51 protein-coding genes (1 of these 51 running past the window's edge) are annotated in these 57,671 nt (G+C 62.2%); 21 read left to right on the forward strand and 30 right to left on the reverse strand.

From position 1 onward, the window contains the following. Together ACFPWW_RS12565 and ACFPWW_RS12570 are read left to right on the forward strand one after the other, a co-directional pair. On the forward strand, nt 1–1,495 hold a 1,495-nt coding region (locus ACFPWW_RS12565; protein WP_377311884.1), incomplete at its 5' end, for a DUF4082 domain-containing protein. 53 nt (nt 1,496–1,548) lie between these two features. Next, nucleotides 1,549–2,772, forward strand: a complete 1,224-nt coding sequence (locus ACFPWW_RS12570) for a GTP-binding protein (protein WP_377311945.1) — start codon at nt 1,549–1,551, stop codon at nt 2,770–2,772. A gap of 75 nt (nt 2,773–2,847) precedes the next feature. On the opposite strand, the gene ACFPWW_RS12575 is transcribed toward ACFPWW_RS12570, so the two are convergent. The 5 genes from ACFPWW_RS12575 to ACFPWW_RS12595 all read right to left on the reverse strand — a co-directional run bounded on the left by ACFPWW_RS12575 (nt 2,848) and on the right by ACFPWW_RS12595 (nt 7,738). After that, complete coding sequence (locus ACFPWW_RS12575) at nt 2,848–4,029, reverse strand: M20 aminoacylase family protein (protein ID WP_112705127.1); 1,182 nt, start codon at nt 4,027–4,029, stop codon at nt 2,848–2,850. Nucleotides 4,030–4,115: 86 nt separating this feature from the next. Further along, nucleotides 4,116–4,895, reverse strand: a complete 780-nt coding sequence (locus ACFPWW_RS12580) for an amino acid ABC transporter ATP-binding protein (RefSeq protein WP_112705128.1) — start codon at nt 4,893–4,895, stop codon at nt 4,116–4,118. Beyond that, the gene (locus ACFPWW_RS12585) at nt 4,892–5,833 is read right to left on the reverse strand and encodes an amino acid ABC transporter permease (protein ID WP_377311885.1); all 942 of its coding nucleotides are present in this window, start codon (nt 5,831–5,833) and stop codon (nt 4,892–4,894) included. The genes ACFPWW_RS12580 and ACFPWW_RS12585 overlap by 4 nt, the downstream gene beginning before the upstream one ends. After that, nucleotides 5,830–6,720, reverse strand: a complete 891-nt coding sequence (locus ACFPWW_RS12590) for an ABC transporter substrate-binding protein (RefSeq protein ID WP_112569810.1) — start codon at nt 6,718–6,720, stop codon at nt 5,830–5,832. The genes ACFPWW_RS12585 and ACFPWW_RS12590 overlap by 4 nt, the downstream gene beginning before the upstream one ends. Nucleotides 6,721–6,766: 46 nt before the next feature. Further along, nucleotides 6,767–7,738 carry a nitrate ABC transporter substrate-binding protein gene (locus ACFPWW_RS12595; RefSeq protein ID WP_112754991.1) on the reverse strand — a complete coding sequence of 324 codons (972 nt, stop codon included), beginning with the start codon at nt 7,736–7,738 and terminating at the stop codon, nt 6,767–6,769. A gap of 100 nt (nt 7,739–7,838) precedes the next feature. On the opposite strand from ACFPWW_RS12595, the gene ACFPWW_RS12600 reads away from it, so the two are divergent. Continuing rightward, a complete protein-coding gene (locus ACFPWW_RS12600; protein WP_377311886.1) occupies nt 7,839–9,167 on the forward strand; it encodes a PLP-dependent aminotransferase family protein in 1,329 nt (442 codons plus the stop codon). A 204-nt stretch (nt 9,168–9,371) separates the two neighbouring features. Beyond that, on the forward strand, nt 9,372–10,829 hold the full coding sequence (locus ACFPWW_RS12605; RefSeq protein ID WP_377311947.1) for a right-handed parallel beta-helix repeat-containing protein: 1,458 nt from the start codon (nt 9,372–9,374) through the stop codon (nt 10,827–10,829). An 86-nt stretch (nt 10,830–10,915) separates the two neighbouring features. On the opposite strand, the gene ACFPWW_RS12610 is transcribed toward ACFPWW_RS12605, so the two are convergent. The 6 genes from ACFPWW_RS12610 to ACFPWW_RS12635 form a co-directional block, all read right to left on the reverse strand. Then, nucleotides 10,916–11,167, reverse strand: coding sequence for a hypothetical protein (locus tag ACFPWW_RS12610; protein ID WP_377311887.1), 252 nt, complete (start codon nt 11,165–11,167; stop codon nt 10,916–10,918). Nucleotides 11,168–11,260: 93 nt separating this feature from the next. Continuing rightward, nucleotides 11,261–11,980, reverse strand: a complete 720-nt coding sequence (locus ACFPWW_RS12615; protein ID WP_112569816.1) for a TfuA-like protein — start codon at nt 11,978–11,980, stop codon at nt 11,261–11,263. Further along, nucleotides 11,977–13,134, reverse strand: coding sequence for a YcaO-like family protein (locus ACFPWW_RS12620; RefSeq protein ID WP_377311949.1), 1,158 nt, complete (start codon nt 13,132–13,134; stop codon nt 11,977–11,979). The genes ACFPWW_RS12615 and ACFPWW_RS12620 overlap by 4 nt, the downstream gene beginning before the upstream one ends. A 48-nt stretch (nt 13,135–13,182) precedes the next feature. Beyond that, nucleotides 13,183–13,401, reverse strand: a complete 219-nt coding sequence (locus ACFPWW_RS12625) for a hypothetical protein (RefSeq protein ID WP_112569926.1) — start codon at nt 13,399–13,401, stop codon at nt 13,183–13,185. Between the two features lie 11 nt (nt 13,402–13,412). Continuing rightward, nucleotides 13,413–15,254: a peptide antibiotic resistance protein gene (locus ACFPWW_RS12630; RefSeq protein WP_377311888.1), complete on the reverse strand. Its 1,842-nt coding sequence runs from the start codon at nt 15,252–15,254 to the stop codon at nt 13,413–13,415. A gap of 8 nt (nt 15,255–15,262) precedes the next feature. After that, nucleotides 15,263–15,697 carry a helix-turn-helix domain-containing protein gene (locus tag ACFPWW_RS12635; RefSeq protein ID WP_112754925.1) on the reverse strand — a complete coding sequence of 145 codons (435 nt, stop codon included), beginning with the start codon at nt 15,695–15,697 and terminating at the stop codon, nt 15,263–15,265. A 342-nt stretch (nt 15,698–16,039) separates the two neighbouring features. On the opposite strand from ACFPWW_RS12635, the gene ACFPWW_RS12640 reads away from it, so the two are divergent. From ACFPWW_RS12640 to ACFPWW_RS12655, 4 genes are all read left to right on the forward strand, one after another. Continuing rightward, complete coding sequence (locus ACFPWW_RS12640; protein WP_112569824.1) at nt 16,040–16,726, forward strand: dimethylsulfonioproprionate lyase family protein; 687 nt, start codon at nt 16,040–16,042, stop codon at nt 16,724–16,726. Between the two features lie 208 nt (nt 16,727–16,934). Next, complete coding sequence (locus ACFPWW_RS12645) at nt 16,935–18,218, forward strand: cystathionine gamma-synthase family protein (RefSeq protein WP_377311889.1); 1,284 nt, start codon at nt 16,935–16,937, stop codon at nt 18,216–18,218. A 148-nt stretch (nt 18,219–18,366) separates the two neighbouring features. Beyond that, on the forward strand, nt 18,367–18,654 hold the full coding sequence (locus tag ACFPWW_RS12650; RefSeq protein ID WP_112569838.1) for a DUF2934 domain-containing protein: 288 nt from the start codon (nt 18,367–18,369) through the stop codon (nt 18,652–18,654). Nucleotides 18,655–18,848: 194 nt separating this feature from the next. Next, entirely contained in the window at nt 18,849–21,017 is a 2,169-nt protein-coding gene (locus tag ACFPWW_RS12655; protein WP_377311891.1) for a methyl-accepting chemotaxis protein, read from the forward strand. Nucleotides 21,018–21,127: 110 nt separating this feature from the next. Here ACFPWW_RS12655 and ACFPWW_RS12660 read toward each other — a convergent pair whose 3' ends face one another. Continuing rightward, nucleotides 21,128–21,856: a cyclic nucleotide-binding domain-containing protein gene (locus tag ACFPWW_RS12660; RefSeq protein WP_377311893.1), complete on the reverse strand. Its 729-nt coding sequence runs from the start codon at nt 21,854–21,856 to the stop codon at nt 21,128–21,130. A gap of 240 nt (nt 21,857–22,096) precedes the next feature. Here ACFPWW_RS12660 and ACFPWW_RS12665 point away from each other — a divergent pair, with 240 nt between their 5' ends. From ACFPWW_RS12665 to mog, 11 genes are read left to right on the forward strand one after another with little or no spacing between them, the layout of a single operon-like run. Beyond that, the gene (locus tag ACFPWW_RS12665) at nt 22,097–24,847 is read left to right on the forward strand and encodes a nitrate/nitrite transporter (protein ID WP_377311894.1); all 2,751 of its coding nucleotides are present in this window, start codon (nt 22,097–22,099) and stop codon (nt 24,845–24,847) included. A 15-nt stretch (nt 24,848–24,862) separates the two neighbouring features. Beyond that, nucleotides 24,863–28,606 (forward strand): nitrate reductase subunit alpha, encoded by a 3,744-nt coding sequence (locus ACFPWW_RS12670; RefSeq protein ID WP_377311895.1) that lies wholly within the window; start codon nt 24,863–24,865, stop codon nt 28,604–28,606. Continuing rightward, nucleotides 28,603–30,129, forward strand: a complete 1,527-nt coding sequence (gene narH, locus ACFPWW_RS12675; RefSeq protein ID WP_377311896.1) for a nitrate reductase subunit beta — start codon at nt 28,603–28,605, stop codon at nt 30,127–30,129. Before ACFPWW_RS12670 ends, narH begins: the two co-directional genes overlap by 4 nt. Next, complete coding sequence (narJ, locus tag ACFPWW_RS12680; RefSeq protein ID WP_377311898.1) at nt 30,129–30,839, forward strand: nitrate reductase molybdenum cofactor assembly chaperone; 711 nt, start codon at nt 30,129–30,131, stop codon at nt 30,837–30,839. Before narH ends, narJ begins: the two co-directional genes overlap by 1 nt. Nucleotides 30,840–30,852: 13 nt before the next feature. After that, a complete protein-coding gene (gene narI, locus ACFPWW_RS12685) occupies nt 30,853–31,584 on the forward strand; it encodes a respiratory nitrate reductase subunit gamma (protein WP_112757570.1) in 732 nt (243 codons plus the stop codon). 5 nt (nt 31,585–31,589) lie between these two features. Next, nucleotides 31,590–32,480, forward strand: coding sequence for a peptidylprolyl isomerase (locus ACFPWW_RS12690; RefSeq protein ID WP_377311899.1), 891 nt, complete (start codon nt 31,590–31,592; stop codon nt 32,478–32,480). Between the two features lie 9 nt (nt 32,481–32,489). Next, nucleotides 32,490–32,774, forward strand: coding sequence for a hypothetical protein (locus ACFPWW_RS12695; protein ID WP_377311900.1), 285 nt, complete (start codon nt 32,490–32,492; stop codon nt 32,772–32,774). A 2-nt stretch (nt 32,775–32,776) separates the two neighbouring features. After that, on the forward strand, nt 32,777–34,036 hold the full coding sequence (gene glp, locus ACFPWW_RS12700; protein ID WP_377311901.1) for a gephyrin-like molybdotransferase Glp: 1,260 nt from the start codon (nt 32,777–32,779) through the stop codon (nt 34,034–34,036). Next, nucleotides 34,033–34,653, forward strand: a complete 621-nt coding sequence (locus tag ACFPWW_RS12705) for a DUF2478 domain-containing protein (protein ID WP_377311902.1) — start codon at nt 34,033–34,035, stop codon at nt 34,651–34,653. Before glp ends, ACFPWW_RS12705 begins: the two co-directional genes overlap by 4 nt. Nucleotides 34,654–34,660: 7 nt before the next feature. Beyond that, the gene (locus ACFPWW_RS12710) at nt 34,661–35,137 is read left to right on the forward strand and encodes a hypothetical protein (protein WP_377311903.1); all 477 of its coding nucleotides are present in this window, start codon (nt 34,661–34,663) and stop codon (nt 35,135–35,137) included. Nucleotides 35,138–35,179: 42 nt separating this feature from the next. Further along, nucleotides 35,180–35,701, forward strand: a complete 522-nt coding sequence (gene mog / locus ACFPWW_RS12715; RefSeq protein WP_377311904.1) for a molybdopterin adenylyltransferase — start codon at nt 35,180–35,182, stop codon at nt 35,699–35,701. Between the two features lie 71 nt (nt 35,702–35,772). Here the strand turns inward: mog and ACFPWW_RS12720 are convergent, their stop codons facing one another. The 18 genes from ACFPWW_RS12720 to ACFPWW_RS12805 all read right to left on the reverse strand — a co-directional run bounded on the left by ACFPWW_RS12720 (nt 35,773) and on the right by ACFPWW_RS12805 (nt 55,717). Beyond that, nucleotides 35,773–36,135, reverse strand: coding sequence for a hypothetical protein (locus ACFPWW_RS12720; protein ID WP_112705145.1), 363 nt, complete (start codon nt 36,133–36,135; stop codon nt 35,773–35,775). 239 nt (nt 36,136–36,374) lie between these two features. Beyond that, a complete protein-coding gene (locus ACFPWW_RS12725) occupies nt 36,375–37,625 on the reverse strand; it encodes a Na+/H+ antiporter NhaA (protein WP_377311905.1) in 1,251 nt (416 codons plus the stop codon). Between the two features lie 79 nt (nt 37,626–37,704). Then, nucleotides 37,705–38,820 (reverse strand): TRAP transporter substrate-binding protein, encoded by a 1,116-nt coding sequence (locus ACFPWW_RS12730; RefSeq protein ID WP_377311906.1) that lies wholly within the window; start codon nt 38,818–38,820, stop codon nt 37,705–37,707. A 59-nt stretch (nt 38,821–38,879) separates the two neighbouring features. Next, entirely contained in the window at nt 38,880–40,460 is a 1,581-nt protein-coding gene (locus tag ACFPWW_RS12735) for a TRAP transporter large permease (RefSeq protein ID WP_377311907.1), read from the reverse strand. Nucleotides 40,461–40,476: 16 nt separating this feature from the next. Further along, a complete protein-coding gene (locus ACFPWW_RS12740; protein WP_112754950.1) occupies nt 40,477–41,025 on the reverse strand; it encodes a TRAP transporter small permease subunit in 549 nt (182 codons plus the stop codon). 118 nt (nt 41,026–41,143) lie between these two features. Beyond that, the gene (locus tag ACFPWW_RS12745) at nt 41,144–41,791 is read right to left on the reverse strand and encodes a response regulator (RefSeq protein ID WP_377311908.1); all 648 of its coding nucleotides are present in this window, start codon (nt 41,789–41,791) and stop codon (nt 41,144–41,146) included. Further along, a complete protein-coding gene (locus ACFPWW_RS12750) occupies nt 41,788–43,173 on the reverse strand; it encodes a cache domain-containing protein (RefSeq protein ID WP_112757553.1) in 1,386 nt (461 codons plus the stop codon). The genes ACFPWW_RS12745 and ACFPWW_RS12750 overlap by 4 nt, the downstream gene beginning before the upstream one ends. A gap of 130 nt (nt 43,174–43,303) precedes the next feature. Next, nucleotides 43,304–44,080, reverse strand: a complete 777-nt coding sequence (locus ACFPWW_RS12755; RefSeq protein ID WP_377311909.1) for a MetQ/NlpA family ABC transporter substrate-binding protein — start codon at nt 44,078–44,080, stop codon at nt 43,304–43,306. Between the two features lie 43 nt (nt 44,081–44,123). Continuing rightward, nucleotides 44,124–44,792, reverse strand: a complete 669-nt coding sequence (locus ACFPWW_RS12760; RefSeq protein WP_112705149.1) for a methionine ABC transporter permease — start codon at nt 44,790–44,792, stop codon at nt 44,124–44,126. After that, nucleotides 44,782–45,813: a methionine ABC transporter ATP-binding protein gene (locus ACFPWW_RS12765; RefSeq protein ID WP_377311950.1), complete on the reverse strand. Its 1,032-nt coding sequence runs from the start codon at nt 45,811–45,813 to the stop codon at nt 44,782–44,784. The genes ACFPWW_RS12760 and ACFPWW_RS12765 overlap by 11 nt, the downstream gene beginning before the upstream one ends. A gap of 283 nt (nt 45,814–46,096) precedes the next feature. After that, a complete protein-coding gene (locus ACFPWW_RS12770; protein ID WP_377311911.1) occupies nt 46,097–46,909 on the reverse strand; it encodes an ABC transporter ATP-binding protein in 813 nt (270 codons plus the stop codon). Next, nucleotides 46,906–47,895 (reverse strand): ABC transporter ATP-binding protein, encoded by a 990-nt coding sequence (locus ACFPWW_RS12775; RefSeq protein WP_112705151.1) that lies wholly within the window; start codon nt 47,893–47,895, stop codon nt 46,906–46,908. Before ACFPWW_RS12775 ends, ACFPWW_RS12770 begins: the two co-directional genes overlap by 4 nt. A 2-nt stretch (nt 47,896–47,897) precedes the next feature. After that, the gene (locus ACFPWW_RS12780; RefSeq protein ID WP_112754956.1) at nt 47,898–48,755 is read right to left on the reverse strand and encodes an ABC transporter permease; all 858 of its coding nucleotides are present in this window, start codon (nt 48,753–48,755) and stop codon (nt 47,898–47,900) included. Nucleotides 48,756–48,758: 3 nt separating this feature from the next. After that, nucleotides 48,759–49,763, reverse strand: a complete 1,005-nt coding sequence (locus ACFPWW_RS12785) for an ABC transporter permease (RefSeq protein ID WP_377311913.1) — start codon at nt 49,761–49,763, stop codon at nt 48,759–48,761. 106 nt (nt 49,764–49,869) lie between these two features. Further along, the gene (locus ACFPWW_RS12790; protein ID WP_112569886.1) at nt 49,870–51,771 is read right to left on the reverse strand and encodes an ABC transporter substrate-binding protein; all 1,902 of its coding nucleotides are present in this window, start codon (nt 51,769–51,771) and stop codon (nt 49,870–49,872) included. 195 nt (nt 51,772–51,966) lie between these two features. After that, the gene (locus ACFPWW_RS12795; protein ID WP_377311914.1) at nt 51,967–53,475 is read right to left on the reverse strand and encodes an alpha-N-arabinofuranosidase; all 1,509 of its coding nucleotides are present in this window, start codon (nt 53,473–53,475) and stop codon (nt 51,967–51,969) included. 206 nt (nt 53,476–53,681) lie between these two features. After that, nucleotides 53,682–54,605, reverse strand: coding sequence for an ArsR/SmtB family transcription factor (locus ACFPWW_RS12800; RefSeq protein WP_112569890.1), 924 nt, complete (start codon nt 54,603–54,605; stop codon nt 53,682–53,684). Between the two features lie 173 nt (nt 54,606–54,778). After that, a complete protein-coding gene (locus ACFPWW_RS12805; RefSeq protein ID WP_377311951.1) occupies nt 54,779–55,717 on the reverse strand; it encodes a LacI family DNA-binding transcriptional regulator in 939 nt (312 codons plus the stop codon). Between the two features lie 210 nt (nt 55,718–55,927). Between ACFPWW_RS12805 and ltnD the strand changes: the two genes are divergently transcribed. Next, a complete protein-coding gene (gene ltnD, locus ACFPWW_RS12810; protein ID WP_377311915.1) occupies nt 55,928–56,854 on the forward strand; it encodes an L-threonate dehydrogenase in 927 nt (308 codons plus the stop codon). A 269-nt stretch (nt 56,855–57,123) separates the two neighbouring features. Beyond that, nucleotides 57,124–57,671: the 5' portion of a D-erythronate dehydrogenase gene (gene denD, locus ACFPWW_RS12815; RefSeq protein WP_112754966.1), read on the forward strand. 439 nt of this gene lie beyond the right edge of the window; 548 of the gene's 987 nt are visible here — the first part of the coding sequence; the start codon lies at nt 57,124–57,126; its stop codon lies beyond the right edge, outside the window.

Consider the following 57,671-nt stretch of genomic DNA (forward strand, 5'->3'; position numbering starts at 1 on the left):
CATCCACGGCGCCAACGATGCGCCGGTGCTGGCCGTGCAGACCGGCACGCAGAATGCCACCACCGGCTCCGCCTTCTCCTTCGTGCTGCCGAGCACGACCTTCACCGATGTCGACAGCAGCGAGACGCTGACCTACACGGCAACGTCCGCCGACGGTACGGCGCTGCCTGCCTGGCTGAGCTTCAATGCCACGACGCGGACGTTCTCCGGCACGCCGGCGACATCGGGCACCTATGGCGTCAGGGTAACGGCAACCGATCTTGGCGGCCTGTCGGCCAGCGAGACCTTCAATATCGCCGTATCGACACCCGGCAACGCGACACCGACGGCGGTTGCCGATGCGGGTGACGCGACGGAGAAGGGCGGGGTGGCGAACGGCTCGGGCGGCGTGGTTGCGAGCGGCAACGTCCTGACCAACGACACCGATGCGGATGCCGGCGACACCAAGACGGTGACGGCAGTCCGCTTCGGTTCGACATCAGGCACGCTCGGCACGGCGCTGAACGGCACCTATGGCAGTCTCGTGCTCAACGCGTCGGGCGCCTACACCTATGCCGTCAACGAGAGCAATGCCGCCGTCCAGGCACTGCGCCAGTCGACCAACACGCTGAGCGAGGTCTTCAGCTACACGATGCGTGACACGGCCGGTGCCACGGCCACGGCCAATATCACCATCACCATCCACGGCGCCAACGATGCGCCGGTGCTGGCCGTGCAGACCGGCACGCAAAATGCCACCACCGGTTCCGCCTTCTCCTTCGTGCTGCCGAGCACGACCTTCACCGATGTCGACAGCAGCGAGACGCTGACCTACACGGCAACGTCCGCCGACGGCACGGCGCTGCCCGCCTGGCTGAGCTTCAATGCCACGACGCGGACATTCTCCGGCACGCCGACGGCATCGGGCACCTATGGCGTCAGGGTAACGGCAACCGATCTTGGCGGCCTGTCGGCCAGCGAGACTTTCAACGTTGCGGTATCGACGGCGCCTGCGACCTACAGCCTGTTTTCCGCCTCCAGCACGCCGGCCCAGACGAACCTCAACGACGGTCAGCAGCTTGAGGTCGGGGTCAAGTTCCAGTCGAATGTCGCCGGCGAAATCACCGGCATCAAGTTCTATCGCAGCGCCAACGACAACGGGCAGAACGTCGTCGACCTGTGGACCACCACGGGCACCAAGCTTGCAAGCGCCACCTTCACCAATACGACGGCGAGCGGCTGGCAGACGGTGAACTTCGCAACGCCCGTCGCAATCGCCGCCAACACCAACTATATCGCCTCCTACCACACCACCGGTGCATACGTGGCGACGGACGGCTTCTTCAACAATGCTGTGACGAACGGCCCGCTGACCGCTCAGTCAAGTGCTGTCGCCGGCGGTAACGGCGTTTACGCCTATGGCGGATCCGCCACCACGGGGCTCTTCCCGAACAACACCTACGATTCAGCAAATTACTACGCCGATGTGGTCTTCCGCCCGCAACTTGCCGCATGAGACATCGCAAGGAGGTTACGAACGGGATTCGAATGAAGGCTCATATGACGCAAATGCCGACCGCTCCGAGCGCCCGCATTCAAGGCATGCCGACAACCGCGATCGAGCGGCTTCCCGTCACCGTGCTCGCCGGCTTTCTCGGCGCCGGCAAGACGACGCTTCTCAGCCATATCCTGAACAATCGTGAGGGTCTGCGGGTCGCCGTCATCGTCAACGACATGAGCGAAGTGAACATCGACGCGGACCTCATTCGAGACAGTGGCTGCAACCTCTCCCATACGACGGAGGCCCTGGTCGAGCTCAGCAATGGCTGCATATGCTGCACCCTGCGCAACGACCTGCTGACGGAGGTGCGGCGACTGGCCGAAGAAGGACGATACGACTATCTGCTGATCGAAGGCACCGGGATTGCCGAGCCGCGACCGATCGCGGCAACCTTTTCCTTTCGCGACGAAAACGGCATTTCGCTTTCCGATTTTGCCAGGCTCGACACGATGGTCACGGTCGTCGACGCTGCGAACCTGCTGGCCGACTACAGCAGCGCCGACCTGCTTGCCGACCGCGGCCTGCAGCGCGACGGTGAGGACCGGCGCACGCTCATAGACCTGCTGGTCGACCAGATCGAGTTCGCCGATGTCGTCGTGATCAACAAGATCTCGGACGTGAGCGAAGAGGTCCGCGCGGAGATCCGCAGGACAGTTGCGTCGCTCAATCCGGATGCGCGTCAGGTGGAGACGGACCTCGGCAAGGTTCCCCTGGCAGCCCTCCTCGATACCGGCCTTTTCGACGAAGAAAAGGCCGCCGCCCATCCCTTGTGGCACAAGGAATTGTACAGTCCGGGCGAGCATGTTCCGGAGACGGAAGAATACGGGGTATCGAGCTTCGTCTACCGCACGAGGCGCCCCTTCGACCCGAAGCGGTTTCGCGCATTTCTGGACGAGCCCTGGCCGGGAGTGCTGCGCGCCAAGGGGCATTTCTGGCTCGCCACGCGCCCGCGTCATGTGGGTCTGATGTCGGCGGCCGGGGCGCAGCGACGCTGCGAACCCATGGGGCTCTGGTGGGCGGCCGTTCCGCGACAGGATTGGCCGAGCCATCAGCAGTTTCATCAGCACCTGCAGAGCCGATGGCACAGCGCCTGGGGCGACCGCCGGCAGGAGCTGGTGTTTATCGGGGTCGGCATGGACGAGACAGGTGTTCGCACCGCCTTGGACGGTTGCCTCGCCAGCGCGGATCCGCGCGACTGGGCGGATCTCGAAGATCCGTTTCCGGCTTGGTAGTTCAGGGGCAGTGCTGCGATATCTGCACTGTGACCGCACGGACGCAGGCGGTCATGGCCTGCTGCCCGGCCGGGCTCAGCCGTCGAGATAGCGTTCGGTCAAGCGTGCCCACATAGCCGCACCCACCGTCAGGGATTTGTCGGCAAAGTCGTATTTGGCGCTGTGCAGGATCGCGGATTCCACACCATTGCCAAGCCGCAGGAAGCTGCCGGGCTTGTGCTCGAGGAAATGCGAGAAATCCTCACTGCCGGGAATGAGGTTGCAGAGGGCTACATTGCCCGAACCGACAAGCTCTTCCGCGACAGTGCGGGCGAATTCGGTCTCCGCTTCCGAATTGACGACCACGGGGTGCCCCCGCGTGTATTCGATTTCCGCGGTTGCACCGTAACCTTCGGCAATCGTCTCAGTGAGCTTGCGGATCCTGACCTCCAGCGTGTCACGCACCTTCGGATCGAAGGAGCGGATGCTGAGCAGCAGTTTCGCGCTTTCGGGGATGACGTTTGCGGCCTCGCCGGCATGGATCGCGCCGACCGTCACGACGGCGGTCTGTGTCGGATCGATGCTGCGCGAGACGACCGATTGCAGGCTGACGACGAGGTTGCAGGCAATGACCACCGGATCGACGGTCAGATGCGGCCGCGAGGCGTGGCCGCCCTTGCCCTTGATGACGATCTCGGCGCTGTCGGCAGCCGCCATCAGCGGGCCTGATCGCATCAGCCAGGTTCCCTCGGGCGCGCCGGGGTGGTTGTGCAGGCCGAAGATGACGTCGAAGGGAAAGCGCTCGAACAGGCCGTCTGCGATCATTGCCGGGGCGCCGCTCAGGGCGCCGGCCTCCTCGGCCGGCTGGAAAATCAGATTGACGGTGCCGTTGAAGCGGCGCGTGCGCGCCAGATATTCGGCCGCGCCGAGAAGGATTGTCGTGTGGCCGTCATGTCCGCAGGCATGCATCTTGCCGGCGACCGTGCTGGCATAGGGGCGACCGGTTTCTTCGGTGATCGGTAGGGCATCCATGTCGGCGCGGATGGCGATGCTCTTCGTTCCGGCACCGACCGTCATGCGCGCAACCACGCCATGGCCGCCGACATTGCGGGTCACGTCATAACCCCAGGATTCGAGCTTTTCGGCAACGAAACGCGCGGTTTCGGCTTCCTCGAAGGAGAGCTCGGGATGGGCGTGGAGATGCCGGCGGATGGCCGTCAATTCGGCCTCCATCGGTTCGAAATCGGAGAGGCGGGCAAAATCATTGTCGAGGGACATGGCAGTTCCAGTTTCATGGGGCGCGGTATCGCCGGCCGGCTGAGGTCGAAGCCAGCCTGCAGGGCAAGGCAGGAGGAGCCGCCGCGCTAGATGAAGCGCGACAGGAAGCTTCTGGTGCGGGGGTGCTGGGGGTTGCCGATCACGTCTTCCGGCTTGCCCTGTTCCACGACCTTGCCGCCATCCATGAAGACGACGCGGTCGGCCGCCTCCCGGGCGAAGCCGATCTCATGGGTGACGACGATCATCGTCAGGCCCTGGTTTGCGAGATCCCGCATTGTGGCGAGAACCTCGCCGACCAGTTCGGGGTCGAGCGCGGAGGTCGGCTCGTCGAAGAGCATCAGTTTCGGCTTGATGGCCAGCGCGCGGGCGATCGCCACGCGCTGCTGCTGGCCGCCGGAAAGCTGGCGCGGATAGCTGTCGGCCTTGGCCGAAAGCCCGACCCGGTCCAGGAGCCTCAGCGCATTTTCGGTGGCGACCTTGCGGCTCTCGCCGTGGATGCCGACCGGCGCCTCGATAATGTTCTGCAGCGCCGTCATATGCGGGTAGAGATTGAACTGCTGGAACACCATGCCGATCTTGCGGCGCTGCAGGGCGATCGCATGGTTCGACAGCTGCAGCAGACGGTCCTTGTGCAGGCGGTAGCCGATCTGTTCGCCATCCACCTCGATCGAACCCCGGTTGATGGATTCGAGGTGGTTGATGCAGCGCAGGAACGTCGACTTGCCGGAACCGGACGGGCCAAGGACGACGACGACCTCGCCGGGCGCGACATCGAGATCGATCCCTTTCAGCACTTCCAGATCCGCGAAGGACTTGTGGACGTTGCGTGCCCTGACGAGCGGCTCGACGGTGGAGATCTCGTTCATGCGCCTGCCTCCGTTGCCTGTGCCATGACAGCCGCTTCCTTTACGGGCCTGGCGGCACCGGTACGGCGATCGCTGCGGCTGTAATAGCGCTCGATATAGGCCTGGCCGACATTCAGGACCGATGTGATCAGCAGATACCAGAGAACGGCGACGAGCAGCATCGGCACGATTTCGAAAGTGCGGTTGTAGATCGACTGCACCGAATAGAGGAGATCGGCCATGGCGATAACGCTGACGAGCGAGGTTGCCTTGATCATGCTGATCAGCTGGTTGCCGGTCGGCGGAACGATCGAGCGCATGGCTTGCGGAATGATGATGCGGCGAAGCGCGCGGATGCGCGTCATGCCGAAGGCTTCGGCCGTTTCGAACTGACCCTTGTCCACCGAAAGCAACCCGCCGCGGATGATTTCCGCCATATAGGCGGATTCGTTAAGGGCGAGCCCCGCAATCGCGGCCGTCATCGGGCTGATCACCGAATTCGTATCCCAGCTCATGAAGGTCGGGCCGAAGGGAATGCCGATCGACAGGGTCGGAAACAATGTCGAGAGATTGTACCAGAAGATCAGCTGTACCAGCAGCGGGGTTCCGCGGAAGAACCAGATGAACAGGGAGGCGAGCGAACTTGCCAGCCGGTCCCGGGACATTCGCGCGACGGCCAGAACGAGGCCGAGCGCGATGCCGATGGCCATCGCCACCACAGTCAGGCCGAGCGAGACGTAGAGGCCTTTGACGACGGTCGGGTCGAAGAAATATCGGGCGACGACCGGCCAGCCGAAATTCTCGTTATTTGCGACCGACCAGGCCCAGTAGGCGGCGATTGCAAGCGTGACCACCCAGGCCGTCACGCGGCCCTTGGGAAAGGGCTTGTGGGCATGGGCCACATCCCGGCTTCTCGCATCGCCGGAGGGCGATGCGAGCATTTGCGTCTGTTTGCTCATTTCGGAAGCGTCCCACCGAGGTTGATGCCGGGCTCCTTGATCATGTTGTTCTCAAGGCCCCACTTCTTCATGATCGCGGCATAGGCGCCATTGTCCATCAGCACCTTGATCGCATCGCGCAGGACCGGGCCGAGCGGCGAGCCCTTTGCGACAACCGCGCCCTGATAGAGGTTCTCGAAGCCGTTCTTCTGTCCGACGCCGGTCAGTTCCAGCTGGCCGTTGGCCTGCGACACGAAATAGGTGAGCGGCGCCTGGGAAGAGAAGAAGGCATCCGACCGCTTGGAGCGAACGGCAAGGATCGAACTCGGCTGGTCGGTGAAGGACTGCACCTCGATCGCGGCCTTGCCATCGGTCTTGCATTTTTCGGCCTGCACCTGGATGACCTTTTCGGCCGAGCCGCCGGCCATGACGGCGATGCGGTTGCCGCAGGCGGTATCGAGCGAGGTGATACCCTTCGGATTGCCCTTCTGCACCGAGAAAACCACGAATTCCTGCACCCAGTCGACGAAGTCGTTGGATTCTTCACGGCTCTTGAAATCGCCGACGGGGCCGAAGGCAAACTGGTAACGGCCCGAATTGACGCCGGCGAGCAGTGCCGGCAGGCCTCCGACCGTTTCATGCTCGATCTTGACGCCGAGAATCTGGCCGAGCGCGTCGGTCAGGTCGGCGCTGGCGCCGGTCATCTCGGTACCGGTGACGATTTCATAGGGCGGAAACGAGCCGTTGTTGACCGAGATCATCTTGCCGGACGTGCGGATTGCTTCGGGCAGTTGCGCATGAAGCGCGTCGTTGACCGAAAGCTTGGGCAGGGCTGCATCTTCAGCGAAGGCCGTTCCCGAGATCACGACGCTCGTCAGAGCAAGGCATGCAATTTTCCTGATCGACATTATTCATTCCCCTGTTTGGTTCGAATTTATGCGTTTCGTCTTGCGCTCACCCGATGCGGCTACCGTCCACATCGAAGGAGAAGAGGTCTTCCGGCGTCATCAGCCGCGGCAGGATGCCCTGGATGTGAAGTTCGTTGGCGAAGTCGGCGATCATCTTGCGGTTGACCGCAAAACCGCTGGCGTCCCAGCCGACCGGAAGCTCGGCCGCAGACTTCAAAAGCTCGTCCATCATGAAGGGCGAGGTGTCGGCATATTTGCGGCGCTTGCTCAACCACATCCGCTGCGATTCATCGATCAGCTTGCTGAGCTCTTCGATCACCCACGGGTTCTGCGCGACGATGCCCGCTTTGATGCCGATCAGATGCATGCCTGGAACATAGCCCACATCATCGAAATATCGACGCTCGGCACGTCTGAAATCGGAAACGACCTGCCGGAACGGCGATCCGCCGCCGAAATAGCCGTCGGGCATGAAAGGCGTGAAGATCGCATCGAGGAAGCCTTCCTTAAGCAGGTCGACCATGGGGCGCTCGCCGGGTGCGGCTTCGATGCGGCCGGGCCGGCCGAACCCGTCAAGGCGATCGACGATCGGATGGGCTTCCGTCAGGCGGCCCGCATACCACAGGGCATCTTCGACGCCGACGCCCTCGCGGCGCAGCGCCGCTCTTGTCCAGGTATTTCCGGAGTCGCGCCATCCGGTGACGCCGATGCGCTTTCCGGCGAGCTGGCCGAGTTCGGTGACGGGGCTGTCCTTGCGGGTAATGATGCAGCGATGGCGGAAGCCGCGCATGATGAAGTTCGGAATGCCGACAATGCTCTTGTCGCCATCGATGCAAAGCTGCGTGTAGCGGCTGAAGGACATCTCCGCGACGTCGTAGTCTTCGCTTTTGCCGAGATGCGAGAGCAAGGTGCCGACGCGGTCGACCTTGATGTCAAGCTTGGGGGAGGAGACGTCGCCGAGGACCAGGGGCGTCATGTAGTCCCAGTCACGGAGGGCAAGTCGCAGGCTAAGGGGCATCGGCATTCACTCGCAATGATCTTGTTTTCGGAACAATTAAATGTTCAAATTTTTCCGATCAAATGTTATTACGTTATTGAACATTAAAAATGGCGATTAAATGAGCGATACTGTCGACGCAGCCTGGTTTGCCCAAAAATTGACCGATCGGACAATTCGGGGAATTGCGATCGAAACCAGCGCCCTGATCCGGGCCGGGGCGCTTCCCGTCGGAACGAAGCTGCCGCCGATCCGTGATCTCGCCTTTGCGCTCGGCATCAGCCCGGCGACGATCTCGGAGGCCTGGAGCGAACTGAGGCGCCAGAAGATCATTACCGGCAGGGGGCGCAACGGCACCTGGGTGAGCGGCGACCGTTTCGTGGCCAAGCCCGAACGGCTCGGCAGCGCCGGCCACTATGGAGCCGGCGTTCTCGACCTGAGCGCGGCTGTGCCGGATATCAGGCTTTTACCCAAGCTTGCGCAAGCCATGGCTTACGGAGCGTCGGCGGAAAATCTCAACAGTTACGAGCGAAGCCGTATCCTTCCGGAACTCGAAGAGGTTGTCAGAAAGACCTGGCCATACGAACCGGAGGCATTTCTGGCGACGAACGGGGGCTATAACGCCGTCTACACGCTCATCCAGGCGCTCGTCATGCCCGGTGCGTCCGTCGCCATCGAGGACCCGACCGCCATGCGGCTTCTTGACATTCTCGAAGACCGCGGCGTTCGTATCCTTCCTGTCCAGTGCGATCGGGAAGGGCCGCTGCCTGCCTCGCTCGAAGCCGCCATGAAGCTGCGGCCCGTCGCCTTCATTTTCCAGCCGCGGCTTCATTCGGTGACGGGTCAGAGCGTCAGCAGCGCGCGACTGCAGCGGCTTGGAGACATTCTTGACGGTACGGACACCTTGATTGTCGAAGATGACGGCGTCGCCGACATTTCCACGGCCCCGCGTCATTCGCTCGGCGGCCGCTTTGTCGACCGGACAATTCACATTCTTTCCTATTCAAAAACGCATGGTCCGGATCTGAGACTTGCCGTGCTCTCAAGCTCGCGGGCGATCGTCGAACAGATACAGTCCTATCGCAGCTTCAGCGCCGGCTGGACAAGCCGTATCCTGCAGGCTGCGACCGCATGGCTCCTGCGCGACCCCGTGACACAAGACACGCTGCAACATTCCCGCGACATCTACTGCCGGCGTCGAGCCGATCTGGTCGATGCCCTGCGGGAGCGTGGCATGGAAGTGGAGCATGGCGGCGGTCTGTGCGCCTGGGTTCCGGTCGTATCCGAACCCTTTGCGATGGTCACGCTGGCGGCAAGAGGCATTGCGGTTCACCCCGGCGCCAAGTTCTCCATCCTTCCCAGCGCGCATCTTCGCGTCGCGACCGCGATACTGTCCGACCGGGTAAACGACGTGGCCGACTCGATCGCACTCGCTGCCGGCCCCGTCTAGTCTGTGAGATCGCTGCGGCTGTCCCGAGGGCGCCGGCCTGTCTCAAAATAGGCGAAAACGCAATCAATGCGGGAAGTTTTAACTGTAAAAAATCAAATCACAAGCAGAACACGAATGTGCCGCATTAATGTGGCATTGTTGGCATCGTTCTCTTGATCGGTTCAATCTCAATCAGGCGTGGGCTGCGCAAAAGGTAAAGGCGATATGACGATTTACTATGTAAACTCAGCGACAGGATCCAACGCCAACACCGGTACGGACGAAAATTCTGCTTTTGCGACCTTGTCGAAAGTGGAATCCCTGAGACTGCAGCCCGGTGACACCGTGCTTCTTGCTGCCGGAAGCGTCTTCAACGAACAGTTCGACCTCAAGTATTCCGGCAGCACGACCGCTCCGATCACGATCGGCAGTTATGGGGAGGGCGAGGCGCCCGTTATCCACAGTAGCGCTGGGAACGGCATCGCCAGCCAGAACACGTCGAACATTGTCATCGAGAATATCAAGATCGCCGATACGGCAGGCGCGGCCATCTGGGCCGGCAATGTTTCGAACTGGACGGTCCGCAACGTCGATGTTGAACATACCGGACTATCGGGTGCCGGCTCCGTCATGTTCAGGACCGGCCAGAATATCACGATCGAAAACAGCAGGATCAGCGACGTCAACAGCGACGGCATGTGGATCGAAAAGGTCAATGGCGTCAATCTTATCAACAACACCGTGACCAACAGCCACGGAAAGACGGCTGACGCCATTCAGCTGGACCACAGCAGCAACGTTGTCATCAGCGGCAATTACCTCGACCAGACGAATGCGGCCAGCCCAAAGGGCGTACTGGTGCTCGGCACGGTCGAAAACGCCGTCGTCGAGAACAATACGCTGGTCGGCGGCGGCTTTGGAATCAGCGCGCAGGCCGGCACGAATATTGCCATTCATGACAATGATATCTCCGGCTACGGCGGCTATAGCTGGTCTTACGCAATCGGTCTTGGCGATGAGGGCGACACAAGGGATTACGATATATCGGGCAACCACATCCATGACGGCATCTGGGGGGTCTCGATCAGCGCCGCCAGCACCTACCCCTATATTCGCGAAGGGATCGACATTTACGGGAACACGTTTGACGACCTGTCGAAGGCGGCGCTGAAGATCGACAGGCCTGCCTCAGGCGCCTTTCACGAGAATTTCATTGCCGCCGATGTGGTGCCGACCAGCATCTCGCCGGCAATCGTGGCCGCAAATACCTTTCCCGTCAGCGACAACTACACGCTTGATGAGAGTCAGGCCCAGGCTGTCCATGTGGACAATACGCTTGCCGCTGAAGCAACGCATACTCCTGCCGATCCCACGGTTGCTTCCGCAGACAAGAACGCGAAGACGTCGTCAGACACGGTTGACGGAAACCACAGCCATCATGGCGATGACAAGTTGGGCCAGGACGCCTTTCTCTTTCGCCATTTTGTGAGTGACGGTCCCAATGCGAGCAGCCTGGATCCGGCCTACGGTGATCACGACGGCCCGAACAGTGCCTTCGATCCCGCAGGTCATGATGCCAGCGGCCATGAGGCCTCCCATCATCAGATCGCAGATGCGGCTATGCATCAGACCGACTTGCACACACCCAACGTCTCCGCCGATTGGGATAGCCTTCTGCTCTGACAACAGGCAATCCAATCAATCGCGAAGGTTTCTGCGACCTTTCGGCCCGCAAGTCGCAGCTTTGATGCAGCAGCTGCGGGATACGGTCAGTGCAGCTCGATATTTATGTCCGCCAGTAGCGGCTCCAGACCAGGAAGATCTTCGTTCGTGGCCCTGCGCAGCTCCCGCGTGACCGCCGTCAACGCCAGATCGAGAGATTGGGCGCCCAGGTCGATCTTCAAATCTTCCGCCACCGCCTTTGCGTAGGTAATCATCCGAGCCAGAGCCATCAGCTCTTCAAGATTGTCCGTGGCCGCTGCCGATGCGTACTGGCGCTTTCCCGACCCTATGACCGACATATCGACTCTCCAGGTTGTGCGGATAAGCATAAGGACAGTTCAGTACTAAAGTGCGTGAAAAACGCGTGAAACACCTTATAGGTGCAAAGGTGCCTAAGCCTTTGAGCGGGCCAGTTGTTCTGACCAGAGCGTGGTTTCTCTGAACTCCCAATGGCGGTTTATCGGCTTGCGCCGATCGTCCGCGTCGCCAACGGCATCGAGAAGCGCCAGGGCGTCGATCCGTTTCTGATCGATGGCGTGCGTCTTCAACATGTTCAGCCAGTATTGCCTTTGCGATTCCGGTATTGCGGCACATGCGTGCACAATGAGAGACCAGCTTCTCTTCTTGAAGAAGAGGCCTGCGGCGGTTTGTTCGAGGGCCAGGCGAAGGGTTTTGTCGAAGAGCCGCAGTCTTTCCATCTCGTCCAGCGTGCTTCTCACATTGACCATCGGCACCGTCAGCGGCCTGCCGCCCATTTCGATTGGTTCGTGCAGAAGCGCTACGTCGGCATCGTTGTCGATGGCCCCGCTGACATAGTCGTTGAAAATCCGGCCGACGCCGATCATTCCGAAAGCGCGACATTCGGCGGCGCGCAGGGCGCCCATGCTGGCGGCGCCGAAGACCGTGACATTGAGGGAGAGAGCGAAGAGAATTTCCTTGTGCCAGACCGGCGCGGTATTTTCGAACCCGCCATCGACCAGGCCTATGACGTCGGCGCCATCTTCGACCGCCCTCAAAACATCTCCCTGGACAGCCGGCGGCCGCAGAACGATGCCTGCCCTGGCGTGGCTTGCCGCATCGGGCAAGCTCGGGCCGATGAAGACGACCTTCACGCGCTTATCGCTCTGGCAAGGGCACGCTTGCCGAAACGGTGGAGCCTGTTGCCTTCCGGGTTCTCAAGATCGGGTATGAATATCTTCACCACCGCAAACGGCAGGTTTGCAGGTGTCAGGGGGAGGGCAATCACCGAGCCGATTCCGCTGCTGCGAAGCCTCGCCAGCAGTTCCCGCAAAAGGACCGATATGTTGCCGGCCGGCCTTGCGACCGCGGCCGTAGATACGGAAGCGGGGGCGGCAAGAAAGGCGTGGCGGGTCTGTGCAGGAAGAGGTGTCGTGAACAATTCGGGCCAGACATCGTCGCGGGCGCCGCCAATATAGGTCAATCTCGACTGCAGCGCTTCCGTCACGGCGCGGATTGCCGCCCGCACGCCCCAGGGATGGGCGCCGCTTCCTCCCGTGACCTCAACGAACCGGAGCGGCACTTTGCCGGTGACGGCTGACGGGGCGACGAGTGCGGTATAGCAGGGAATGGCGATATCGCTCGTGATATCGAAGAGCTTCAAGACGAGCCCGGCAGCCTCGATCCTGTCAACCAGGCCGGAGAGCGCGGGATCGGAAAAACTTCTCGGATCGACGCAGCATGCATGGCGCTTGTCATCGCCGACGATCTGCCACAGGACATGGGCATCGCGCTCGATCCGTTCCAGGATGCCATGAAACATTGCCTCCTCGAGCGTATTGCCCGAGGCGAGCCCGTCCGACGACATCCAGAACCGGTTCCGCCGCGTCCGGTCGAGGAGGGCGGCATCCCGCGGAACGTGGATCGGCCGGTCGCAAAGCAACTCGGTTGCCAGGCTCCAGACCAGGACCTCGTCTTCGCTCAAAACTCGCTCGCCGCTTGCGACCAGACAATCGAGCGGTTCGGCATGGTCGCCCTGGCGCCGCAGCTCTCGTGCCGACGAAACCGTGGTGACGGTGACGGGTTCGCCCGCCACGGCGCGTTCCAGGGCTTCCATCGCCGCCGAGACCTTGGCGTCGATATCTTCCAATCCCTTGCCCTGCGCAATGACCAGGGACCGGGAGTTCGGCGTGAAGGCGCACCAGACCGGAAGACCGACACAATCGAGATCGGTCTGTCGTGACAGGCGCGTGATGCCCATGGCCTCTAGATAGGGAGCGACACGGGACAATGTGTCCCGCGGCGCAATCGTCCGGTCGGAATAAGGATCGGGATGACCGGTCAGCGGCGCGCGCCTTCAGCCGTCCACGTGACCGGAGAAGACAGTCTGCGCCGACGAAACGGCGACAGCGAAATCGACATTCTTGATCAATGTGCCGCCGCCTTCTCGCTGCTTGACGGCTGCCGCCAGATCGCCGCTGGCAGGCACCTGCAGCGGCGTCACGGTCCCCGCGCCGATATCCACCAGCCAAAGCCCCTTGTCGCCCGACACACCCAATACAACCACTTTCGCCATAAAAACCTCCTTCAGCTTTTTGAAAATCCGGCCTTGAAAAGACCGTCCCGGTAAAGCTCTTTCTGCCACTGCTCTTTGAATGGCACCAAGGCGAGCCATTTCTCGACTTCGAAAGCGGGATTGAGAAGCTCGGCGCGCTGCCGATAGAACTGTGCCCGTTTTCGGTCGCCGATCATTGCGCAGCTGGCGGCTGCGATGCGATAGGCCGGTGCCTTGTCTTTCATCCGATCGACATAGGCGAGCGCCTCTTCGTAACGTTCGAGGAAGTAGCTCGCCCCGGCGGCGCACCAGAGGTAGGCGTCGGGTGCGATCGGATTGAGCGAGATCGCCTTCCTGATTTTCTCCAGCGCATCCTGGGGCCGCGACGCATGGACCAGCGTGTCGGCATGGCTGTAGATCACATCGGCATAGTGCGGACTGAGGCTTTCGGCGAGGTTAAGGGCTGCAACGCTGTCGTCGACGGCGCCCTGGTAGAGCTTTGTCACGCCCAGTTCCCGATGCCCCGCCGCCGATTCCGAATCTCTCTCTATCGCCCGCAGCGCCTGATCTTCCGCGAGCTGCAGCAGGTCGGGATCGCCCTGCGCAGTCAGCAGCCACTCGCTGGTAAACGTCCGCGACAGGCCCGTGAACGCGGGCGCATAGTCCGGAGAGAAATGCAGGGCGCGCTTGAAGGATTTGCGCGCACGCCGGATGTCCGGCAAGCTCAGCTTGGTAAGCAGGCCGGCACCGACGAGATAGGAATGGTAGGCCTGAGGCTCTGCCTCGTTGCGAAGGCGAATGCTTTCGTTCCGCTTCAATTGCCCCGAAACGGCGTCCGCAAGTCTCTGCGCGATCAATCGTCTCTGCGTCGGCAGGGTTTCGACCGCCATGTCGAACCGGGCGGCCCACAAAATCTCGTCGGTCGGGAAATAGATGAGTTGCGCATAGAGCCCCTCTCCGGAAAGCCGCGTGTCCAGGAGGTAGGAAATGGAATGTCGCTGAACGACGGTCGCCTTGTCGGAATCGCGGCGGATCTGCTCGGCCGTATGGGGCGCGACAACGGATATGTTGCGCAGGGCGCAGAGCTCGATCGTGACATCCTCGATAAGGGCGTCGGCAATTGCAGCCTCTCGTGTCAGGGCCGCGGCGCCGGGGGGCAGCAGCACAAGGCGTGGCGCTGCTGTCGCAGTTATGGTCTGCGGCGGGCCGGCGTCTTGCCGCTCGATGACGCGACTGCCCGCCATTGCTACGGCTCTCGTCATCGGCGGCTGGCGTTGCGAATGATCTTCTGCCGTGCCGCGCAGGATCGAGCGAATCTGTTCGTCACCCGGAAAGGCTTCGAGAAGCTGAAGCCCCGAGCGGCGCAGAAGGCGGCGCTGTTCGTCATCGCGAATATGGTCCGCAGCCCTGACGAAGACGTCTCGAAGGGTGAGAAGATGCAGCTGCCGTTCGCGCTCGATCCAAGCATCGATTGCCCTGGTCGATGCACTGAGACCGGGAATGAAGCCGCGTTGCACAAGGTCGCTGATGGCCGCCAGCTGAGCCACCGGCTCGTCTTCCTTCCGCAATATGTCGAGATCGACCGAAATGGCGTTCCGGTTCAGGGTGACGAAAGGTGGCCCGAAATCCAATATCTGTTCGTCGGATGTCGCCGACGTTTCGCGAATGCGCGAAATCAGCTTGCGCAAATTGAGATCGGCAAGATGATCTCCCGTTTCGTTCCAGAGGAACCGCGCAAGCTCCTGCCGGCTGCGCTGCTGATCCGGCGACGAATGCAGATAGGCGAGCATCACCAGAGCCTTGACCGGATAGCGGATCGCCACGCCCAGGCCGTCTGTCAGTCGTAATTCGCCAAAGGTCTGGAGGTGAAGCACGAAAGCCCTCAGGCGCCGGTTTCGGGATGGATGATGTCGTCGATATCGGGATGTGTGTTTCTGGCCAGGCTCTTGGCAAGGGCGACGAGCTTCTGGCGGATCGTTGGGCTCTCGATTGCCATGAAGGCGCGATTGAGGGCCTGAGCATCCTTCGATGCCAAAAACGCATTCAGATCGTCCCTGCCATTGCCGACAAGGTTGTAGTCGCTCGGTTCGGTGTCGTTTTCGAAGAAGAACTGTACCGGTACGCCCAATGTCTCGGCGATCGTCTGCAGCCGGCCCGCACCGATGCGGTTCGTGCCCTTCTCATATTTCTGGATCTGCTGAAAGGTGACGCCGATCCGTTCGGCAAGTCCAACCTGCGATATGCGCAGCAGCTTGCGGCGTGCCCGCACTCTGCCGCCGACATAGGCATCGATCGAAGTGGGCGACTTGGCCTTCATGGCTGGAACCTCCGGTCAGGGCATAATCATTGCGAGGTTTGAGTCAAAATGCAACCGAAAGTAATATAATAATTTCCGTGATCGGCGCTGCGGCGCCAGTAACATTTCGCTGATATCCAGCTTTTCTGTATCGGAATCATTCGGTTGACCGTTCCGGAATGGGGTGGGAGAAGAAAAGGACCGGGCTTGAACCCTGCTAGATCTGGGGAAATTCTTGAAGGCCGATGCGATGACGGCGAGGCTCCCCTTCGGAATTGCCGATTGCGGCGCGGCGACAGATCGATCAGAGTCCTTGCCGGATCCAGGCGGGGCGCTGTAGGGAGGGTCTGCACGGAGAGCGTCATGCGCAGGACAATCAAACGAGAAGCAGATCTACTCATCACGGATGAGAAAGAGCCGGTGAAACGCAGGCTGCGCGAACGGGGCGCGGCGGAACGCCCGGTCGAACTCGACAATTTTCTGAATTTGCTGGCCCGCGCGATGCTGCATCCATCGGCTTCGACGATGGCGAGTTTTGTCGCGGGCAAAGTCTTTCAAAAGCTTGAGCGCACGGGAACGCTGCGCGACAAGCAGCCCCAAGATACCGGAATCCCCTCCGGCCTCGAGGCCGCTCTTCAAAATGCAATCGCCGCCCGAGATATTTACGCCGAGGTCGCGCAGAGCGTTCGGCGCCTCGCCGGATCGCTCGTATGGATCAGGGGCAGAAGCGGGCCATTTGCCAGCCTGAATTTTGAGAAGGCCCACGCCCACAGCGTGATTGTCGGCCCGGGCGGCCTTGAAGACCGGGCCGATATCCGGGTCGGCCTCACATATATGGAACCCTACAGCCGGTTTCCCGACCATGTGCAGCGGTTTTCCCGCGCCTTCCTGCTCTTGTCCCCCTGCGAGCTTTCAATCGCCGGAGCGAGCTGGATTTCGACCGGAATCGGCGGTGTCTTTGCTGCCGAAGCGGGACAGTCATTCGCCATGCGTTGCACCACCACCCCGCTTCTTGCGGTCTGGTGTCACGTTGAGGAGACCGGAAGGTGAACGGCAGGATGCTGACACCTTCCGTCGTGGGACGCCTTCAGGGACACCGGCAAGTGCGCGGTATGGCAACAGGTGATCGCTGCCGTCAATCCGGCAAATTTTCGTAGCCAGCTGCCAAGGGGTGTTTCTCTGTGGCTGCAGCGCTCCAGATATTAGCGAGGCGCAGGCACGTCGATGCCGGCAAGCCGCCAATCGAGGGAGACGTTCCATGACTGCACCGCATCCTCCAAGAACCCATATCGGCAATCATCCCCTGCATCCGGAAACCCAGATGCTGAACTATGGTTACGACCCGGAACTCTCCGAAGGCGCCGTCAAGCCGCCGGTCTTCCTGACGTCCACGTTCGTTTTCAACTCCGCCGAAGACGGCCGCGATTTCTTCGATTACGTCTCTGGCCGGAAAGAGCCGCCGGAGGGTAAGGGAGCAGGCCTCGTCTATTCGCGCTTCAACCATCCGAACAGCGAGATCGTCGAGGACCGCCTGGCGGTCTACGAGCGGGCCGAGAGCGGCGCGGTGTTTTCGTCGGGAATGTCGGCCATCGCGACGGTCCTGCTCGCCTTCGTGCGCCCGGGAGATGCCATCCTCCACTCGCAGCCGCTTTATGGCGGGACGGAAACGTTGCTTGCGAAGACCTTCCTCAATTTTGGCGTTTCCGCCGTCGGTTTCGCCGATGGCGTCAGCGAGGCCTCGGTAGGGGCCGCAGCCGAGGAGGCAATGGTGAAGGGCCGCGTTTCGGTCATCCTCATCGAGACGCCGGCAAACCCGACGAACAGCCTTGTTGATGTCGCGATGATCCGACGTATTGCCGATGCGATCGGTCAGAGGCAGGGACACACGCCCATTGTCGCCTGCGACAACACGTTGCTCGGCCCCGTCTTCCAGCGTCCGATCGAACATGGCGCAGATATCTCCCTTTATTCCCTCACCAAATATGTCGGCGGCCATTCGGATCTGATTGCCGGCGCGGCGCTCGGCAGCCGGGCGCTCATCAGACAGGTGAAGTCGCTTCGCGGCGCCATCGGCACGCAGCTCGACCCGCATTCGTGCTGGATGCTCGGGCGTTCGCTCGAAACGCTGCAGATCCGCATGGAGCGGGCCGACAGCAATGCCAGGGCGGTTGCGGACTTCCTTAGGCAGCATCCCAAGGTCGAGACGATCCATTACCTGCCTTACAGCGATCCCGGCTCCGCCGTCGGCAGGACCTTTGCGGCCCAGTGCAGCGGCGCCGGTTCGACGTTCTCTTTCGATATCCAGGGCGGCCAGCCAGCCTCGTTCCGGTTTCTGAACGCGCTGAAAATCTTCAAGCTTGCCGTCAGCCTCGGCGGAACGGAGTCGCTGGCATCGCATCCGGCAACCATGACGCATTCGGGGGTGCCGGCCGAGGTGCGCCAGCGCATCGGCGTCCTCGAAGCGACGATCAGGTTGTCGATCGGCATCGAACATCCAGACGACCTGATCGCCGATCTCACGCCGGCGCTCGATGCGGCGTAAGCCTCGCAGATTCGAGCCCTATCGGCCGTATCGGCGGCGGGGATAACGTTTCCGCCCGCTGGCGGCCAGAAATGCGTGCGCAGCCATTGTCCTCGGCGCGCTACGCGCCATGTGATTGCTCTTGGCAACAGCTTCACAGGAGGGACAGATGGCATCGAACGAGGATCGCATCAGGCAGCGTGCCTACGAAATCTGGGAGCGGGAAGGCCGGCCCCACGGTGAGGACCTGAAACATTGGCTGCAGGCGTTTCAGGAAATCGTCGCCAGCGTCGAGACGGATGGCCAGGCTGCCAGGAAACCTCGCTCCGCAAAGGCAGCGGGCGCCCCGGCCAAGCCGAAAAGTGCAGCGAAGGCGAAGGGCGGTGCCCAGAGCGTTCCGACGACATCCCCGCCACCAAAGCCGGCCAAGACAACCGGGAGCGTGACGCGACACTGAACCGAGCGGGATGTCGGGTCATCGGCGGCGAAGAGGCGGCTATCGAACGGTTGGCGAGAGGTCGCGGGACCTGAAAGTCCAGTCCTGTTTGCGGTGCAGCAAAGACGAGGGACACGCGGGCTCGTAGGGCAGGGCGGCCGAAAATGAATTGCGGTATCTCGGCATGAGGCCGGCCTCATGCGGAGCTATCGTTCATGCGTTTGTCTGACGTCGCGATTACAAAGAGAATTCTGCTCTCCGTCTGCCTTCCGCTGCTCGTCGTGGCTGGTCTTTCCTATGACAGGCTCGACGGAAGCCTGCGCGCCTACCAGGAAGCCAGGACCCTGGTCAGCGTCACCGAGCAGGTTTCGGACATTGCCAATGCCATTCATCAGCTGCAGACCGAGCGTGGGCAGTCCGCGACCCTGCTTGGCCGGGGTGCTCCGGACAAAGCGGGTCAGCTCAGGAATACGCGGCTGGAGGCAGACCGTCTGGTATCGGCCGCGCTGCAGGCGTGGCCCGCAAGCCGGAAGCTTCAATCCGGTGTCGGACCGGAGGAATTGTCGGCACTGACCGCGTTTCGCAGGCAGGTCGATGAAGGCGCTGTGACATCGGATGAGAGCAATCTGTTCTACACGCGCCTCATCGGCCGTTTCCTTGCCATGTCTCATGCGCTGGCCTCTCCGGCCACGGCGAGCGGAATGATGTCGCAGATTGCCGGCTACAACCAACTTTCTCTCGCAAAGGAATTTGCCGGCCAGGAACGGGCTCTCGGCAATGCGACGATTTCCTCGGGCCGTGTCGATGCCGGGAAAATCCTGAAGCTTTCCTCGCTCTACGGCGCACAGGCCGTGCTGCTCGATGAATTCAGGCAGATTCATCCCGCACTTGCGCAGGAGATCGACGCCGTCTCTCCCGACAGGCCGTCGGCGCTTGCAACGATGCGCCAAAACCTGATCAGCGGCGGGGCGAGCATCGACCTCAGCGGCTGGGATGCGGCGCAATGGCATAAGGCCGCGTCCGAGCGCATCGATGCCATGCATGTCATGGAAGGCAAGGTACTGTCCTCCCTGCGGGCAGATGCCGAAGGCCGGGAGCGGCGGCAATTGCGAGCCCTGGTGATCATCGGTCTGGTATTGGGCCTGGCAACTGGCCTCGCCTTGTTCCTGTCGATCTCGATCGGGCTTGGCGTCGCGCGTCCGCTGAAGCAGCTCACCGGGGCGGTGGAGCGGCTGGCCGATGGGCAGGCGGACGAGGCCGCGGTCGCCATCACCAGCAAGGATGAGATCGGCACGCTGGCGCAGGCCGTCCGTCACGCCACCGAGGCGGCAAGAAGCCGGGCTGTTTTCGAGCACGAGCAGGAAATGCTTCGCCTCGCAGAAGGTCAGGCAGAGACCGAGAGACGGGAACGGGAGCGGGCGATCCGCGCCGGCGAACTGGAAAGCGCCGTGCACGAGTTGAACCGCGGTCTCCGGGAGCTGGCCGCCGGCAACCTTCGCTATCGGATCGAGCGGCCGCTGGCGGCAGACCTGGAGATGCTGCGCCTTGGATATAATCAATCCGTCGAGGCGCTCGAGAGCGTCGTGTCCCTTGCCGGAAACAATGCGCGGTCGATCGACGAAGCCTGCGGCGATCTGCATGCCGCCGCCGATGATCTTGCCCGGCGCACCGCTGGCCAGGCGACCGCCATCGAGGAAGCCTCCGCGGCGCTGGAGGAGGTTGCCGCGGCGGTCAAGATGCTGGCTGGCGGCGCGGAGGAAGCAAAGATATCCGTCGGCATCGCCAATGCCGATACGGCCGAGGCAAGCAAGATCGCTGCCGATACCTTTGCTGCCATGCAGGCGATAAACAGATCGTCCGACCAGATAGGACAGATCATCGGCGTCATTGACGAGATCGCCTTTCAGACCAACCTGCTGGCGCTCAATGCCGGTGTGGAGGCCGCCAGAGCGGGAGAGGCAGGCAAGGGATTTGCCGTCGTCGCCCAGGAAGTGCGTGAACTCGCGCAGCGTTCGGCTCTTGCCGCACGCGAGATCAAGAAGCTCGTCGAGCAGGTGTCGAAGGATGTGTCGGGCGGTGTAACCCTCGTCGGCAAGGCCGGCGAAGCGCTCACGGGCATCGACAAGCATGTCGAAGTCATCAGCCGGCAGATCACCACGATCGTGCAGTCCTCGGTCGAACAATCCGTCGCGCTCGCGCAAATCACGACGACGGTCGGCCAGCTCGACCAGATCACGCAGCAGAATGCGTCCATGGTCGAGCTGACGAATGCCGCCAGCGGTTCTCTTGCGGCCCAGGCCGAGGATCTGAGGATACAGCTCGAGACGTTTCAAGCCGGCCACGGGCCGGTGAGCGATCTGCCGCGAGCGTCCGAAGCGGCCTGACCGTGCAGCATGTTCCATGAGGGGCGTCTCCGTTCGCTTGCCGCGGCGTGCATGCCGGTGCGAAAAGGAAAGCCGGACGGAGACGGCGCAGCCTTCGGCTGCCCCGGCAATCAGCGCCCGGGCCGGCCGTCCGGCGGGGAAACCTCCGGATCGTCGACGAGCGGGTCCGGCGCTGCGAATGCGATCAGCGCGTCGGGCCTGACGATCTCTACCCTCGATCCGTCGATCTCGATGCCATGCGGGCGCAAGGTCGAGAAGGCTCGCGACAGGTTCTCCGGCGTCATGCCGAGGCGCGAGGCCAGGGTACGTTTTTCTATGCGAATATCGATCTCGCCGGTGCCCCCTTGCTCCTTGTCGGCCCGCAGCAGCCAGTTTGCCAGCCGCTCGGCGCCGGTGCGCAATTTCATGCCTTTGAGATCCTTGATGGTGCGGCGGTAGCTTCTGGCGAGCTCCATCACGATCGCCCGTGCAAAGCCGGGATCGGTGTCCATCGCAGCACGCACTTTCTCGGCGGGTATCATCAGGATGTCAGACGGCTCGAGCGTTCGGGCGGACTGAAGATAGACCTCGTCGTTCAGGACTGCAGCGAGAATGAAGACGCCGACCGGACGGACGATGTCCAGCGTTGTCTCGCGCTTGTCCGATCCCGCAAACAGCTCGACGGTTCCGCCGAGTACGACATGGAGAAAATCGGCCGGTTCGTTCTCCCGAAACAGCACCATGCCGCGGGGAAACCGTTGCACGAAACCTGTTTCGGTGAATGACAGGAACGTTGTCTCGCTTCCTGTCGCAAATAATTCGAGCTGTCGAACCTTGGCGGCATTTTCCGGTCTTATCATCTATTTCTCCGCGTCCCATCCGGGAGTATCCGGCGTGTGCTTGATTATTATCAAGCGTATAAAGTACTAAGATCAACTGCCAGATTTATGTTTGTTGTCTTGATCCTATACATTGTTGTTCTTCTATATTTACTGCATTTCCCGATTTCTATTTGACTGAAATCAAAGTCGCTCAACGCGATCGCCGTTACCCATGTCGAGACTGAAGACGGTTCATCTTGCCACGGACGGAATACGGCCATGCTTGCCTTCCAGGAAGTCGATAGCAAACAACAACGCAACGCTCTTGCCGCAAGCACGATTGCCTTCACGGTCTGTTTTGCGGCCTGGACGATCTTCGCCATCATCGGCATCAAGATTCGCCAGGAACTTGGGCTCACGGAAACAGAATTCGGGCTTCTGGTCGGAACGCCCATATTGACCGGGTCCCTTATCCGGGTCGTGCTTGGTATCTGGAGCGACATCTATGGCGGACGTCTCGTTTTCGTGACGACCATGCTGGCGGCCGCGCTTGCGACCTTCCTGCTGACCTTTGCGCAAACCTACCCTCAGATGCTGCTCGCCGCACTCGGTGTCGGCATTGCCGGCGGTTCGTTTGCCGTCGGTGTCGCCTATGTATCGCGCTGGTATCCGCCGGGCAAGCAAGGCACGGCTCTCGGCATATTCGGCGCCGGCAATGTCGGTTCGGCCGTAACCAAGTTGCTGGCGCCCCTCGTTCTGGTCGCCTGGGGCTGGCATGCCGTCGCCGAGATCTGGGCGGCAGCGCTGGTGATTACGGCGCTGCTCTTCTGGTTCATCACCAAGGACGATCCCGTTCATGCCGAACGCCGCCGCACCGGTCAGAAGGCAAAGAGCGCCTGGCTTGAGCTTGAGCCGCTGAAGAACATCCAGGTCTGGCGTTTCGCACTCTACTATTTCTTTGTCTTCGGTGCCTTTGTCGCGCTGTCTCTCTGGCTGCCGGAATATCTGATCGGCGTCTACGGCCTCGATATCCGCACCGCCGGCATCATCGCAGCCTTCTTCTCCGTGCCGGCGAGCCTGCTGCGCGCCTATGGCGGTCGCCTGTCCGATATCTACGGTGCGCGCCGCGTGCTGTATTGGACGTTCCTGGTCTCGATCGTGGCGACCTTCATCCTCGCCTATCCGCCGGCGGACTATGTCGTTCGCACGCTCCATGGCCCCGTTTCCTTCCATATCGAAATGGGGCTGGTGAGCTTCACGACCGTTCTCTTCATCCTGGGCTTCTTCATGGCGCTCGGCAAGGCGGCGGTCTACAAGCATATCCCCGTCTACTATCCGGAACACGTCGGCGCGGTCGGCGGCCTGGTCGGCATGATCGGCGGCCTCGGGGGCTTCGTGCTGCCGATCCTCTTCGGGCTCCTGCTTGACCTGACGGGGCTCTGGACCAGCTGCTTCATGGCACTGTTCCTGCTGGTCGCGGTCGCGCTCGTGTGGATGCATGTCTCCATCCGCCAGATGGAGCGCGGCGCGGCGCAGAAGACGCTCGATGCCCTGCCGCCTTTCCCGGAAATGCAGGGCATGCCGACGCCGGCGATCGAGCCGCGTGCGAGCGAAGCCGTGCTCACAGACTGGCGTCCCGAGGATGCGACCTTCTGGGCGCAAAAGGGCAGCCGGATCGCCCGCCGCAACCTCTGGCTTTCCATTCCGGCCCTGCTGCTCTCCTTTGCGGTCTGGCAGGTCTGGTCTGTGGTGGTTGCAAAGCTGCCGCTCGTCGGCTTCACCTTCACCACCGACCAGCTCTTCTGGCTGGCGGCGCTTCCCGGCATATCGGGTGCGACCTTCCGGATTTTCTATTCCTTCATGGTGCCGATCTTCGGCGGCCGGCTGTGGACGACGCTGACGACCTGGTCGCTGATCATTCCCGCACTCGGCATCGGCTTTGCCGTGCAGAATCCGCAGACGCCTTATGTCGTCCTGCTTCTGCTCGCCCTGCTCTGCGGCTTCGGTGGCGGCAATTTTGCCTCTTCCATGGCCAATATCTCCTTCTTCTTCCCGAAGTCGGAGAAGGGCAACGCGCTGGCGCTCAATGCCGGGCTCGGCAATCTCGGCGTCAGCGTGGTCCAGTTCGTGGTTCCGCTCGTCATCACCGCCGGCATCTTCGGCTGGCTGGGCGGCGACCCGGCGATGACCAAGACTGTGGCGGGCGATGCCCCGCTGTGGCTGCAGAATGCCGGCTTCTTCTTCGTGCCCTTCATTGCCGTCTCCGCCTTTGCCTGCTGGTTCGGCATGAACGACATCGCCTCGGCCAAGGCGTCCTTCGCCGAACAGGCCGTCATCTTCCGGCGTCGGCACAACTGGATCATGTGCTGGCTCTATACCGGCACTTTCGGCTCCTTTATCGGCTATTCGGCCGGCTTCCCGCTGCTCGCCAAGACGCTGTTTCCCGATGTCAACGCCTTGCAATTCGCCTTCCTCGGGCCGCTCGTCGGAGCGATTTCCCGCTCGGGGACCGGCTGGCTGGCCGACCGTTATGGCGGCGCAAGGGTCACGTTCTGGGTCTTCGTACTGATGATGGCGGGTGCCGGCAGCGTGCTCTGGTTCATCGCCGCCAAGGACCAGCCGGGTGCTTTCTGGGGCTTCTTCATCTCCTTCCTGGTGCTCTTCTTCGCAACCGGCGTCGGCAATGCTTCGACCTTCCAGATGATCCCGGCGATCATGGGCAAGGAGATGGTGCGGCTGCTGCCCGATGCGAGCGCCGAGACCCGTCGCCTGCAGGCGGAGAAGGAGGCGGCTGCAATCACCGGCTTCACGTCGGCGATCGCCGCCTTCGGCGCCTTCTTCATCCCCATGGGCTACGGGCTTTCGATCAGCTTCACCGGCGGCGCAGAAGCCGCGCTCTGGGCCTTCCTCATCTTCTATGTGAGCTGCCTCGCCCTCACCTGGGTCGCCTACACCCGCAAGGGTGGCCTCCTTCACGATATCGAGCGCGGCAGGCGCCGCGCCGCCGGCAACGCGGCTGCCGCCGAATAAGACCAGGAGAAATACATGTCTCATTTCCTCGACCGGCTAACCTTCTTCCGAAAGAATGTCGGTCAGTTCTCGAACGGCCACGGCGTCGTCACCAGCGAGGATCGCTCCTGGGAGGATGGCTATCGCAAGCGCTGGCAACACGACAAGATCGTCCGCTCCACGCACGGCGTGAACTGCACGGGGTCGTGCTCGTGGAAGATCTACGTCAAGGGCGGCATCGTCACCTGGGAGACCCAGCAGACAGACTATCCGCGCACGCGGCCGGACCTGCCGAACCATGAGCCGCGCGGCTGTGCGCGCGGCGCTTCGTACAGCTGGTATCTCTATTCCGGCGCGCGGGTGAAATATCCGATGATCCGCGGCCGCCTCCTGAAGCTGTGGCGCAAGGCGAGGGCGACGATGTCGCCGGTCGCCGCCTGGGCCTCGATCGTGGAGGATGCCGAGAAGCGCAAATCCTACATTTCCATCCGCGGTCACGGCGGCTTCGTCCGGGCCAGCTGGGAGGAAGTGACGGAGATCATTGCCGCCGCCAACGCCTATACGATCAAGGCGCACGGCCCGGACCGCATCATCGGCTTCTCGCCGATCCCGGCCATGTCGATGGTCTCCTATGCTGCAGGGGCGCGCTACCTGTCGCTGCTCGGCGGCGTCTGCATGTCCTTCTACGACTGGTACTGCGACCTGCCGCCGGCAAGCCCGCAGACCTGGGGCGAGCAGACCGACGTGCCCGAAAGCGCCGACTGGTACAATGCCGGTTTCATCATCGTCTGGGGTTCCAACGTGCCGCAGACGCGCACGCCCGATGCCCATTTCTATACCGAGGTCCGCTACAAGGGCACCAAGAGCGCCGTCGTCAGCCCCGATTATGCCGAGGCGACGAAATTCGCCGATATCTGGCTCAATCCGAAGCAGGGGACCGATGCGGCGCTCGCGCTCGCCATGGGCCACGTCATCCTGCGGGAATATCATCTCGACCGGTCCGTTCCCTATTTCGACGACTATACACGTCGTTATACCGACATGCCGTTCCTGGTCCGGCTCGCCGAGCGGGACGGTCGTCTGGTTCCCGAACGCATGCTGCGGGCATCCGAACTGAAAGGCGCTCTCGGCGAAACCAACAACCCGGAATGGAAGGCCGTCGCGATCGACGAGGCGACGGACGAGCTGGTCTCTCCGCTGGGCTCGGTCGGCTACCGCTGGGGCGAACAGGCGAAATGGAATCTCGAGCAGAAGGACGGCCACGGCCGCGACATCTGTCTCAAGCTCTCGCTTGCGGGTGAAAACGTCGCGATCGAGGGCGTCGACTTCCCTTATTTCGGCGGCCGCGCCACCGAACATTTCGTCTCGACCGCTCATGACGAGATCCTGACCCGCAACGTCCCCGTCCGCACCATCACCGATGCAGACGGCAAGCCGGTCAAGGTCGCCACCGTCTACGACCTGATGATGGCGAATTACGGCCTCGATCGCGGTTTCGGCGGCGCGAATGTCGCCCGCGATTATAACGACGACGTGCCGTTCACGCCGGCTTGGGCGGAGCGCATCACCGGCGTAAAGCGCGATGCGATCATCACGGTTGCCCGCGAGTTCGCCACCAATGCCGAAAAGACCAATGGCCGCTCGATGATCATCATCGGCGCCGGCATGAACCATTGGTACAACATGGACATGAACTACCGCGGCGTGATCAATCTCCTCGTCTTCTGCGGGGCGATCGGCCAGTCGGGCGGCGGGTGGTCCCACTATGTCGGCCAGGAGAAGCTCAGGCCGCAAACCGGCTGGACGCCGCTTGCCTTCGCGCTCGACTGGGCGCGCCCGCCGCGCCACATGAATTCGACATCCTTCTTCTATGCCCATACCGATCAATGGCGCTACGAGACGCTGACCGCGGCCGAAATCCTGTCGCCGACCGCGCCGGAGGGCGATTGGGAAAACAGCTTCATCGATTACAACGTTCGCGCCGAACGCATGGGCTGGCTGCCCTCGGCACCGCAACTGAAGGCCAATCCGCTCTCGATCGCCGCTAAGGCGAAGGCAGCCGGCCTCGAGCCGAAGGATTATGTGGCCAAGGGGCTGAAGTCCGGCGAACTCGAGCTTTCCTGCGACGACCCCGACGATCCGGCAAACTGGCCGCGCAACATGTTCGTCTGGCGGTCGAACCTGCTCGGCTCCTCGGGCAAGGGGCACGAATATTTCCTCAAGCACCTGCTCGGCACCGAAAACGGCGTCATCGGCAAGGATCTCGGGGCAGAGGGTGCGGTTCGCAACAAGGAGGTCGCCTGGCATGACGAGGCGCCGCGCGGCAAGCTCGACCTGCTGGTGACGCTCGATTTCCGCATGTCGACCACCTGCGTCTATTCCGACATCGTCCTGCCGACCGCCACCTGGTACGAGAAGAACGATCTCAATACCTCCGACATGCACCCCTTCATCCATCCGCTGTCGGCTGCCGTCGATCCGGCCTGGGAGGCGCGTTCCGACTGGGAAATCTACAAGGGCATCGCCAAGGCCTTTTCGCGCATCGCACCGGAAGTGCTTGGCGTCGAGCAGGATGTCGTCCTCACGCCGATCCAGCATGACAGCCCCGGCGAGATGGCCCAGGCCTTCGACGTCAAGGATTGGAAGAAAGGTGAGATCGAGCCGATCCCCGGCCGCACCATGCCGTCGGTTGCGGTCATCGAGCGCGATTATCCGAATATCCATGCCCGCTACACCGCACTCGGGCCGTTGATGACCTCGGTCGGCAATGGCGGCAAGGGCATCAGCTGGAAGACCGAACATGAGGTCGAAGCGCTCGGTGCCCTCAACGGCGTGCATTCGCAAGGCGCGGCAAAAGGCCTGCCGAAGATCGACACGGATATCGATGCGGCGGAGGTCATTCTGATGCTCGCCCCCGAGACCAACGGCGAAGTGGCGGTGAAGGCCTGGGATGCTCTGTCGAAGGCGACCGGCCGCGATCACACCCATCTCGCCATTCCCAAGGAAGACGAGAAGATCCGCTATCGCGACATCCAGGCGCAGCCGCGCAAGATCATCTCCTCGCCCACATGGTCGGGCATCGAGAGCGAGAAGGTCTGCTACAACGCCGGCTATACGAATGTCCACGAGCTGATCCCCTGGCGCACGCTCACCGGCCGCCAGCAGCTCTATCAGGACCATCTCTGGATGCGGGCCTTCGGCGAAGGCTTCGTCACCTGGAAGCCGCCGGTCGATCTGAAGACGATCGGCGTCGTCAAGGACCGCCGTCCGAACGGCAACAAGGAAATCGTCCTCAACTTCCTGACGCCGCATCAGAAATGGGGCATTCACTCGACCTATACGGACAACCTGTTGATGCTGACCCTCAATCGCGGCGGTCCGGTCGTCTGGATCTCCGAGGTGGACGCCAAGTCGGCCGGCATCGTCGATAACGACTGGGTCGAGGTCTTCAACGCCAATGGCGCGCTCACGGCCCGCGCCGTCGTTTCCCAGCGCATCAAGCAGGGCATGATGCTGATGTATCACGCCCAGGAGAAGATCATAAACACGCCGGGCTCCGAGCTCACCGGCAACCGCGGCGGCATCCACAATTCGGTGACGCGCACCGTCCTGAAACCAACGCACATGATCGGCGGCTACGCCCAGCTCGCCTACGGCTTCAACTATTACGGAACCGTGGGGTCGAACCGCGACGAGTTCATCGTCGTGCGCAAAATGTCCAAGGTCGATTGGCTTGAGGAGCCGCTTTCAACCGATGCACCGAAGGAGGCTGCAGAATGAAGATCCGTGCCCAAATCGCAATGGTGCTGAACCTTGACAAGTGCATCGGCTGTCACACCTGCTCGGTGACCTGCAAGAACGTCTGGACCAGCCGCGAAGGCGTCGAATATGCCTGGTTCAACAATGTCGAAACCAAGCCCGGCGTCGGTTATCCCCGCGAATGGGAAAACCAGGAAAAGTGGAACGGCGGCTGGCGGCGCAGGCGCAACGGCACGATCGAGCCGAAGATCGGCGCAAAGTGGCGCGTCCTCGCCAATATCTTCGCCAATCCGGATCTGCCGGAAATCGACGATTATTACGAGCCTTTCACCTTCGACTACCAGCATCTGCATACGGCGGGCGAATCGAAGGCATTTCCGACCGCCCGGCCGCGCTCGGCTATTTCGGGCGAGCGTATCGAGAAGATCGAATGGGGTCCGAACTGGGAGGAAATCCTCGGCGGCGAATTCGAAAAGCGTTCGAAGGACGTGAATTTCGAGGGCGTCCAGAAGGACATCTACGGCCAGTTCGAAAACACGTTCATGATGTATCTGCCGCGGCTGTGCGAGCATTGCCTCAACCCGGCCTGCGTCGCCGTCTGTCCGTCGGGTGCCATCTACAAGCGCGAGGAGGACGGTATCGTTCTCATCGACCAGGACAAGTGCCGCGGCTGGCGCATGTGCGTTTCCGGCTGCCCCTACAAGAAAATCTACTACAACTGGTCGTCCGGCAAGTCGGAGAAGTGCATCTTCTGCTACCCGCGCATCGAGGTCGGCCAGCCGACCGTCTGCTCGGAAACCTGCGTCGGGCGCATCCGCTATCTCGGCGTTCTGCTCTACGATGCAGACCGTATCGAGGCTGCGGCCAGCGCGCCCGACGAGAAGGACCTCTACCAGGCGCAGCTCGATCTCTTCCTCGATCCGAGGGATCCGAAGGTGATCGCCCAGGCGCGCGCCGACGGTGTGCCGGAAGCCTGGATCGAGGCGGCAAAGACATCGCCGATCTGGAAGATGGCCATGGACTGGAAGGTCGCCTTCCCGCTGCATCCGGAATACCGCACCCTGCCGATGGTCTGGTACGTGCCGCCGCTTTCGCCGATCCAGTCGGCGGCGGCAGCCGGCAAGATGGGCCTCGACGGCGACATGCCGGACGTCCGCTCGCTGCGCATCCCGCTGCAATATCTTGCCAACCTGCTGACGGCGGGCAACGAGGAGCCGGTGGCCCTCGCGCTGGAGCGCATGCTTGCCATGCGCGGCTATATGCGCGCCAAGTCGATCGATGGCCGCATCGACGAAAGGATCGCCGAGAAGGTGGGGCTGACCGGCGCCGATATCGAGGACATGTACCGGATCATGGCGATCGCCAACTACGAGGACCGTTTCGTCATCCCGACGGCACACCGCGAGTGGAGCGAGGACGCCTTTGACCTGCGCGGCTCCTGCGGCTTCTCTTTCGGCAATGGCTGCTCCGGCGGCACGAGCGAGACCAACCTTTTCGGCACGAAACAGGTCAAGAAGGCCTCCAATCCGATGGAGATCGCGTGATGGCCGAAAGTCGGGGAATTCTCACCTTCCGGGCGCTCTCGGCGCTTCTGACCTATCCGTCAGCCGAGCTCTGCGCCGGGGCGCCGGAGATTGCGGAGGCGATCGCCTCGGAGCGGCTGGTGCCGGCAGCCTCCGCAGCGGCGCTTCAGCCGCTGCTTGACGATCTCGGCTCGCGCGATCTCTTCGAACTGCAGGAGCGTTATGTCGAACTCTTCGACAGGACGCGGCGCCTTTCGCTGCATCTCTTCGAGCATGTGCATGGCGAGAGCCGCGACCGCGGCCAGGCGATGGTCGATCTTGCCGCGCTCTACGAGAGCGGCGGGCTGGTGCTGGCCGCCAACGAACTGCCGGATTATCTGCCGCTTTTCCTGGAATATCTGTCGACGCGACCGCTGGAGGAGGCTCTGAACCTCCTGTCCGAGACCGTCCACATCCTGGGGGCGCTGGAAGAGCGTCTTGCCGCACGCAATTCTCCCTATGCCGCCGTCCTGGCGGCAATCCGCAGCATGGCCGGCGTCTCGCTCACGGCGTCCGGCGACGGCGACCTTCTCGATCCGGTGAGCGGCGACCTCGCCGCGCTCGATGCGGAATGGGAAGAAACGGCCGTCACCTTCGGCCCGGGAAGCGGCGCGATGGACGGATGTTCCACCGAGAGGCTTCAGACCCGCCTGCGCGCGGCCCATCGCGATGCACGCAGCAACCCGCTTTGAAAGGAGGACGACGATGTCTCAGATAATCAATTCCGCGCTCTTCGGCTGGTATCCCTATTTCTGCCTCACCGTCTTCCTGCTCGGCAGCCTGATCCGCTTCGATCGTGAGCAATATACCTGGAAGACCGGCTCCTCGCAGCTGCTCCGGCGAAAGCAGCTGCGCTGGGGTTCCAACCTCTTTCACATCGGCATCCTGGTAATCTTCATCGGCCATGCCGGTGGCCTGCTGACGCCGATCGTGATCTTCGATGCGCTCGGCATTCCGCACAGTTTCAAGCAGGGGCTGGCGATCGTCGTCGGCGGTCTGGCCGGTATTGCCTGCTTCATCGGCATATCGCTGCTTGCCCATCGCCGCTTCTTCGATCCGCGCATCCGCGCCACCTCAAGCTTCGGCGACATGGCGATCCTGCTCGTTCTCTGGGTGCAGCTGACGCTCGGCCTCTCCACCATCTTCGTCTCCCTCCACCATATGGACGGCCACGAGATGGTGAAGTTCATGAACTGGGCGCAGGGCATCCTGACCTTGCAGCCGGCGGCCGCCGCCTATGTCTCCGATGTCAACCCGATCTTCAAGCTGCATCTGCTGCTCGGCATGACGATCTTCCTGCTGTTTCCCTTCACGCGTCTGGTCCATGTCTGGAGCGCGCCGGTCTGGTATATCGGTCGCCCCGGCTATCAGGTCGTGCGCAGCCGCTTCAGCAGGCAACAGCTGGCCGCCCGTTCCTACCGGCATCCGGCGGAGTGACGGCCATGGTCTCGATCGTCATCGACCGCACCGGTACGCACGCCCGGACGGATCACGACCACCGGCATCAGCACGCGCCGGCTCGCTCTTCCGACCCGGTCATCTTGCCGCCGGTGAGCGTCAACGGCGTGCCGATCTCCCGCAAGGAAATTGCCGCCGAGACGCAGAATTTTCCGGCGGTCAATCCGGGGGCGGCCTGGCACGCCGCAACACGGGCGCTCGTCATTCGCCACCTGCTTCTGGAGGAGGCGCGCCGACTTGGCATTGTCGCCGAGCCGCAGGCCGATGCGGACGGGCGGATCGAGACCGACGAGGATTCCTTGTTGCGTCTGCTCCTGGAGCGGGAAGTACAAACGCCGAAAGCGGACGAGGAAACGCTGCGGCGCTTCTACGAAAACAACCGCAAGCGCTTCCTGACCCCGCCGCTGTTCGAGGCGGACCATATCCTGATCGCCGGAAGGCGGGAGGATGTGGCCGCTTTCGCACAAGCGCGGGAGCGGGCGGCTTCGCTTGCGGCCGTCCTGATGCGGCAGCCCGAGCGGTTTGCGGATCTCGCCAGGGATTGTTCCGATTGCCCTTCGCGGGAAGTCGGCGGCAGCCTCGGCCAGATCAGCATCGGGGACACGACGCCGGAGTTCGAGACGGCGCTGTCCGGCCTCGCCGAGGGTGAAATATCCGGCCCTGTCGAAACCCGCTACGGCGTCCACCTCATCCGGCTGGCGCGGAAGATCGAAGGCTCGCTTTTGCCGTTCGAGGCGGTCAAGAGCCGGATCGCCAGCTATCTGGAGGAGCATGTCCGCCGGCAGGCGACGGCTCAGTATATTTCGCTGCTGATCGGCCGTGCCGATATACGCGGCATCGTGCTTGACGGTGCCGCAACCCCTCTGGTGCAATAGGGAGATGTCATGTTCGGAGCTCTCATAGCCTCGCTCGACAATCCGCAGGCCATGGCCGCACTGATCGGTGTGCTCGGCATGGAAGGCCTGGACGAACGGCTCGAAAAGGCTGCGGCCGCCGAAGCCATGGAACCGGCCGACTATCTCGCCGTCGTCGTCCGCTCCTTCCTCGAAACGGCGTCGGACGACGATTTCGTCCAGCTGGTCGGCATCATGAATCGAGCCGAAGATCCGGGGCTTGCCGCCGTTCGTTCCATCCTGCGCAAGACCGTGATGGAGCAGGGAACGTTGTGACGATGCCTGCCCACTTCTCTTCCTCCTGCTTCGATCCCCGACCGGCGACCGTATCATTCGAGGCGGCACGCCGTGCCGCCGCCGCACTCGCCCGCCCGCTCGATCTGCTGGAAGAGGTGCCGCTGGCTCGGGCGACCGGGCGAATCCTGGCTGCGCCGATCGCGGCGCCGTTGTCCCTCCCGCCCTTCGACCAGGCGGCGATGGACGGATATGCCCTCTGCCTGGCAGGCAAGGACGCCATACCCGCGGTCCTGCCGGTATCGGGCCGCACGCAGGCCGGCGATCGGCCGGGCGTGCTCGTTGCGGGCACGGCCCAACGCATCATGACGGGTGCGCCACTCCCAAGCGGCGCCGATACCGTCGCGATGCAGGAACAGGTGGCGCGCAGAGGCGACCTTGCCCAGTTCGGGCCGGGTCTCAAGCCGGGCGCCAATATCCGAAGGGCAGGGGAAGACGTCACGCAGGGAGCGGTCATTCTCGAAAAGGGCAATGTTCTCGGCTGGAAGGAAATTGCCCTTCTCGCCGCCCTCGGGATCGCTGCCGTCCCCGTTGTTCGTCCGCTCAGGGTCGCCATTATCACCACCGGTTCCGAGCTTCACGCGGCCGGCCGGTCGCTGCCGCCCGGCGCGATCTACGACTGCAACGGTCCGATGCTTGCGGCACTCCTGGCCGGGCCGAACACGCATATCATATCGCGGTCGGTTCCAGACGATCCGGTGGCGATCACCCGGGCGCTTGAGGAGGCCCGTCGGACGGCCGACATGGTGATCACGACCGCCGGCATGTCGGTCGGCGAGGAAGACCATGTGCGCGATGCCGTCGAGCGGGCCGGCGGGCGGCTTGAGGTGATGAAAGTGGCGATGAAGCCGGGCAAGCCGCTGGCTTTCGGCATGCTCGCAGGGGCGCTTTTCGTCGGCCTGCCGGGCAATCCGCAGGCCGCCGCCTTCGCAGCACTTGCCTTCATCCGCCCCATGGCGACGGCTCTGCTCGGTCAGGCGCCTGCCCGGCAGATGACGGCGGAGACAGGCTTTGCCCTTGCCGGCAAGCCGGATCGGACGGAGCTGCTGCCGGTGCGCCTGAGCGTCGAGCACGGCCGCCTGATCGCACATCGCAGCGGACCGGAGGGCTCGCACCGGATGATGACGATGGCATGCGCCGATGCGGTCGTCGTTGCGCCCGCTGCTTCGGCCCCTCTGCCGGCAGGCACGATCCTTGAGGTCCTGCCATTCGATCAAGGCTCTTTCGGCAGGTGCGCGACGTGACGCCCACCCGCTCGACAGGCGCCGATTTCTGTTTGAAGGAGACGTGCATGCACACCGCTCACCCGGAACACCCGATCACCGCGATCGTCTATCCGAAGGGCTCGGATTTCGAAGCCTTTCTTCAGGAGGTCACGGTCAAGCTGGCCGCACAGGGCCTGCGGCTCGCCGGGCTCGTTCAGCACAGCCGGCCGAAGCCCGGCCGCACGAAATGCGACATGTACCTGCGCGATCTTTCAAGCGGCGAAACCAGGGCGATCTCCGATGATCGCGGTCCCCATGCTAGCGGATGCGTGCTGGACACCGGCCGGCTGCTGGATGCGTGCGAGGCCGCGGAAGCCGGCCTGTCCGGCCAGACGGATCTGCTCGTCCTTTGCAAGTTCGGGAAGACAGAAGCGGAGGGCGGTGGTTTCCGGTCGCTGATCGCCCGGGCGCTGGAGCTTTCGGTTCCGGTCCTGATCGGGGTTCCGGAGATCAACCTGGTGCCGTTTCGGGAATTCGCGGCAGGACTTTTCCGGGAGATCGAATTATCTGACCTCGTCTGCGACCTGTCGGCCGCTACAGAAAGACTGCGTCCCGCGCCCCGGCCGTCGGCCGAGGCGGTCGCGGCCGTTGCATGAAAGGTGGATGATGGACGATGTGGCGATCGCTCGTGCCCTGCATGTCCTTGCCGTCATCCACTGGATCGGCGGCCTGAGCTTCGTGACCCTGGTCATTTTGCCGCTCGTCCGATCGGGGCGGACCGGCGAAGAGGCGCAGTTGCTGTTTGAAAGGGTCGAGCGGCATTTTTCCGCACAGGTTCGCGTCTCCGTTCCGCTTGCCGGCGCAACGGGTCTCTGGATGGCCTACAGGATGGAGCTCTGGGATCGTTTCGCCGATCCTGACTTCTGGTGGATGCCGGCGATGTTCGGCACATGGCTCATCTTCATGCTCATGCTGTTTGTGATCGAGCCGCTCTTCCATGGGAAATTCGCAAAGAGAGCGCGTCAGGACGCCGGAGCCGTTTTCCGCCGCGTCAGCCGCCTGCACGAATTCCTGCTGTTGCTTGCGGCCATCACCGCCTTCGGTGCTGTTGCCGGATCGCATGGCTTCAGTTTTTTCTGACGCCGAATTGCGTCACGAATTCCAACCGGAGGTTTGATACAGATGGTCCGCATCGGGATCCTCACAATATCCGACCGCGCGAGCCGCGGTGAATATGCCGACCTTTCGGGACCGGCAATTCGTGCCTGGCTTGAACGGGCGATCGTCTCGCCCTGGTCGGCCGTTGCGAAAACCATACCCGACGGATTCGAGAGCGTGCGCGGCACGCTGGTCGATCTCTGTGATCGCGACCGGCTCGACCTCGTTCTGACAACAGGCGGGACCGGTCCTGCGCTCCGCGACGAGAGGCCGGAAGCGATGCGCAGCGTCATCGACAAGGAGCTGCCGGGATTCGGGGAGGCCATGCGCCGGGCAAGCTTCGAGGCCGTGCCGACGGCAATCCTGTCGCGACAGTCGGCCGGCACGCGTGGCAGCACCCTGATCATCAACCTGCCCGGAAAGCCTTCATCGATCGATCTCTGCCTGAATACCGTGTTCGGCGCCGTTCCCTATTGCCTTGATCTGATCGGGGCCGGTCGCATCGAGACCGATCCGGCGTTCATCGGCGCTTTTCGGCCGCAGTGAAGCCGACCGCTTGCCCGGCTGGATGCCGTGGCCATCGGCCAGCGCGACATCTTGGCGTTGAAATGCCGCTCTTATCCGCTCATCGTTCCGAGATAGGCAAGCAGGCAGACTGCAGACAGGCAGGTCATCGGCGGCCTTGCCAAGCGACAGATCCCGATGAGCGCGCCGGCGAGAAGGCCCGATGCCAGGATCGCGCTTGCAATGGCCGGGCTGTGATGCTGGTAGGCGAGCCCCGCGCCCGAGATGACGATGGTCGATGCAACGCTGGTCGCGACGGAGAACTGAACCGCGATGGAAGTGCCGCGGGCGAAGATCAGAATGAACTGGTTCCAGCTGAAAGCGATGGAGAGGGCGAGAGCGGCGCCCCTGACGAGAGCAAGCATCGTCATGTTCGCGGTCGGGCAGCGCAGGCCGCCCTCCGGTTCATGCCGCATCGATAAATGGTCGTTCCAAGCCGCATTTCGTTGCCCGCCATAGTGTCCGTCGCAACTTATGTGCCAGAGGATGGACGGCCGGAACGTGCTGCAGCGCAAATCCCGCGCAGATTGATCTGGTCTGGACGCTGCGCCGGGCGAAGGTCGGGGCCGCGTTCCGGTCGTGCTATTGACGTGCCGGAAGCCGTTGATGGCGGATGCCGGCAAGATGGCAGCCGGCCCCGGGGAAATCTGGCGGATCAGATCCGTGTCACGGATAGGGCTCGGCCGGCCATTATCGCGATAATGGCGGCGGCGAAGGAAAAGACGGCACCCATCTTCGCCGCATCCTGGATGTTGCCGGCAGGAAAGGCGACGCCAGCGACGAACAGCGAAACCGTGAAGCCGATTGCCGCGACGCAGCCGAGGACGACGAGATCTCTAAAATTCATGCCCGCCGGCAGCCCGAAGCCCAGGACCCTTGCCGCGATCCAGCCCAGGCATGCGATCCCAAGCGGTTTTCCGATGATAAGCCCGGCGGCCACGAGTAAGGTCGGCTCCCCGATGGCGGAGAACTCGACGCCGGCATTTACCAGGCCGAAGAGGAAAAGCACGATTTGAACGGGACCTTTGAGCGCATGTTCGATCACGTTCAAGAGATCGGCCTGCCTTGTCTCGTCTTCCGCGAACATGCCGAACTCGATGTCTGAATGCGGTATGGCGGGGATGACTGGCAACAGGCCGAGCGCCGGATGGATGCCTGCCTGATGAAAGCCGTACCAGCTGATCGCGCCGGCAAGCGCGAAGGGCCAGAACGAGAGGTGCTTGCGCCACGCGGTCGTGACCGGCCTTTCCGGCCGGCCGGCGTCAAGCATCCGCGGCATGCGGTTGGCCACGAGATAGGCGCAGAGCGCCGCGCCGGCCGACAGCAGAAGCCATGCGGGCGCCAGATCGCCCTGAGGATAGAAGACGGCAACGATGATCAGCCCTGCAGCGTCGTCGGCAATTGCAAGCAGCAGGAGGAAGGTGACGGCGGGATGCCGGCCTCCGAAGATGAACCGGCCGACGAGATAGGAAAAGGCGATATCGGTCGCGGTCGGAATTGCCCAGCCGCTGGCGAACACGGCGATCTTTCCGAGCATTGCTGCTCCCGACAGATAGATCACGACCGGGCCGAGCATGCCGCCGGCCGTCGCGATCAACGGCGTCAATGCCTTCTTGCCCCGAAGCGCGCCGTTTCTGAGTGCGACCGCTTCCCAGACCTCCTTGCCGGCCAAGGCAAAGAAGAAGGCCATGAGGATGTCGTTGACGAAGAAATGGATGCTGACGACCCGCGAAGACGTACCGGCGGGCGTGGTGACGACCTCTCCGACCGGCGCCCCCTGCCACAAAGGATGGTCTACGAGCGCATGGTAGCTGGACGGGAGAATATTTGCCCAGATGAGAGCGCAGACGGCGCCGGCGATAAGGAGGAAGGAATATTCCTCCAGCTGCTTCCAGACGCGATACATGGATTGTCCCGTTTCAAGGTTCCGCTGCCGGAAAGCAGCCGGCAAGGAAGGAGCCGGGCGAACCCGGCTCCATGGCAGATCACTTCTTGGCCGCCTGAGCGGCGTACATGTAGCTGTCGTAGCTGTATTCGGCGACGCGGAACCATTCGAAGCTTTCGTCGCGGAATTTCTTCCAGGCCGGATAGATCTTCGCCCAGGCCGGGTGTTTCTGGCTGTATTCGTCATAGAGTTCGAACGAGGCCTTGTAGGCCGCATCCATCACGTCGCGGGGGAGCGGACGCAGCTTGACGCCCTTTCCGACGAGCGAACGGATGGCAGCCGTGTTCTTGACGTCGTAGAGCGCCTGCATGTTGACGTTCGCCGCCTTGCAGGCGGTGTCGAGCGCTGCCTTGTACGTGTCCGGCAGGCCCTCGTACTGTGCCTTGTTGATGAAGAAGTGGATCGTCAGACCGCCTTCCCAATAGGCCGGGTAGTAATAGTTCGGGGCAATCTGGTAGAAGCCGAGCTTCTCGTCGTCGTAAGGACCGATCCACTCGGCCGCGTCGATGGTGCCGCGTTCAAGCGCGGGATAGATATCGCCGCCCGGAAGCTGCTGCGGCACGACGCCGAGGCGCGACATAACCTCGCCGGCGACACCCGCGATGCGCATCTTGACGCCCTTCAGGTCTGCGACCGACTTGATCTCCTTGCGGAACCAGCCGCCCATCTGGGCGCCTGTCGCCCCACCGGGAATGCCGACGACGCCATAGTCTGCGAGGAATTCATTGTAGGCTTCGTTTCCGCCGCCGTGATAGAGCCAGGCATTCTGCTGGCGGCCGTTGAGGCCGAAGGGAATGGTGGAGCCGATGGCGAATGTCGGATCCTTGCCGGTGAAATAATAGCCGCAGGTATGGGCAAGCTCGACCGTATTCGACTTGACGGCGTCGATCGCCTGCGCGCCCGGTACAAGCTCGCCTGCCTGGAAGACCTGGATCTGGAACCTGCCCTCGGTGATCTTGTTCAGCGCATCGGCCATGACCACGGCACCGCCGTAGATCGTGTCGAGGTTGTTCGGGAAGCCCGATGTCAGGCGCCAGCGCAGCGTCGGCGCGCTCTGGGCAATGGCCGGGGCGGCAAGCGAAGCGCCGGCGACGGTGGCAGCGCCTGCCAGCGCGCCTTTGGTCAGAAAGCCTCTGCGGCCGATCTCTTTCGTCATGGTTTTCCTCCTCTGTGGATTGGTACTGCCGCGCGATGCGGCAGCGATCTGGGTGAAAGTCAGGGATTTGATCCGTTCTGTTCCGGGGAGCCGAAGCTTGGCGTCGGCGATCCGAAATCGGGTGCCGGGGCGTCGAAGGCCGGCGGGGAGGCCTCGCCTTCCGAGGGCTCCGCTCCGAAGGGAGCGGCGGGCGTGCCGAAGGGATTGGCTCCATCCTCGCCCGGCATGGGCACGTTCAGCTCGATCGTCGACGGATCGACGGCAACCCGGCCTGACTTGTAGTGCGTCACGAGCTGCGGGAAGGCGATGACGATGATGACCATGGCGAGCTGGATGCCGAGATAGGGCAGGGAACCCATATAAATCTGGCCGGAAGTGACAGGCTGGATCGTCTCGCCGGTCACGCGGTCCTTATAGGCCCTGCTCGGGGCGACCGACCGCAGGTAAAACAGTGAGAAGCCGAAGGGCGGATGCATGAACGAGGTCTGCATGTTGATCGCCAGCATCACCCCGAACCAGATCAGATCGATGCCGAGGCTGTCGGCGACCGGTGCCAGCAGCGGAATGATGATGAAGGCCAGCTCGAAATAGTCGAGGAAGAAGGCCAGGAAGAACACCAGCAGGTTGGCGACGATGAGGAAGCCGACCTCGCCGCCGGGGATCGAGGTCATCAGATGCTCGACCCAGACGTGGCCGTTGACGCCATAGAAGGTGAGCGAGAAGACGCGCGCGCCGAGCAGGATGAAGATCACGAACGAGGACAGCTTTGCCGTCGCATAGAGCGCCGACTTGATCATCGCCAGATCGAGACGGCGGTTGATGGCAGCGAGCACGAGGGCGCCGACCGCGCCCATGGCGCCGCCCTCCGTCGGCGTCGCAAGACCGATGAAGATGGTGCCGAGAACGAGAAAGATCAGAACCAGCGGCGGGACGAGCGAGATGACGACCCGCTGCAGCAGCTTCCAGCCCTTCAGCGTACGTGCTGCGGCAGGCAGCGCCGGCACGCTCGGCGGGCGAACGATCGACATCGTGATGATGTAAAGCGCGTAGGCGGCCACGAGCAGGAGGCCCGGAACCAGGGCGCCCTTGTACATGTCGCCGACGGACCGGCCGAGCTGGTCGGCGAGGATGATGAGGACGAGGCTTGGCGGAATGATCTGCGCCAGAGTGCCGGAAGCCGCGATCGTGCCGGCGGCGACGCTACGGTCGTAGCCGTAGCGCAGCATGATCGGCAGCGAGATCAGCCCCATCGAGATGACCGACGCAGCCACGACGCCGGTGGTTGCGGCAAGGATCGCGCCGACGAAGATGACTGCGAAGGCGAGGCCGCCGCGAACCGGGCCGAAGAGCTGTCCGATCGTATCGAGCAGGTCCTCGGCCATGCCGCTTCGTTCCAGTATCAGCCCCATGAAGGTGAAGAACGGGATCGCAAGCAGCGTCTCGTTCGACATCTGCCCGAAGATGCGGTCCGGGATCGCGCCGAACAGATTGACAGGCAGAAGGCCCATTTCGATGCCGATGAAGCCGAAGATGAAGCCGACGAAGGCGAGTGCGAAGGCTACCGGGTAGCCGAGCAGCAGCACGACGATCAGCGACAGGAACATGATCGGCGCGAGGTTTTCCGCGAAGAATGCAAACATGATGGTGATCCCGGCCTTAGAGGGTCTGTGCTTCGGCGTCGGCGATCGCGATCGCGTCGGGCAAGTCGCCACGAAGGATGGCGATCCGCTTGATGAGTTCAGAGACGCCCTGGAGGGTAAGGAGCCCGAAGCCGAGCGGGATCATCGCCCAGACCGGCCAGAGGATGAGCCCGCCGGTGTTGTTGGATATTTCCCCGGTCGCAAACTTCTCGAGCACCGTCGGCCAGGAGAGGTAGATGGTGATGAGGCAGAACGGGAACAGGAAGAAGATCGTGCCGAGGACTTCGATCCACAGCTGGGCGCGGCGCGAGAGCCGGCCATAAACCAGATCCACCTTGACATGTTCGTTGCTCATCAGGGTCCATGCCGCCGCGACCAGGAAGGCGGCGGAGAACAGGTACCATTGCGCTTCCAGCCACGCGTTCGAACTCAGATTGAAGAGCTTGCGTGTCGTCGCGTTGACGGCGCTGATCAGCACTGCCAGCAGAAGAAGCCAGGAAACAGCTTTCCCGAAAAAGGTATTGATCGCGTCTATCGCCCGCGAAAGCGCCAGAAGTCCGGCCATGAAAGTCCTCCCGAGACCGCTTGGAGCGGCCGCCATGGAGACCTACGGATTGCGGTTTGGGCGCGCAATACGAGAAAAACGCAATCGTCCGAGCCCTACCCAGTAGTGGGTAGGGTGATCAATCCATGCGCACGAGCCCGTGTTCGATGGCAATCCGCGTCAGTTCGGCGGTCGTGGACAGGCCGAGCTTTCGCTTGATCGTCTTGCGATGCGTCTCGATGGTGGCGACCGACAGATCGAGCAGCCTGGCAATATCCCTGTTGCTGCGGCCGGCGGCAAGCAGAGCCAGGATCTCGCGCTCCCGTGGCGTCAGCGGCAACGGCTCGCTCGTCTCCCTTTGCTTTCGCTGCAGGAGAACGTCCGATACGCCGGTCGAAAAGAAGGTGCCGCCGGCGGCGACAGTCTCGATCGCTGCGACGATTTCCTCATTGGGAACGTCCTTGAGGATGTAGCCGGATGCGCCTCTGAGGACAGAGGCCGAGATATATTCGCGGCTGTCATGCATGGACAGCATCAGCACTCTGGTCGACGGGACCGTGCTTTTGAACAGTTCGATCGCATCGATGCCGTTGATCTGGGGCATGTTGATATCCAGCAAGACGATATCAGGCCTTTCGGCAGCCGCAATCTCCAGACCCTGCGCCACCGCCGCGGCCGTGCCGACGACCCTTATGTGCTCGTAGGTTTCCAGAATCGCCCGCAGGCCTTCCAGCACCAACGGATGGTTATCGATGAGAATGACTGATATCGGCGGATCGTTGCTCATGCTGCCTTCGGAGCCGACATTGCCGCGTTTGCCGACTTCGGGAACATCGCCGTGAGCGTCGTGCCTTTGTCGTTGCTCTGTATGAGCAGTATTCCCCGGAAATGCGCCATTCGTTCCTGCATGTTCCTGAGACCCAACCCACCGGAATAGCCGGCACTTCCCGCTCTCGCATCCTTGACGAAGCCGCTTCCATTGTCGGAGATCGACATTCGAACGCGTCCCTTCGTGCTCCACATCCTGATTGCGACCTGCGAGGCGCCGGCATGCCGCTCGATATTGGCGAGCGCCTCCTGGGCGATGCGGTAAAGGGCGGTATTGGCTTCCGGCCTGAGCGTGTCGGGGCTGGATGATTCGACCGAAACCGGGATCCCGGTTCGCTCCTCAAAGTGACTGCCGAGCGAAGTCAGCGCGGCCGCCAGCCCAAGATCGTCGAGAACGCGCGGCCGCAATTCGTGCGAAAGTTCCCGGACTTCCTTGATGGCACCGTTCAGCGCATCGATCCCGCGGTCGATGGCCGCAGCGGCGTCGGCGGTGCTCGCCTTGACTTTTCGGGCGGCCAGATCGAACGCGTAGCGCACGCCAACCAGATTTTGCGAGACGCCATCATGCAGTTCCCGGGCAAGCCTTGTGCGTTCCTCCTCCTGCGTATCGATGATCCGTTGCGTCAGCAGTTTCAGCTTCCCGTCCGCCATGCGCCGTTCGTGAAGGGTGATCCACATGCAGGTGGCGAAGACAAGGAGAACCGAAGGGACGGCAATCAGGGTGACGATGACGAACGTGCGCCGGATGCTGTTCCTCAAGCCGGCCTTGGCCGTTTCCGTCTGCGCAAAGACATCGTCGAGATAGACCCCCGTGCCGATCATCCAGCGCCACTTGTCGAGCCCGGCGGCGAAAGACAGCTTGTCCGCCATCGCTCCCGAAGACGGCTTTTCCCATTTGTACTGGTGCAGTCCGCCGCCTTCCTTGGCCTTCGCAATCAGGTTGGCAATTACCTGGTCGCCGTCCGGATCGACCAGGTCGAGCCAGTTGCGGCCCGGACGAAACGACTGGCGGGGGTGGACGATGCTGTTGCCGTCATAGTCGTAGACGAAGAAATATCCGTCCTGCCCATAGTCTAGCGAGGTGAGGATCTGCCTTACCCGCTCTTTCGCGCCCTCGTCGTCGGCGTCCGCATTGTCATAGACATCCTTGATCGCCGAGAGAGCGAGATTTGTAAGGTTGAGCAGCTCGGTTTCCTTGGCGTCCAGCATGTTGCGTTCAAACGTGGCGATGCTGCTCTGCGCCAATGTCGATGACTGCCACGTCGTGAAGGCCGTTATCAGGGTGATCGCGACGACAAGTGGCAGGACGGCAAGCGCCAGGATCTGATGACGAAGTTGCAAGACTACACCCTTTCGTGAAGGGGCAAGCTTAGTCCGATGTAACGGCGCACCTCAAGAGGCGCGATTCGGGGTTACGAAATACGGCCCGGCAGAGCCGGACCGTCTGCAGTCTTTCCGGGCAAGACAGGCCTTACCAGGACGGGATCAGGGCGCCCTTGAACTCTTCGTTGATGAACTTGCGGATGCTCTCATCATGGTAGGATTCGACCAGCGTCTTGGCCCAGGGCGCGTCCTTGTCGGCAGTGCGGACGACGATGACGTTGGCGTAGGGCGACTTTTCGCCTTCGATGGCGATGGCGTCGGTCTTCGGATGCAAGCCGGCTTCCATGGCGTAGTTGGTGTTGATGACGGCGGCATCGACGTCTTCAAGCGAGCGCGGCAGCTGGGCCGCATCGATTTCGGCGAACTCGATATTCTTCGGATTGTCGATGATATCGGCCACGGTCACCTTGATGCCGGGGTTTTCCTTGAACTTGATCAGGCCCTTGCTGGCGAGAACCAGAAGCGCGCGGCCGCCGTTGGTCGGGTCGTTCGGGATAGCGACGGTCGCGCCGTCCTTCAGCTCGTCCAGGCTCTTCACCTTCTTGGAATAGACGCCCATCGGCGTGGTGATCGTCGTGCCGATGCTGACGAGGTCGAACTTGCGGTCGGCGATCTGGTTGTCGAGATAGGGCTGGTGCTGGAAGGAGTTGGCCTGGATGTCGCCATCGGCCAGCGCCTGGTTCGGCACGACATAGTCGGAAAATTCGACGATCTCGATGTTGAGGCCCTTGGTCTTGGCGATTTCAGCAACCTTTTCCATGATCTGGGCGTGCTCGCCCGGCGTGACGCCGACCTTGATATCCTCGGCGAAAGCCGATCCGGCGGCAAAGGCCGCAATCGCGGCTGCAATGATGAGCTTCTTCATGGGTATCTCCTTGGTATGTCTGCTGGATTATGCGTGTAGCAGATCAGTTCTTCCGGTTGCGCTTGTCGAAGCGTCGCGCAAGCCCGTCGCCGGCGCTTTGCACAACTTGCACCAGCACGATCAGCACCAGGACGACAAGCACCATCATTTCGGGATTGAAGCGCTGGTAGCCGAAGCGGATGCCGAGGTCGCCCAAACCGCCGCCGCCGACAGCCCCGACCATCGCCGAATAGCCGATCAGGCTGACGATGGTCATCGTCAGAGCCATCAGGATGCTCGGTCGCGCCTCGGCGAGAAGCACCTTGAAGACGATCTGGAACGGCGTCGCGCCCATGGCCCGGGCGGCTTCGATCAGGCCCTTGTCGACCTCGCGGATCGCGGATTCCACCAGACGCGCGAAGAACGGAATGGTGGCGATGGTGAGCGGAACGATCGCCGCCCAGGTGCCGATCGACGTGCCGGTCAAGAACCGCGTCAGCGGCACGATGGCAACGACGAGGATGATGAACGGCGTCGAGCGCGCCGCGTTGACGATAAGGCCGAGCACACGATTGGTCTTCGGCGCGGGAAAGAGTTCGCCCTTGCCGCTGGTCGCCAGAAACACGCCGATCGGCAGGCCGATGACCGAGCCGACGAAGCCGGCGACGAAGACCATCTGCAAAGTCTGCAGCAGCGCTTTGGAAATGAGGTTGAAGATCATATCAGGCGACATAACCGAGTACCTCCGTGACAAGGCCCGTCTCGGTATAGAAGCGATCGGCGCGCGCGACGACATCCGGCTCCGCCGAATAGGAAACGACAAGCGAACCGAAAGGCTCGCCCGATATTTCCTCGATCGCGCCGGCAAGGATATTGACGTCCGAGCCGAGTTCGGCAACCAGCCGACCGGTCAGGGGTCTGAAGGCCGTGTCCCCGAAGAAGACCAGCCGGACCAGCACCTTGTCGCCGGCTGACGGCTGCGGCTTGACGACCGAGCGCAGCCACTGGGGCAGTTTCAGGGCCGAAGCAAGCAACGTGCGCGTCGTCTCGTGCTGCGGGTTGGTATAGACGTCGAAGGTACGGCCGGATTCGACGATGCGGCCGGCGTCGATGACGGCGACGTGGCTGGCGATGGTTTTCACGACGTCCATCTCATGGGTAATCAGGAGAATGGTCAGGCCGAGCTCGGCGTTGATCCGCTTCAGAAGCTCGAGGATCGACTGTGTCGTCTCGGGGTCGAGCGCAGAGGTCGCCTCGTCGGAGAGCAGCAGTTTCGGATCGGTCGCCAGTGCGCGGGCAATGCCGATACGCTGCTTCTGGCCGCCGGAAAGCTCCGAAGGATAGCTGCCGGCCTTGTCGCCGAGGCCGACCAGATCGAGCAGCGGCCCGACCTTGTCGCGGATCGCCTTTTTCTCGACGCCGGCGATCTCCAGCGGCAGCGCCACATTGTCGAAGGCGGTGCGCGACGACAGAAGATTGAAATGCTGGAAGATCATGCCGATCTGGCGGCGCAGGCCGCGCAACGCGGCTTCGCCGAGCCCGCCGACATCGACGCCATCGACGAGCACCTTGCCCGACGTTACGGTCTCAAGCCCGTTGACCATGCGGATCAGCGTCGACTTGCCGGCGCCGGAACGGCCGATAATGCCGGTAATGGCGCCGCGTCCGACGATGAGATCGACGCTGTCGACGGCGGTAAAGCCACCTTCGCCGGTGGGGCCGTAGCGCTTTCCGGCGCGCTCGAAAGCCACCATCGGCACGGGATGTGTCGCGTTTGCCGGATCGCTTCCGACCTGACCTTTCGAGGCGGCGCCGGTGGCCGCCTGCTGGTCCGCGTGTTGCGTAGTCATGCTGTGCTCTCGGTTTGGTCTTCACAAACTGGCGGCTCTATAGCCGCATTTGCACAGATTAGCCAACCAGGCTGCACATTCGGCGGCGAACACGGGGCCGGTGCGAGGGAAAGCGTTGGCTCCCGCTCGTGGCGACGCATGCGCCTTGCCCGCCGCTTCCCGCCCGTGGGGCACGTTCGTCCAACCGCTACGACGCCGGAGCGAAATCGGCGGTGAGCACGGCGTCCTTGAGTGCCCGGGAATAGGGGTGCTGGGGATTGTCGAGCACCATGCGTGCCTCCCCCTGCTCGACGATCTCGCCCTTGCGCATGATGATGATCCGGTCGCTTATGTAATAGGCGGTGGCAAGATCATGGGTGATGTAGACGATCGAAAGCCCGAGTTCGCCTTTCAGCTGTTCGAACAGGTTGACGATTGCCATGCGCAGCGATGCATCGACCATGGAGACCGGCTCGTCGGCGATGAGCAGGCGGGGCTGCGGGATCAGGGCGCGCGCAATTGCGGCACGCTGCAGCTGGCCGCCGGAGAGTTCGTGCGGAAACCGGCCCTTCACTTCCGCAAGGCTGAGGCCCACATGCGCAAGTGCCGCGTCCGCCAGTCGTTCGATCTGCTGCCGGTCCGGACTGCCCGCGCCGGCCGAGAAGTTCCGGGCCGTCTCGAAGAGGTAGCGATCCACGCGCTTGAGCGGGTTGAAAGCTTCGAACGGGTTCTGCAGGACTGGCTGCACTTCTTGCATGAAGGCGCGGCGTTCGGCCCTGCCGTGGAGGGCGACCGCCTTCTGGCGAAATCGGAGTTCGCCTTGCGTCGGGGCCGTCTGGCCGAGGATCATGGCTGCGATCGTTGATTTGCCGGACCCGGATTCTCCGACGATGGAAAGAATTTCCGGCTCGTTGCCGATCTCGAAGCTGACATCCTTGACCGCGACGATCTGTCGCCGGCCGAGCATGCCGCCCTGACGGTAGATCTTCGTGACATGGGTGAGTGTGAGAAGCGCGCTCAAGCCTGATCCCCCGTAACCGCAAAACAGGCCACTCGCTGATCCGGTCCGACCGTCACCATCGGCGGGACCTTCTGCGAACAGATCTCCATCCGCTTCGGACAGCGCGGATGGAACCGGCAGCCCTCCGGCGGCATGGCAAGGTTCGGCGGGCGGCCCTCGAGCGAAGGCCGGGCCTTTGCATCGCCGATGCGCGGCAGGCTGCCGACAAGATGCTGCGTGTAGGGGTGGAGCGGCATGTTGAAGATCTTGCGGGTTGGCGCCTCCTCGACGAGGCGGCCGGCGTAGACGATGCCGACACGGTCGGAAACCGTCGCATGCACACCCATATCGTGCGTGACGAACAGGAAGGAGGAGCCGATCTCGCGCTGGATTTCGCGGATCATCGACAGCACGTCGCGCTGGACGATGACGTCGAGCGCCGTCGTCGGCTCGTCGGCAATGATGAATTCGGGTGTCAGGATCGTCGCGAGCGCGATCGTCATGCGCTGGCGCATGCCGCCGGAGAGTTCGTGCGGATAGGCCTCAAGCAGATGCGGATCGAGCTTCAGCCTCTCAAGATGCGAGCCGACTTTTGCGAAGAACTCGCTCTTGCCGATCTTCATGTGGCGGAAGGCGAAATCGGTGAAGGAGTGATGGATGCGCCGGACCGGGTTCAGCACGTTCATCGACCCCTGCATGATGTAGGACAGGTGCAGCCAGCGGAGCGCCATGCGCTCGTCCGGCGTCATGGCGTAAATATCCTGGGTGCCGCCGGCGAAGTGGAAGACGACCCTGCCCGATACGACCTTGAGCGGCGGCCGGATGGCGCCGGCGATCGTCTTGATCAAGGTTGTCTTGCCGCTGCTGGATTCGCCCGCGACCCCGTAGATTTCGCCGCGCGCGATCGTCAGGCTAATGTCGTCGACGGCGCGCACCTCCCGGTCGACGCCGTAAAGGAAGGCGCGGTAATAGGCTTTCAGATTCTGAACCTCGACCAGGGCATCCATGGCTAACCTCCCATCCGGTTCAGCCGGCTGCGCGGATCGTTGTATTCGTTCATTGACATGGAGAGCAGGAACAGCGCCAGGAAGAGAACGACGATGACGGCGACGGGCGCGGCCACCCACCACCAGGTGCCGGCGATCAGCGCCGAGTGGGCGTTTGCCCAATAGATCATCATGCCCATGGTCGGGGTTTCGATGTCCGTGAAGCCGAGCACGGACAAGGTGATCTCCATGCCGATTGACCAGATCATGTTGTTCATTGTCGTGGCGAAGACGATCGGCAAGACGTAGGGCAGGTGCTCCTCGACAAGGATCTTGCGCATGCTCATGCCGGAATAGACGCTCTGGGTGGTGAAGGGCCGCGTCTTGAGGCTGATCGCCACCGAGCGGATGAGCCTTGCGTCGTAAGACCAGCCGAGTGCGGCCATGATGACGATGAGCGCCGTCCAGGTCATGCTGTCCTTCAGCACGAAATAGAACAGGATCAACAGAGGGAACTGCGGGATGACCATGACGCTGTCGTTGATCGCCATCAGTACCCGGTCGACCGCGCCGCCGGCGTAACCGGCGACCAGGCCGACGACCAGCGAAATGATGCGGGACAGGAAGGCGACGCCGATGCCGAAATAGAGCGTGTTGCGCAGGGCCGTCGTCAGTTGCCAGAAGACGTCCTGGCCGCGCGAGGTAGTGCCCAGCCAATAGTCTGCGTCCGGCGGCATGTCCGGCGGCAAAAGGTAGATATCCGTCGCGCCGTAGGGCGAGAAATAGGACAGGACAATCAATCCGACGATGATGGCAAAAAGCACCAGGCCGCACAGGAACTCCATGTTGTGGCGCGTCAGGTCGCGGAGGATCGTGAACATGGGCTACTCCACCTTGATGCGCGGATCGATGAGCGGGCTCAGGATGTCGATGATGAAGACGGCGGCCGCAACGCCGACGATCGACAGGGCGCTGAGGCCGAGCACGAGGCTGTAGTCGCCGGCATGGACGGCCGATATCAGCAGGTTTCCGATGCCGGGATAACCGAAGACGATCTCGGTGATGACCGTGCCGTTGAAGATCGCGCCGAGCGACATTGCGAGGCCGGTAAATTGCGGCACCATGGCGTTGCGGGCGATATAGGAGCGCAGGATGCGCCGCTTCGGCACGCCGCCGAGCTCGGCAAAGACCACGTAATCCTCCGTGATGATGTTGGAAACCAGAGCACGCATGCCGATCAGCCAGCTGCCGGTGCCGACGAGGATCAGCGAGAATGCCGGCAGGATGGAATGTTCGATGATATCGATGACGAGGGAGAGCGACAGGTCGAGATTGGTGTTCATCTCATAGCCGCCGTTGATCGGCAGGATCGGCCAGACATAGCCGAAGAGGATGAGCAGCACGAAGGCCAGGATGTAGTAGGGGATCGGCAGCATCGCGATGAAGACGAGGCTGACGCCTTTCAGGACCATGTTCTTTCTGTAATAGCCGGCAAGCGCGCCGATCGCGTTGCCCAGCACGAATGTGATCAGCGTGGAAACCGTCATCAGCCCGATCGTCCAGGGCAGGGAGCGCAGGATGATCGTCGAGACCGGTGTGGGGAAGGCCGACAGCGAAGGCCCGAGATCGCCGACGGCGAGCCGCTCCCAGAAATGCAGATATTGCTGCCAGATCGAACCCTCGAGCCCATAGAGTTCACGCAGCGACTGGCGCATCAATTCGACGGCGCGCGGATCGGATTGGCCCATCTGCTGGATGGATCCGATGCTTTCCTCGACCGGATCGATAGGCGTCAGATGGGTGATGAAGAAGGTCGCCGTTACGCCGAGAAAGACCACGAGCAGAAACTGGCCGAACCGCTTCAGGACAAAAGTAGAGTAGGACGCCATCAGGCCGTTCACCTCGCTGGTTTCCCCACATGGCTAAAAGGTTCGCCGAACGTAAGAGGTCCGGCGACAGTTGGCCGGCGCGGACAAGCGCGCCGGCCCTGGGAGGTCACTTTTGGGCAGGCTTCAGCTTCACCATCATCAGGCGTGAATTGGCCCAGTTGGGAACCGGATCCGTATAGGGATCGGCAATCGTCGGGTAGCCCGTCCAATAGGTCGTATCCATCGTCGTGAAGACGTTATAGGACATCAGCGGGATGGTCGGCATTTCACGGGCCACCAGCTTCAGATAGTCCTTGCCGAGTTCGACGCCCTTGGGGTCGTCGGCACTGATGCCGCGGATGCTCTCGATAATCTTGTCGAGCTCGGGATTCGACCATCGCTGCCAATTGCGCGGCGGCTGGTTCTCGCCCTTCTTGGCAACGAATTGCGAATGCCAGCTGTCAAGGAAGAACGAGAGATCGGGATCGCCGCCCCAGGTCTCGACGCTCCAGGCGATCGCCACCTGATAGTCGCCAGGCTGCAGCGAGGTCTGCCACAGGCTTGTCGATGGCACCGCCTTCGAATCGATGCCGAACGCTGCCCATTGCTGTGCGATCAGCGTGCCGGCGCGGGTGAAGACCGAACGTGTATCGCCTTCGACGCTCATGCGGATCTTGAATGGCTGCCCGTCCGGCATCATCCACTTGCCGGCGGATTTCTTGAAGCCTGCCTTTTCCAGAAGTTCGGCCGCAGCCTGGGGATCCGGCTTCCACCAGCCGTAGCCGAAGGCCATGTTGATGCCGGCCGCATCCGCCGGGATCTGGTCCTTGTATTTGGGCTGCTTGCGCAGGATATCGGCAATCTGCTGGCCGATCGTCGGATCGTAGGGCTTGATCTTGCGCTTGCCGGTATCGATCTCGAAGTCCTTCAGCCAGTCCTGCAGGGGCGCCTGGTAGTCGGTCATGGCAATGGCGGTCGGCGGCACGCCGAGTGCCGATAGCGTAGCTGCGCCGCGATAGCTCGCCATGTCCACGGCCTTGATATCGATCAGCAGCGCCAGCGCCCAGCGGACGTCCGGGTTCTGGAACGTCGGGTCCTGCGTATTGAAGATCACTGCCGGGAGCGTCGGGTCCGGATGGGCGTAGGGGAAGCCCGGGAACCAGCTGTCGATGCTCTTCGACTTTTCCTTGAGCGTGAACATGCCTTCGGGCGTGTTGTCGTGGATGATATCGAGATTGTGCTCGAGCTGGGCGATGGTGCGTTTGTCCGGCGGACCCGGATCGACATAGGTGACATATTTCGGAGCGGGCTCGCCGAAGCGCCCAAGCGAGGTGCGCTGCCAGTCGTCGCGCTTCTCCCAGGTGTACCATTTGCCCTGGGGATCATAGGCCTTCAGCTTGTAGGCGCCGAGTGAGACCGGATTGGCGAAATCATAGCGAACAGGATCGGCGACCTTCTCGAAGACATGTTTCGGCATGATCCAGGCGCCGTTCCAACGCACGGTGAAGATGGCATGGAAACGGGAATTGGGCTTCTTCAATTTGAAGACGACCGTATAGCGATCGGTCGCTTCAACGCTTGCCACCTGCACCGAGAAGGCGGCACTCCAGACCATGCCAGGATGGTCCATCTGCGTCTTGACCGTATAGACGAGATCGTCGGCGGTGAATTCCACGCCGTCGCTCCAGTAAAGCCCCTGGCGCAGTTTCACCGTCATCTCGGTGAAGTCGGCATTATATTGCGGTTTGTCGGCGGCAAGGGAATTGTCCCAGGTCGAGCCGCCGAGACCTTTTTCCGGATCGATGTACCAGAGCGTGTCCATGGTCAACTGCTGCAGGCCGGTCGAAACGCCGCCGCCGCCGTTGACCCAAATGTTGAACCAGCCGGGATTCTTGATGGTGCCTTCCGGATTTTCGACGATGAGCGTGTCCTTGCGAGGCAAGGACTTGTAGTCATCCGCCTTAGCCGCGGCCATCAGGCCGAACGTCGCCAAGGCGACGCCGAATGCAAGCTTCTTCCAGTGCTGCATTATCTCCTCCCTTTGAGTGCGACGAGAAAGCGGCCGCCATGGACGCGTGGCACGTCGCGGTTCCGGGTTCGCAACTGCGTTCGGACCTGCATGTGTCGAGGTCCGATGCTCCTGCGAACCATTCCTCCAGCCCGGCTGCCTCCTCGCAGCGAGCGGATATGTTGCGGCCGGCATCGCGCAGCCGGCCGGAATGGGTCAGACGGACAGACGGATGACGCTGTAGGACTGCGGCTTCAGGCTTGCACGCAATCTGCCGTCTTCGATCTTTGCGGTTTCGACCCTGGCGGGAACGACAGTCTCCGGCTGTCGCGCCGTATTGACGGCCCGCAGGTCGGGATGCGTCATCTCCAGCTGTTCGAGCACGCGGGCATTGCCAAAGCCGTCCAACCGGGCGTCGAAATCAAGCGCGGTCTGCGGATGACGGTTGACGACGAAAAACGTCAGTTCCCTGCCGTCGTCGGAAAGGACCGCCGACGCATCGAGATAAGGCACGTCGTCGGCCTCGTCGCAGTCATAGGTCGGCGCGTCCGTGACCAGCTGCAGCGCCGATCCGCGACCGTATTTCGATGCGAAATAGAAGGGGTAATAGATCGTCTGGCGCCATGCGGGGCCGCCATTTTCGGTCATGATCGGGGCGATGACATTGACAAGCTGGGCGATGCAGGCGATGCGCACGCGATCCGAGCGGCGAATGAAGGTGTTGAGAATGCCGCCGACCTGCAGCACGTCCTCGAAATTGTAGACGTCTTCCAGCAGATGCGGCGCATCCGGCCATTCGTTCCTCGCCAGGATATCCTTGTCCTGCTGGTTGGAATGATACCAGACGTTCCATTCGTCGAAGGAAATGCCGATCGTCTTCTTCGAGCGCTTCTTGGCCCTGATATAGTCGATCACGCCGCCGATGGTGGTGATATAGCGGTCGAGCCTGGTCGTGCGGGCAAGGTAATTGAGCGTGTTGTTCTCGCGGTTCGCGAAATACATGTGCAGGGAAATATAGTCGGCGCTGTCGTAGCACTCGTTGAGGACCTGCGCTTCCCAGTCCGGATAGGTCTGCATGTCGGGATTGGACGAGCCGCAGACCACGAGTTCCAGCGACCGGTCAAAATTCCGCATGGCCTTCGCCGTCTCGTCGGCGAGCCGGCCATATTCGTGCGCCGACTTGTGTCCGACCTGCCAGGGGCCGTCCATCTCGTTGCCGAGGCACCATAATTTGACATTGTGGGGCTTTTCCCAGCCATGTTTGCGACGCAGGTCCGACCAGTAGGTGCCGCCGGGATGATTGCAATATTCGAGGAAATTGCGGGCCGAATCCAACCCGCGCGAGCCGAGGTTGACGGCCAGCATCGGCTCGGTCTTCGCCTTCCTGCACCAGTCGACGAATTCATTGACGCCAATCTGGTTGCTTTCGCGGGTGCGCCAGGCAAGGTCGAGGCGCACAGGGCGCTCCGAGCGCGGGCCAATGCCGTCCTGCCAGTCGTAGGCGGAAACGAAATTGCCGCCGGGATATCGACAATAGGGCGTGTCGAGCTGCCGGACGAGGTCGATGACATCCTGCCGGAACCCATCGGAATCGGCCGTCGGATGGCCAGGCTCGTAGATGCCGCCGTAAACGGCTCTCCCGAGATGCTCGAGGAACGAACTGTAAAGTCTGGGATCAACGTTCGCGACCTGGAAATCGCGATGAACAACAACGCTCGCCTTCAACGAACCCTCCCTTAAATATCAAATTATTCGTTCTTATACGGCTATCTTGATAGCGCGACCGGAGGGAGTCAATTGAACAATGCCCAGGATGCCCGTGAATCGGGCGTCCAGAAAAACGATTATATTACAGAAATTTAATCAGATAGTGGTCCGATTCGGCCGGAAAATAATCGCGTTATTAAAATCAGGATTTTCGATATTGTCCGTCAAATGTAGAGCCGCATGACGATATCGCGGCCGTAGTTGCCAAATCCGCGACCGAATATGTTCACGCCACCGGTATGGCTGGCATTCTCGGCAATGCCGACGCGCAGGCGGATGGAGGAATGCTGCGCAAGGGCGAGGTCTCCAACCGTGACGTTGGACGTGGAGACGCCGTCGATGAACGTGCCGCGCGTGGAGATCCGCCAGGTTTTCAGCTTGCCGTATTGGGAGCCTTCAAGCTTCCACCAGCCGGGCGTATAGGCGCCGCGCTTGTCGCCATAGTCGCCCGGAGACGTCCAGGTGCCGATCGGCATTCCGTTGACCCAGAGCGTGATATCGGAGGGCCAGTCTGGATTGGTCCCGGGAACCTCCGAAGACAGTTCCATCGCAAATTCGATAGCGCGCACGTCCTTGTTCAGAACCTTGGCATTGTTCGGGAACTTGTATTCGACATACCCCCTTCCGAACCACACGAGACCGGCCTGCATGCGCTGCGGATCAAGGAAATAGTCGGGAACGTCGAGCAGGCCGATGACGCTGTCGCTCGAGCAGAGGCCGCAAGGGGCGTGGATGTCGCAGCTCGTATAGAGCCCGACCGGCATCTCGACCTCGATGACGTCGTCCGCCTTGTTGACGGACTTGTCCTCAAAGCTGATGAGGATTTCATCATAGACTGCCGAGCAGATCTTCTGATTGCCCTTCCGGCCCTTGGCGAGGCGGGATTCGACCAGCCCCACCTCTTCCAGAATCTGAATGCCGGTGGCGACGGTCGACTGCGGCAGCGACAAGGCGCGGGCCATGTCGTTGACGTTCATGGGGCCTTTCGAGCACAGGAGTTTGAGGAGTTGCAGGCGTCCCGGCGCAGAGAGGGCTTTGATAACGGCGTCATTGACCCCGGCATCGACCGTCAAAAACGAGCGTTCCATGATTTCCCCGTGCTGTGTCACACAGTGATTATATCGACAATCCTGATACAGCAAGCGGCGAGAAGCTGATATGGATCGATTTCTCTGATTTAAACTTCAGCAATTCCGGAAGGGTCGAATTCTGGACCTCGCTTCCCGGCCGAAGGATGGAAGCGGGTCGAACGCGACGCAGGCTATGCGACGCCTGTAATCTCTGGAACGAAGGCGGTGATCTTGCCGCTCGATGGATTGTCCGTGGCACCGGAGCCGCGTGCCAGGCGGGCCGCGACTTCACCGATCATGCGGCGCGGCGACCTGGATGTGGCGATCCGTACGGGAAGAGCGGCGGCGAGCTCCAGTCCGTTGAAGCCTGCAATCAGAATGTCGTCGGTGCGGGACGCTTCCATGGTGGCGAATGCGCCCCCGGCAGCCATGTCGTCGTTGGAGTAGTAGATGCAGTCGAGCTTCGGCTCGGCATCCAGGAGCTGATGCGTCAGGTATTTTCCGAGGCCGACGGAGGAAAGAGTGTCGCCTAGCCTTTGCCCGACGAAGGCGAGACGGTGTTCGTGCAGGACGCGTTCGAAGCCGGCCCTGCGTTTTCCGGCGCGCAGGTCCCGGTCCAGCGCACTGCCGACATAGCCAAAACGCTTCCGGCCGGCGGCAATCAATGCCCTCGCCATCTCCTCGCCCGCCCTTTCGTGCGAGAGCCCGACATTGAAATCGATCGGCGTGCCGTCGAGGTCCATGATCTGAATGACGGGAATGGCCGCATTCCTCAGCATTCTCACGGTCTCGTCCGGCTGATCCAGGCCCGTGACGATGATCGCGGACGGCCGCCAGGACAGCATGTCCCGGATGATGTTGTGCTCCTTGGCCACATCGTAGTCGGAAATGCCGAACACGGCCTGCATGCCGGAGCCTTCAAGCCCGTTCGAGATTCCGGCCATGACCTCGGGAAAGACGATGTTGGACATGCTCGGCACCACGACGGCGACGAGGTCCGTTCGCTGCGAAGACAGCGACAGGGCCAGCCGGTTGCCGATATAGTTCAGCCGCTCGGCCGCCTGCAGGACCCTGTCGCGCGTTGCCCTGGAAACATCAGGCGCGCCGCGCAGGGCGCGCGATACGGTCATCTTGCTGACGCCTGCTGCCGCAGCGACCTCTTCCAGAGTGGACTTGTGCGTATCCAAGGGATCTCCCGAGCGCAGCCTATCTGCCGCATCATTATTCATAGGCGCGTTGCGGGGAAAGGGGAACTGGCAGCGCTTGACATCCCCGGCAATTTTGAGGTTTGTTACCGATACCGGTATCGATAACACAGAACCTATCGACGGATCGGCACTATGGAGGAACCCTTGCAGAACGTCAGCAAGGCTGCGGTCATCGGCCTCGGGTCGATGGGGTGGGGTGCCGCCCTGTCCCTCTTGCGGGCGGGATTTGCGGTCAATGGATGCGATGTGCGCCAGAACGTCCTGCAGCGCTTTTCGCAGGCCGGCGGCAAATCGTGTAAAACCCCGTCCGAAGCCGCCGGCGCGGCCGATGCGGTTTTCGTGTTTGTCGTCAACAGCGGCCAGGCCGAAACCGTATTGTTCGGGCCTGGCGGCGCGCTGGAAACGGCTGGCGCCGGCACCGTCTTCCTGCTTTGCACCACCATGGCGCCGAGTGCCACGATGGCGATTGCCGAACGGCTGGAGGCCGCCGGCATGCTCGTCATCGACGCGCCGGTTTCCGGCGGTCACGTCAAGGCGCTTTCTGGAGAGATGGTCGTCATGGGCTCCGGTTCGCCCGAAGCCTTCGCGCGGGCCGAAAAGGCGCTCGATGCCGTCTCCGCCAAGGTATTCCGACTGGGGGACAGGCCCGGGGCCGGTTCCCAGGTGAAAATGATCAACCAGCTTCTCGCCGGCGTGCATATCGCCGTGACGGCGGAGGCGATGACGCTGGCCGCCAAGACAGGGATCGACCTGAAGACGCTCTACGATGTTCTGCGCGTATCGGCGGGCTCTTCCTGGATGTTCGAGAACCGCGGCGAGCACATCGTCTCGGGCGATTATACGCCGCGCTCGGCCGTCGACATCTTCGTCAAGGATCTCGGCATCGTCGCCTCCGAAGCCGAGCGTGTCGGTGCCGTCACGCCGCTCACAGCGACCGCGCTTGCGCTTTTCCGGCAGGCGTCTGAAGCGGGGCTCGGCAAGGAAGACGATGCCGCGGTGGCAAAACTCCTTGCCGAAAGGAGCGGCGTCGTCCTGCCGGGCATGGGAGCTGGCAGCTGAAGATCCGCTGGGCAAGGGAGGCATGAGACTTATGTTCGATTGCTACCACTCGCGGATCATGCAAGGTAAGTTGATTTGCAAGCTGCGGTTTGTTTGATTTCGTTTGATCGCCGGTGGCCCCGAATGGGGCCGAGGCGGTGGGGGCTTGAAAGACGGGTTGGCGGCGCGCCTGGCGTGACGCGTGAGGAGTTCGACGGGGGAGCGGATTCCGATCTGATATCGAGGCCGTCATCGAAAATGACGCCGGCGGCGCTGGGAGGTAAGCCGACATGCATGTGATGATTTTGGGTGCGGCAGGCATGATCGGCCGCAAGCTGGTCGAAAGAATTGCCCGCGCGCCTGATGTGCTCGGCACCACGATCAGCAAGTTGACGCTGGTCGATGCGTTTCAACCGCCGGTGCCCGAGGCGCTTCGGTCGCTGTCGACTGCCCTGACGATCGACCTCGCAAAGGTCGGCGTCGCCGACAAGCTGGTCGAGGCCCGGCCCGATCTGATCTTTCATCTGGCGGCGATCGTTTCCGGCGAGGCAGAGGCGGATTTCGACAAGGGCTATGCCGTCAATCTCGACGGGACACGCGCGCTGTTCGACGCGATCCGCCATGAGGGGCTGAAGTCCGCCTATGTGCCGCGCGTCGTCTTCGCCTCCTCGATTGCCGTGTTCGGTACGCCTTTTCCAGAGGTCATTCCGGACGAGTTCTTTTCCACGCCGCTGACAAGTTACGGCACCCAGAAGGCAATCGCCGAGCTGCTGCTTGCCGATTATTCGCGCCGCGGCATTTTCGACGGTATCGGCATTCGCCTGCCGACGATCTGCGT

Origin of the sequence: Rhizobium sp. GCM10022189 (genome assembly GCF_042656325.1) — a bacterium.
GTDB lineage: Bacteria > Pseudomonadota > Alphaproteobacteria > Rhizobiales > Rhizobiaceae > Rhizobium.

Excerpts from the sequence above, each read along its gene's own strand:
- ACFPWW_RS12570 (WP_377311945.1), top strand. The coding sequence starts at position 1,549 with ATGCCGACCGCTCCGAGCGCCCGCATTCAAGGCATGCCGACAACCGCG.
- ACFPWW_RS12575 (WP_112705127.1), bottom strand. The coding sequence starts at position 4,029 with ATGTCCCTCGACAATGATTTTGCCCGCCTCTCCGATTTCGAACCGATG.
- ACFPWW_RS12580 (WP_112705128.1), bottom strand. The coding sequence starts at position 4,895 with ATGAACGAGATCTCCACCGTCGAGCCGCTCGTCAGGGCACGCAACGTC.
- ACFPWW_RS12585 (WP_377311885.1), bottom strand. The coding sequence starts at position 5,833 with ATGAGCAAACAGACGCAAATGCTCGCATCGCCCTCCGGCGATGCGAGA.
- ACFPWW_RS12590 (WP_112569810.1), bottom strand. The coding sequence starts at position 6,720 with ATGTCGATCAGGAAAATTGCATGCCTTGCTCTGACGAGCGTCGTGATC.
- ACFPWW_RS12595 (WP_112754991.1), bottom strand. The coding sequence starts at position 7,738 with ATGCCCCTTAGCCTGCGACTTGCCCTCCGTGACTGGGACTACATGACG.
- ACFPWW_RS12600 (WP_377311886.1), top strand. The coding sequence starts at position 7,839 with ATGAGCGATACTGTCGACGCAGCCTGGTTTGCCCAAAAATTGACCGAT.
- ACFPWW_RS12605 (WP_377311947.1), top strand. The coding sequence starts at position 9,372 with ATGACGATTTACTATGTAAACTCAGCGACAGGATCCAACGCCAACACC.
- ACFPWW_RS12610 (WP_377311887.1), bottom strand. The coding sequence starts at position 11,167 with ATGTCGGTCATAGGGTCGGGAAAGCGCCAGTACGCATCGGCAGCGGCC.
- ACFPWW_RS12625 (WP_112569926.1), bottom strand. The coding sequence starts at position 13,401 with ATGGCGAAAGTGGTTGTATTGGGTGTGTCGGGCGACAAGGGGCTTTGG.
- ACFPWW_RS12635 (WP_112754925.1), bottom strand. The coding sequence starts at position 15,697 with ATGAAGGCCAAGTCGCCCACTTCGATCGATGCCTATGTCGGCGGCAGA.
- ACFPWW_RS12640 (WP_112569824.1), top strand. The coding sequence starts at position 16,040 with ATGCGCAGGACAATCAAACGAGAAGCAGATCTACTCATCACGGATGAG.
- ACFPWW_RS12645 (WP_377311889.1), top strand. The coding sequence starts at position 16,935 with ATGACTGCACCGCATCCTCCAAGAACCCATATCGGCAATCATCCCCTG.
- ACFPWW_RS12650 (WP_112569838.1), top strand. The coding sequence starts at position 18,367 with ATGGCATCGAACGAGGATCGCATCAGGCAGCGTGCCTACGAAATCTGG.
- ACFPWW_RS12655 (WP_377311891.1), top strand. The coding sequence starts at position 18,849 with ATGCGTTTGTCTGACGTCGCGATTACAAAGAGAATTCTGCTCTCCGTC.
- ACFPWW_RS12660 (WP_377311893.1), bottom strand. The coding sequence starts at position 21,856 with ATGATAAGACCGGAAAATGCCGCCAAGGTTCGACAGCTCGAATTATTT.
- ACFPWW_RS12665 (WP_377311894.1), top strand. The coding sequence starts at position 22,097 with ATGCTTGCCTTCCAGGAAGTCGATAGCAAACAACAACGCAACGCTCTT.
- ACFPWW_RS12670 (WP_377311895.1), top strand. The coding sequence starts at position 24,863 with ATGTCTCATTTCCTCGACCGGCTAACCTTCTTCCGAAAGAATGTCGGT.
- narH (WP_377311896.1), top strand. The coding sequence starts at position 28,603 with ATGAAGATCCGTGCCCAAATCGCAATGGTGCTGAACCTTGACAAGTGC.
- narJ (WP_377311898.1), top strand. The coding sequence starts at position 30,129 with ATGGCCGAAAGTCGGGGAATTCTCACCTTCCGGGCGCTCTCGGCGCTT.
- narI (WP_112757570.1), top strand. The coding sequence starts at position 30,853 with ATGTCTCAGATAATCAATTCCGCGCTCTTCGGCTGGTATCCCTATTTC.
- ACFPWW_RS12690 (WP_377311899.1), top strand. The coding sequence starts at position 31,590 with ATGGTCTCGATCGTCATCGACCGCACCGGTACGCACGCCCGGACGGAT.
- ACFPWW_RS12695 (WP_377311900.1), top strand. The coding sequence starts at position 32,490 with ATGTTCGGAGCTCTCATAGCCTCGCTCGACAATCCGCAGGCCATGGCC.
- glp (WP_377311901.1), top strand. The coding sequence starts at position 32,777 with ATGCCTGCCCACTTCTCTTCCTCCTGCTTCGATCCCCGACCGGCGACC.
- ACFPWW_RS12710 (WP_377311903.1), top strand. The coding sequence starts at position 34,661 with ATGATGGACGATGTGGCGATCGCTCGTGCCCTGCATGTCCTTGCCGTC.
- mog (WP_377311904.1), top strand. The coding sequence starts at position 35,180 with ATGGTCCGCATCGGGATCCTCACAATATCCGACCGCGCGAGCCGCGGT.
- ACFPWW_RS12720 (WP_112705145.1), bottom strand. The coding sequence starts at position 36,135 with ATGCGGCATGAACCGGAGGGCGGCCTGCGCTGCCCGACCGCGAACATG.
- ACFPWW_RS12725 (WP_377311905.1), bottom strand. The coding sequence starts at position 37,625 with ATGTATCGCGTCTGGAAGCAGCTGGAGGAATATTCCTTCCTCCTTATC.
- ACFPWW_RS12730 (WP_377311906.1), bottom strand. The coding sequence starts at position 38,820 with ATGACGAAAGAGATCGGCCGCAGAGGCTTTCTGACCAAAGGCGCGCTG.
- ACFPWW_RS12735 (WP_377311907.1), bottom strand. The coding sequence starts at position 40,460 with ATGTTTGCATTCTTCGCGGAAAACCTCGCGCCGATCATGTTCCTGTCG.
- ACFPWW_RS12740 (WP_112754950.1), bottom strand. The coding sequence starts at position 41,025 with ATGGCCGGACTTCTGGCGCTTTCGCGGGCGATAGACGCGATCAATACC.
- ACFPWW_RS12745 (WP_377311908.1), bottom strand. The coding sequence starts at position 41,791 with ATGAGCAACGATCCGCCGATATCAGTCATTCTCATCGATAACCATCCG.
- ACFPWW_RS12755 (WP_377311909.1), bottom strand. The coding sequence starts at position 44,080 with ATGAAGAAGCTCATCATTGCAGCCGCGATTGCGGCCTTTGCCGCCGGA.
- ACFPWW_RS12760 (WP_112705149.1), bottom strand. The coding sequence starts at position 44,792 with ATGTCGCCTGATATGATCTTCAACCTCATTTCCAAAGCGCTGCTGCAG.
- ACFPWW_RS12765 (WP_377311950.1), bottom strand. The coding sequence starts at position 45,813 with ATGGTGGCTTTCGAGCGCGCCGGAAAGCGCTACGGCCCCACCGGCGAA.
- ACFPWW_RS12775 (WP_112705151.1), bottom strand. The coding sequence starts at position 47,895 with ATGGATGCCCTGGTCGAGGTTCAGAATCTGAAAGCCTATTACCGCGCC.
- ACFPWW_RS12780 (WP_112754956.1), bottom strand. The coding sequence starts at position 48,755 with ATGTTCACGATCCTCCGCGACCTGACGCGCCACAACATGGAGTTCCTG.
- ACFPWW_RS12785 (WP_377311913.1), bottom strand. The coding sequence starts at position 49,763 with ATGGCGTCCTACTCTACTTTTGTCCTGAAGCGGTTCGGCCAGTTTCTG.
- ACFPWW_RS12790 (WP_112569886.1), bottom strand. The coding sequence starts at position 51,771 with ATGCAGCACTGGAAGAAGCTTGCATTCGGCGTCGCCTTGGCGACGTTC.
- ACFPWW_RS12800 (WP_112569890.1), bottom strand. The coding sequence starts at position 54,605 with ATGGAACGCTCGTTTTTGACGGTCGATGCCGGGGTCAATGACGCCGTT.
- ACFPWW_RS12805 (WP_377311951.1), bottom strand. The coding sequence starts at position 55,717 with ATGACCGTATCGCGCGCCCTGCGCGGCGCGCCTGATGTTTCCAGGGCA.
- ltnD (WP_377311915.1), top strand. The coding sequence starts at position 55,928 with ATGGAGGAACCCTTGCAGAACGTCAGCAAGGCTGCGGTCATCGGCCTC.